Genomic DNA, 57,671 nt, shown 5'->3' on the forward strand with positions numbered 1-57,671 from the left:
TCACCGCCGAAACCCTCAAGACCGGTGACACCACCGGCCTGCCGAAACGTTTCGCGTACGACGACGCCGGCCGGCTGACCCGCGCCTGCACGGACATCACCGACAGTGAGTCCTGCCTGCCGGGCACGGAAGGGGAGCGCTACACCTACGACAAGGCCGGCAACCGCCTGACCTCGACTTCCGGCACGTCGACCACGACCCACACCTACGACGCGGCCGACCAGCTGACCAAGAGCACCACCGGCACCACGGTCACCGACCTGACCTACGACGCCGACGGCAACCAGACCACAGACGGTTCGGGCACCTACGCCTACGACGCGCTGGGACGGGTGAAGTCCGCCGCCATCGGCGACGACGCCTTCACCTTCACCTACGACGCCGACGGCAACCGCACCTCGGTCGAGAAGAACGCCGAACTCCAGCGCACCTCCCAGTGGGACGTCAACGGCAACATCCCGCGCCTGGCCACCGAGAGGAACGGCACCGGGGTATTCCTCGCGGACTACCACTACGGACCGCAGGGCGAACCCCAGGCCCTGGACACGCGCAACGCCACCTACTGGTTCCTCCGCGACCGCCAGAACTCGGTGACCTCCGTCCTCGACCAGGCCGGCACCCAGACCCACCGCTACACCTACGGAACCTGGGGAACCACCGAAGGAACCGCGGGCGGAGGGACCGAACAGACCAGCCCGTTCGGCTTCAACGGCGCCCCCAAGGACTCCGTCCTGAGCGGACGCGTCCAGCTCCCCGCACGCAGCTACGACACGGCATCCGGACGCTTCACCACACAGGACCCCCGCCCGGACACCGCAATCCCCGCCAACTCCTCCACCTACGCCTACGCCAACAACGACCCCGTCAACCAGGCCGACCCGACGGGTGCCTGCCCGATCTGCGTCAGCATCGGCGTCGGGGCCGTCATCGGCGGCGTCGTCGAAGGCGGCATCTACGCCTGGCAGCACCGCAACGGAGGCTTCACCCTCGGCGGACTGGCCAAGGCAGCGGGCAAGGGTGCCGTGGTCGGCGGAATCGCCGGCGCCTTCATGCCCGGAGCGGGCAACCTCGCCGCCCGGTCCCTCGGCCTCGCCGGAGGCCGCGCCCTGGCCACCTCCGCAGCAGTCAACACAGCAGTCGGCGCGGGCTACTCGTATGCCACCAACGCGGCCCAGTGCCAGCCCACCGAAGTGTCGGATCTGTTGCTCGGAGGCGCAGGGGGTGCCGCATCCAGCCTGGTCGGCCCCGCCTTCAGCGCACTGCGCAAGTTGAGGGGAAAGCCTCCTGTAACGAACCCCATGCCGAAAGCCGGGAACGTCACTCCCAAGGCGTGGGTCACACCTCGCAAGGTGTACCGGGGCGACAGCCGGGATCCCTCGGTGGTCTTCGCCCAGGGATTCCAGGTGCAGGCTTCTGACGAACCGTTCGACCTGTTGCGTTACGGGTGGTACAACGAGGGCTCGGCCGGCGTCGTGGGCACCACCAAACACCCGTCCCTGGCCGCCATGTTCCCGCAGAAGGCGAAGGGGACGACGTGGGTCTACGAAATCGACTCGCCCGGCACCGGGATCGACGTCAACAAGGCCCTCGGCCTGGGCTACGTGTTCCGGGCGGAGAAGGAGATCCTGTTCGCGGCGGGAATCGACGGCTCGCGCATCATCCGCGCCATACGCTATAGCTGGGGAATGCCGACCGGCCAGGTCATGGAAAACCCGGGGTACCTGCCACAGTGAACCAGACCCGAGTCCGGGCGATTCTGCCCGGCGGACAGGAACAGGAGTGGGTGGTTCGCTACACGGACTCCCCGCCGTGGACGATCGACGTGGTCGCCACGGACGGACGAGTGCACTCGGCGAGCTCCTCGGACCTCTTCCGGTCCCTTCAGGAAGTACGGCGAAGTCTGGAACAGCAGCATGTACTGCTGTGCTGCAACGGGTCCCGACTCAACGCGCGGCCCTCACCTCGGGCAGCGAGCGACGGCGCTCTCTTCGTCTACCTCGTCCCGAGGCGCAGACCGCCGGTGCGCAGCGATCTGGTGCCGCTGCTCGCTCCCGCCCCACCGGAGGCCGTCGTCACCGTCGAGCAGCAGCAGGAGGACTGGCTGCGTACCTCCCGGCAGAAGGGCATCGTGCGCTTGCTCAATCCGCTCCGGCTGTGGAAGGCGGCAGAGGCTGCGGTCCGTGGCCCTCTCGTGTGGGTGGAAGACCCGCAGAGTGACGGGACGGTGAGCTGGCGGAGCGTCCACCCGCGAAGAGGGCGGATGTAGCGGCAGATGCCGGAGACCACGGTCTCCGGCATCTGCGCGACAAGGGGGTCGGCTCACCACGGCCACCTCCGAGCCAGGATCCCACCCGCACAGGCACCGACACTTCCGATGCCGGTGCCGGACACCACGAGGGTCGACTCCGCGACGGGTCGGCCCTTCGCCCTGCGCCACCTGCCTGCGGCCCCGGTGCGGGCCCGGAGCGGATCCGTAGCCGATCTACGCCGCGAGGGGGAGCGGTGTGCTGTGACGAGACGTCATGCGGTGGTGGTCGGTGCCGGGATTGGGGTCTGACCGCCGCCCTGCCCGGAGGCCCTTGACCTCCACGAGCCGGCCACCCCGCCCCCGCCGGGCCGTACCGGAGCGCCCCGGACCATCGCACATACGATGGGCTGGGCATCAGCGGCGCGATCCGGTCCCACATGCCATCGCTGATCACTGATCGGACGGGCGTATCCGATCAACTGATCACCCCATCAAGAAGACACGCGCTGGCGGCCCGCTTCGTTTAGCGGCACGAGACCCAATGCCCGTGGCCCACGCCGTGGGGCGTGATGCCAAATCCGGAGCCATACCGACGGCCTCGGGGAGTGGGTCCAACGCGCGCTGCCCGCCACGAGGGTCGTCAAAGACAGCGTCGAGAGCAACCGGGGCTACAGGATGTCCTAGAGCCAGCGTCGCTCGAAGTCCCAGCACAATCCCCCCTCTTCGTCCACTGCGGGCATGTAACCGTTGAGAGGACGCCCCGTTTCGAGAGCGTCGGCCATCCCCTCCAGAAGTGCCGGGAGCGACTTCCACGCATCATGCGCCACACGCCTGAGACCATCCGCTGGATCGGTTTCGTGGACACGGCCACGATCGCTCCATCGACGATGGTCCAGCACAAGCCGCTGCCCGGAGTTGTCCCGGGCGAAGGGGATCATGTCCGGGTGTCCGTAGAGGACGTAGGAACCAAATCCGGACGTCAGGAAATCGTCGTCCGCGTCTGCCTCTTCCTCCTCCGTCAAACTCTGGTCGTGGTAAGGGGTGAGGCTTTTCCAGGCGTCGGCGATCTCGCGCGCGCTCAGCGGCTCGAAGTACCCCGGCAGCAGCGTGAACCGTCCGCCGACCAAACCGTTGTGCCGCAGCAGCGATGCCACCAACGGTCTCAGGAGCGGCGCACCGATGATGCGTTCGGTCTCGGCGATCTCCACCGGAGTCGCGGGCGGCGCCAGGGCGGCGTAGGCTGCCGGGGCGTGCTGGGCCAGCCAGTTCTCGATACGAGTCCAGGATTCACTCACGTGTGAGGTCATGGCATGCTGCCGGACGCCACTGACATGCGCGGCTTGCACCCTCGTGAGCGCGATCGGCATTGCAGGGGCGGGGGCGGCAGTGTGAGGCGTTCGACGCGTTCGCGACGGCGTGCCGACTGAAGGCGCCGGTCGCGGTGTGGCGGCGGCCATCCGGCAGCGGGCCGGGTCCCTGCGATGGACGTCGACCCAGGCCGCGGTCGAGCCCGCGTCGAGGAGGCGCTCCGGTACTTCAAGGCGATGCCCTCAAGGGTGCGGCGGTGGTCAGTCCACCGCCTGCCACGGACCGGTCGGCCGGCATCTCGGCGTCACGGCCGGGCGGGCGGCGTCCCGCGCGGCGTCGCCCACGCCGCCGCCGCGAAGGACGCCCAGCCCCGGGCTTGGGCATGCCCAGGCCCGGGGCTGGCACGTGGTGGAGTGGGGTCAGCGGCCCAGAGGCTGCCAGGCGTCCTCCTCGGCGGGCGGCAGGCCGTCGATCCACACCAGCCGGCCGTCGAGCAGGCCGGGGCGGTCCCGTGTGGCCAGTGCCGGGTACTCCAGCATGTCGGCGGCCTCTTCCAAGTAGGTGACCAGCGTGTCCCGTTCCTCGATGTAGTTGTCGTTGTAGCGGGACCAGGGCCCCAGGAACCCGGACTCCGCGTCCAGATACCAACCCGAGGTGGAGTCCTCCGGCCCCAGCATGATCACGGGAATCCACCAGGCCTTCCACACGGTGTACCCCTCCTCTTCAAGGCGCCGTACTTCCGGAGCGTCGAGATGGGCATGGTGCTGCATCTTCATCCGGTGGACGACCTCCACCTTCTCCAGCGGCATGAGCGCCATGTTGCCGGGCAGGCAGCCCGCCCGGCACACTCCGTCGTCCCCGGCGCTCAGCCGCCACAGGGCCCGCAGTTCGGCGGGGACACGCGTACCGAGACGGCCTTCAAGGGCGTTGATGTCTTCCTCGCCGGCCCCGGAACGCAGCGCCGCGTACGAAGCCGGGGCGTGGGCGGCCAGCCAGCCGGTGATCCGCGCCCAGGCGTCCGCGATCTGTCGCCCGACAGTCTCCTCGTCAGCCGCATCGTGGATGTGGCCCTGGTCGGGGTCGTCGTCGGTGTCGTCGGCGTCGTCGGCCGGCGGCTCGTCCTGAGCCCGGGAGACGTACCGGATCTCGATCCGGTCGGGCTCACGGACGTAGCCCACGACCAGAGCAGGACAGTCCTGGAACGTGTCCCCGTCGATACCCACCTCGAGGATCCCGGGCAGCGTCGAGGGCCGACCCGGGTCGGGGTCCTCCGACAACCGGCCGGCCAGCGCCTTCAGCGCATAGGGAACACCGTCGCCGAGCCCGGCCGCCGCCTCGCGTACAGGCGCCGGAATTTCAACGTCCACGATCCTCAGACTCCCCACTGATCACGATGCACGGCAACGTTCCTCACATCGGCAGGCCCCCACGCGCCCGTCGTTGCCGCGGGTGTCGGCCGTCGCACACAATGATCTTCCCACTGTGCCGTCCGGACCCGCCCGAGTCGGAGGACGTCGAACGTCACGAAGCAGGCCGGAGTCCGGGCCGCGACGACGGGCGGGCTGGGGGCGCGGGGCGGGGCGGCCGGCGCAGCCAGGGGGAGGGGGGGTCCCCCTCTCGGTCCATGTACGCCGATCCGTGGGTGTGCGAGACGGCGTGGCTGACCGGCCGGTGGTGCCGGACCACGGCCGGATCGTCGAACAGGGCACGCGCCAGGAGCTGCCGGCCGCCGACGGTGCCTACGCCAAGCTGTGGCAGCACCGGTCAGGCGGCTTCCTCGACGACATCCCGGCGGCGGCCGAGCCGGTGCGAGCCCGGCCTGTCCGAACCCGGCCGGCCGGTCCCGGCCGGCGGGGCAGGCCCGGCCCGGCGCCGGTGCTTCCGGATCAGCGGCCGCTGCCGGGGGCGGCGGCTTCGCCGACCAGTTCCTCCAGTACGTCCTCCATGGTCACGAAGCCGATCACCGTGCCCCGGCCGTCCGTGACGGCGGCGAGGTGCGTGCCCGCGGTGCGCATCGCGGTCATGGTGTCGTCCAGCGGGGTCGTGACCGGCACCTCGGTGACCGTGTGCAGGGCGCCCGGCGGGAACGGGGCCGAGCGGTCCGCGGCGCCGAGGGCGTCCTTGATGTGCAGGAAGCCCAGGATCTCCCCGCCGGAGCCGGTGACGACCAGGCGGGAGAAGCCGTGTTCGGCGGCGACCCGTTCCAGCCCGCGCGGGGTCACGTCCCGGCCGACCGTGACGAACCCGGCGCGCGGGATCATGATCTCGCCGACCGTACGGGTGCCCAGCTCCAGGGCGTCCTGGAGCCGCTCGCTGCCCTCGGGTCCGATCAGGCCGGCGTCCCGCGAGTCCTTGACCAGCCGGGCCAGTTCGTCGTCGGTGAAGACGGCGCCCACCTCGTCCTTCGGCTCCACCTTCAGCAGCCGCAGCAGGGCGTTGGCGAAGGCGTTGATGCCGAAGACCAGCGGGCGCAGCCCCCGGGTGAGGGCGACCAGCGGCGGGCCCAGCAGCAGCGCCGTCCGCGCGGGCGCGGCGAGCGCGATGTTCTTCGGGACCATCTCGCCGATCAGCATGTGCAGGTACGTCGCCAGGGTCAGCGCGATCACGAACGCGATCGGGTGGATCAGCGCCTCCGGCACGCCGATGGAGGCGAACGGCGGTTCCAGCAGGTGCGCGATGGCCGGTTCGGCGACCGCGCCCAGCACCAGCGAGGAGACGGTGATGCCGAGCTGGGCGGTGGCCATCATCGCGGACAGGTGCCGAAGACCCCACAGGGTGGTCCTGGCCCGCCGGTTGCCCTTGGCGGCCTCGGGTTCGATCTGGCTGCGCCGCACGGAGATCAGCGCGAACTCGGCACCGACGAAGAAGGCGTTGCTGATCAGGGTCAGCGCGCCGATCAGCAGCTGCACGGTGGTCATCGGTCCTCCTCCCCGGACGTCTCCGCGGTGTTCTCGTTCTCGTCGTCGGCCGCGGGCGCGGTGACGCACACCCGGTCGGCCCGGTGGTGGTCTATGGCGAGCACGGTCAGTTCCCAGCCGCCGACCGTCACGGTGTCCCCTTCCACGGGGATGCGCGCCAGGTCGGTCGCGATCAGGCCGGCCAGGGTCTCGTACGGGCCCTCCGGCGCGTCCAGGCCGATCGCGGCCAGCTGGTCCAGCCGGACCGAACCGTCGGCGTCCCACACCCGGCGGCCCTCGCGGTCGGGGGCTTCGACGAGGTCGGGGACCTCCATCGGGTCGTGCTCGTCGCGGACCTCGCCGACGACCTCCTCGACGATGTCCTCCACGGTGGCGACACCGGCCGTGCCGCCGTACTCGTCGATCACCACGGCCATGGTGCGGGCCTTGCGGAGACGTCCGAGCAGGGTGTCGACGGGGAGGGAGTGGGGCACGAGCAGCGGCTTCGTCATCAGACCGGTGACCGCCGTCAGGGCCCGCTTCTCCTCCTCCAGGGCCAGCACGTCACGGATGTGGACGGTGCCGACCACCTCGTCGAGGGTGTGCCGGTAGACCGGGAACCGGGAGATGCCGGTGGCCAGGGCCAGGTTCGCGGCGTCCAGCGCGGTGGCGTGCACCTCCAGGGCCTGCACGTCCACACGGGGCGTCATCACGTTCTCCGCGGTCAGCTCGCCCAGCTTGAGGGTCTTCACGAACAGCTCGGCCGAGTCCGCGGCCATGGCGCCCTCGCGGGCCGAGTGCCGCGCCAGGGCCACCAGCTCCTCGGGGGTGCGGGCGGAGGCCAGCTCCTCGGCCGGCTCCAGCCCGAACCGCCGCACCAGCCGGTTGGCGGTGTTGTTCAGGTGCCGGATCAGCGGCGCGAACACCGCGGTGAAGGCACGCTGCGGACCGGCCACGACCTTGGCGACGGCCAGCGGGTGGGAGATCGCCCAGTTCTTCGGGACCAGCTCGCCCACCACCATCAGCACGATGGTGGAGAGGGCCACGCCCAGCAGGGTCGCCGTGGTGGAGACCGCACCGGACGGCAGACCGGCGGCCTCCAGCGGACCGCGCAGCAGCGCCGACACCGAAGGCTCCGCGAGCATGCCGATGACCAGCGAGGTCACCGTGATGCCCAGCTGGGCACCGGACAGCTGGAAGGTCAGCCTCTTCGCGGCCTTCAGGGCGCTCTCGGCGCCGCGCTCACCGGCGGCGGCAGCCCGCACCAGCTCGCTGCGCTCGACCGTGGTCAGGGAGAACTCGGCGGCGACGAACACCGCACACGCCAGCGTCAGCGCGAGCGCGAGGAGGAGCAGCAGGATCTCGGTCACCGTGCCACCCCCGCTCCCGGCTCAAGGACCCCGGGGGTCTGCGGGCAGGACGTGGCACGGCAGGGACTGGGAGGTTCACCCATTGCGGGGCGCTGCTCCATTCGTTTCTCGGCGGGCCACGGGGGGCCCGGAAGGCTGTTCGGTTACGCACAGTATCCGAAGTCGATGGTAAAGGGCAAGTAAATTCACCTGTGTGCCGGTGGGGCCCGGTGGGGTGAGATCCTTCCCCGGGGTCGCCCCCGGGGTGGTCCCGGGGCCGTCCCCGGGGTCGTGACGCAGTCCGTCCGGCCCGCTTGGGTTCCGTTGCCGGGAGTGCGTGCTGAACACCGTCACAGCCGAGTCGCTGTCGCTCGTCCTGCTGCTCTGCGTGCTCGCGTTCGCCGTCGTGCGCCCGCGCGGGCTGCCGGAGGCGGTGGCCGCGGTGCCGGCCGCAGGGCTGCTGGTCGGACTCGGGGTGGTCTCCCCGCGCGACGCGTGGGAGCAGGCCGCCGACCTGCTGCCGGTGGTGGGCTTCCTCGCCGTGATCCTGGTGCTCGCGCGGCTGTGCGCCGACGACGGCCTGTTCCGGGCCGCCGGCGAGGCCGTGGCCCGCCGGTGCGGGCGCAGCCCGCGCACCCTGCTGGGCGGGGTGTTCACGGTGGCCGCCGTCACCACCGCCGCACTCAGCCTGGACGCCACGGTGGTCCTGCTGACCCCGGTGGTCTACGCGACCGTCGCCCGGCTGGGCGCCGCACCCCGGCCGCACGTCTACGCCACCGCCCACCTGGCGAACTCCGCTTCGCTCCTGCTGCCGGTGTCCAACCTCACCAACCTGCTGGCCTTCACCGCGAGCGGGCTCTCCTTCACCCGGTTCGCGGCGCTCATGGCACTGCCCTGGCTGGCCGCGATCGGCGTCGAGTACCTCGTCTTCCGCCGCTTCTTCCGGGCCGACCTCGCCGAGTCGGCGGGCGTACGGGAGGGGGCGGCCCCGGCCGGGGTCCGGGCCGGCCGGGAAGGCGAGGGTGGGGCCGAGGACGAGACCGAGGACGAGACCGAGGGCGGGGCCGGGGGTGAGGGCCCGGGAGCCGGGAGCCCCGTCCGGGTGTCCCGCTTCACCGTGGCGGTGCTCGCCCTGACCCTGGCCGGCTTCGCCGCCGCCTCCTTCGCCGGGGCGAGCCCGGCCTGGGCCGCGCTGGCCGGGACGCTGGTGCTGGCCGTACGCGCCCTGCCGCGGCGCCGTACGACGGCCGGGCGGCTGGCGGCCTCGGCCGCCCCCGGCTTCTGCCTGTTCGTCCTGGCGCTGGGCATCGTCGTCCGGGCGGTCGTCGACCACGGCCTCGGCACCGCCCTGGCGGGCGTCCTGCCGGACGGCGGTACGCTCCCCGCGCTGCTGGCGGTGGCCGCCGTGGCCGCCCTGCTGGCCAACCTGATCAACAACCTGCCGGCGGTCCTCGCGCTGCTGCCGCTCGTCGCCCCCGCCGGTCCCGGCCCGGTGCTGGCGGTCCTGATCGGGGTGAACATCGGCCCGAACCTCACCTACGCCGGCTCCCTCGCCACCCTGCTGTGGCGGCGCATCGTCCATGAGCACGAGGACCGGGTGTCCCTCGGCGAGTTCACCCGCCTCGGCCTGCTGACCACGCCCGCCGCCCTCGCGGCCGCCGTCGCCGCGCTGTGGTGCGGCCTGTCGCTGACCGGGGGCTGAGCGGGCGCCGGCCCGGGCGCCGGCCGGGCGGCTGGGCGGGGCCGGCCGGGGCCTGGCGGCCGCCGGGGAGCTCAGGAGGAGGCCAGGCCCCGCAGCAGCAGGCGCAGGCCGAGGTCGAAGCCCCGGGCGTCCAGGCCGTCCGGCCCCTGCAGGCCGCCCGGGTCCGCTTCCGCGGCCCCCAGGGACGCCGCGAGGTCCGGGTAGCGCGGGAGGTAGTCGGCGGGGGAGCGGGTGAAGCCGGCCGTGAAGGTCTCCAGGGCCGAGCCCAGGACCAGGTTGTCCAGGGCGGCCGCCGCCTCGGCGGCGCCCGCGGGGGTGCAGCCGGTCCGGACCAGGGCCCCGAGCAGGGCGTCGTAGCCGCGCAGCGCCTTGTCCGAGGAGACCCGGTGACGGGCGACGAGCGGGATCATCTGCGGGTACCGGAGGTAGACGCGGCGGTAGCCGTGCGCGTACGCGGCGATGCCCTCCGGGCCGCCCGGGTCGGTCAGCGGACCCAGGTCGATCTCGTCGTTGATCAGCTCCGCGACCGCGTCGAGCAGGTCCTCCTTGGACGCGACGTGGTGGTACAGCGAGGCTCCGCGCACGCCCAGCCGGTCGGCGATCGTCCGCATCTTCAGGGCCTCCGGGCCCTGCTCGTCCAGCAGCTCCAGAGCCGCGCGGGCGATGATCGCGCGGCTGAGCAGGGTCTGGCTCGGCCGTGCCATGTGCGACTCCTCTGCGGCCCCGTGTCCTCGGCTCCGCAGATTACCCGCCGGGAACGCTTCACAAGTCCGTGGGTGCACCGCTACATTCCAGCCACCCCGTTTACCTAACGCGGTTAGATTTAGCGCTCGCGGGGCCGATGGCGGCCCGGCGGCGCCCCGGTGAGGTGATCATGAACAACACGCCGAACGGCCGGATCCCGGCCGCTCCGCAGGCCCAGCCACAGCCCCAGGCCCAGCCACAGCCCCAGGCCCAGCCACAGCCCCAGGCCCAGCCACAGCCCCAGGCGCAGGCGCAGGCCCCGGCCCAAGTCGCGGCCGACGCGGACGCCGCCCGGCTCCGCGACCTCGGCTACCGCCAGGAGCTGCGCCGCAGCCTGGGCATCCTCGGCAACATCTCCATGGGCTTCGCGGTGGTCTCCCCGGTCGTCGCCCTCTACGCCGTCTCCATGGTGGGGACCACGGTCGCCGGCCCGCTCTGGGTGTGGGCCCTGCCGCTGGTGCTCGCCGGACAGTGCCTGGTGGTCAACGTCTACGCCGAGCTCACCTCGCAATGGCCCCTGGCCGGCGGCCCGTACCAGTGGGGCAGGCGGCTGCTGGGGCCGGCGTTCGGCTGGCTCAGCGGCTGGGTGTGGCAGTTCGCCGTGATGTTCGGCAACACCACGGTGGCCTACCTCGCGGCACCGTGGGTGTTCGCCCTGGTGGGGGCCACCCCCACACCGCGCGGACTGGTCGCCGTCGCCGTCGGCATCCTGCTCTGCTGCATGCTGGTCAATGCGTACGGCATCACCCTCCTGCGGTGGTTCGTCTCGCTCGGGATTGCGGCGGAGGCCGTCGCGTCCGTGCTGGTGGGGCTGATCCTGCTGCTGTTCTTCCGGGAGCACGGCTTCCCGCTGTTCACCGAGACCCTCGGCGCGGAAGCCCTGTCCGGCGGTTCCACCGTCCTCGGCTTCCTCGCGGCGGTCGCCGTCGCCGGATGGGCCTTCATCGGCTTCGACGCCTGCGTCTCCACCGCGGAGGAGACCAAGGACGCCGGCCGCCAGGTGCCGCGCGCCATGTGGTGGGCCCTGCTCAGCGTCGGACTGGTCGTCATCCTCAACGCGATGGCCGTGGCCCTCGCCCACCCGGCGCCCGCGGACGTGGTGGCGGGCAAGGACGTCGACCCGGTGACCACGGCGGTCGTGCACGCCTTCGGCGGCTGGTCCGACAAGCCGTTCGTGGTCGTGGTGCTGGTCGGGTTCCTGGCCTGCGCGATGGCCTCCCAGGGCGGTGCCGCCCGCGGCCTTTTCTCGCTGGCCCGGGACGGGGTCTTCCCCTTCTCCCGCCAGGTCCGCAAGGTCAACCGGCGCCGGGCGCCGATCGGCGGGCTGGTCGCCTCCACCCTCATCAGCGGGAGCGCACTGGCCCTCGGCCTGAACGCCACCGCCATCGGCAGCCTGATCGCCTTCGGCACCGCGGCCACCTACCTCCCGTTCTTCCTCGTCTCCTTCGCCGCGCTCGTCGCCCGGCTCCGCGGGACCTGGGTTCCCTCCGGGCACATCCGGCAGGGCCGCAAGGGCACCGTCCTCAACCTGCTCGCCGTGGCCTGGACCGCCTTCGAGGTGGTCAACGTCTGCTGGCCGCGCGCGATCCTCGCGCCGCCCGACGCCCCCTGGTACCAGGTGTGGGCCGCCCTGCTGGGCACCGGCGTGGTGCTGGGCACCGGCCTGCTCTACCTCACCGTCCGCCGCCCCCACGAAAGACTCCGCGAGGCCGACCGCACCGCCGCTGCCGCCGCGGAGGCCGGCGCGGCTGCCACCGACACCGCCGAGCCCTCCGTCGTACCGGCCTCCGAGCGCTCCTGAAACGGGAGTCGGCGCCCCGGCCGGCGGAAGGGGTCGAGCGGCACGTGCCCGCCCCGAGCTGAACTCCCCGGGTGCAGGGGGCCGTTCCGGAGCAGTCCGGAACGGCCCTATACGATCTCCACTTCGAGATCAACTAGGGGGACGGATGCCCAACGCCGACGACGCCGTACTGAGCCCACTCGGGCCGAACGATCCTCGGGAGATCGCCGGTTACCGGTTGCTCGCCAGGATCGGTGAGGGCGGGATGGGGTCCGTCTACCTCTCCCGGACCCGGGGCAACCAGCCGGTCGCCCTCAAGGTCATCCGCCGCGAGTTCGCGCAGGAGAAGGACTTCCGGGACCGCTTCGAGCACGAGGTGCAGTCGGCCCGCCGTGTGCAGGGCTACCACATCGTGCCGGTGCTCGACCACGACACCAGCGGCGAACAGCCGTGGCTGGCCAGCGCGTTCATCCCGGGCATCGCGCTCGCCGACGCCCTCGGGGCGTACGGACCGCTGCCGCTGCCCGCGGTGTTCCAGCTGATCGGCTGCACCGCGCGGGCGCTGCACTCGGTGCACGCCGCCCAGGTCATCCACCGGGACCTCAAGCCCAGCAACATCCTGCTCGGGCAGAACGGCCCCTTCGTCATCGACTTCGGCATCGCGCGGGCCACCGACACCACCCAGCTCACCCGCAGCGGCGGCTTCGTCGGCACCCCGCAGTACATGTCGCCCGAGCACGCCCTCGGCCGGCAGGTCACCCCCGCCACCGACATCTTCGCCCTCGGCCTGATCGCCGCCGTCACCGCCACCGGACGGCACCCCTACGGCGACGGCGCCGGCATCTCCATCGCCGCCTCCATAGCCAACACCCCCCAGCAGGCACCCGACTTGAGCGGCTACCCGGACGAGCTGCGGCCGCTGCTGGAGCGCTGCCTGGCGGCCGACCCCGCCGCCCGCCCCGGACCGACCGAACTCGCCGAGTGGTGCGAGAAGTCCGCCGGCCGCCCCCTGCGCGACTTCGACGGCTGGCTGCCCGCCCCGCTCGCCGAGGCCATCGCCCGGCGCGAGCACCTCGCCCAGACCCCGCCCGCGCCCGCACACTCCCCGGCGGCGCCCGCGGCCCCGGCCCCGCCGGCGTACGCGCCCACCCACACGCCGCCGCCCCAGGCCCCGCCCGGATACGCGCCCACACAGGCCCCGCAGACCGCTCCGCCGGGTCAGCCGGCTGCTCCGTACGTCCCCACCCAGGCGGCGCCCGCGCCGACCCCGGCGGCGTACGCCCCCACCCAGGGCCCCGCCGGGACGGCCCACCCGGCGTACGCGCCCACGCAGGGCCCGGGCAGTGGCCCGTACCCGGCGGCCGCGCCCTACGCCCCGCCCACGGCGTCCGGTGCCCCGGCGGCCCCGGCCGGCGGCCGCGGCCGGAGCAAGGTGCCGCTGATCGCGGGGGCGGGCATCGTGGTGCTCGCCCTGGTGGCGGGCGGCGCCTGGTACGTCACCAGCGGCGGGGACGACAAGGGGGACAAGGACACCCGGGCCACCGGCAGCAGCGACGGCAAGGCCGCGGACGGGGCCAAGAGCAGCCCCTCCGGGCCCGTTGCGGCGAACGGCGGTGCGAAGCCCTCCGCCTCGACGCCGCCCGCCTCCCCGGCCGCCCCCGCCTACACGGTGGTGTTCAAGGACACGCCGCTGAAGATGCTGGGCCCCAGGGCGTTCGGCAAGTACAACGACGTCGACCTCGACTTCCCCAAGGTGGCGCCCTTCATGGAGGGCATCAGCAGCGGCGACCGCGAGATCCAGATGCGTTTCGACGGCGTCCAGACGGACACGCCCTTCGGCAAGAGCAAGGGCATGACCCCGGAGGAGTGCGAGACGGGCGCGGCCACCGACCCGATCCCGAACGACCTCACCAGGGCCGACGTCAACGGAGCGGACAGCCAGATCGCCAAGGGCGACCTGCTGTGCACGGTCACCTCCAAGGGCAACCTCGCCCTGGTCAAGATCGTCGACGTCGAGCCCTCGAACGAAACGCAGTACAACGTCCCGACGTACCGCACCGAGGTCACCCTCTGGAAGCGGAAGAAGTAGGCGGAAGAAGGAGAAGGGGCGGCGGAAGCGGTCCGGCCGGGGCGGGCCGCCGGGGCGATCGGGCGTTTCGCCCGGCCGCCCGGTGCGGCCGCCGCCGGCCGGGCCACGGCGCAGGACGTGCACCGGGCACCGGAGGGCCGGAAGCCGGCCGAGGGCACCCGGATGGGCGCCTGCGGGCGGCGGTGTACGCGCGCGGTCCCCGTCAGGCGCCGCTGACCGCGGCGATGCCGCGGGCCAGGCAGGGGATGCGCTCCGCCTGTATCCCGGCGATGTTGATGCGGCCGGTGGTGGTGCCGTAGATCGCGAACTCGCCGCGCAGCCGCAGCATCTGCTCCTCGTTCAGCGGCAGGGTGGAGAACATGCCCTTCTGGCCGGCCAGGACCGCCGCCAGGGCCGGCCGGCCCAGATCGGCCAGCTGCAGGGTCAGGGCCGCCCGGTTGGCGCGGATCCGGCCCCGCATGGTGTCCAGCTCGGCCTGCCAGGAGGCGCGCAGGGCCTCGTCCTCCAGGATGGTCGCGACGATGGCCGCGCCGTGCTCGGGCGGCATCGAGTAGAGGGTGCGGGCCGCGTTCTGCAGGGCCGTGTCCACGTGGCGGAGCGCCCGCGCGGACGGGCTCAGCACGATGGCGCAGCCGGTGCGGTCGGCGTAGAGGCCGAAGTTCTTGGAGCAGCTGACCGCGATCAGCAGTTCCGGGAGCCGTTCGGCCAGCATCCGGGTGGGGGCGAGGTCGGCCTCCAGGCCGTCGCCCAGCCCGTGGTACGCCAGGTCGACCAGCGGGACCCAGCCGTTCCGCCCGGCCAGGTCGGCGAGGTCCGCCCAGGTCCGGGCGGACGGGTCCACCCCGGTCGGGTTGTGGCAGCAGCCCTGGAGCAGCACGACCTCGTCGCGGCCCGCCTGCCGCAGGTCCTCCAGCATGCCCGCGGCGTCGTGGTGTCCGTCGGCCCCCACCCAGCGGTACGTGCGCACCCGCAGGCCGGCCGCCTCCATGATCGGGCGGTGGTTCACGTAGGCCGGGTCGCTGATCCACACGGTGGTGCCGGGGCGGGTGTGCCGCACCAGGTCGGCGAGCAGCCGCAGGGCTCCGGTGCCGGCGACCGTCTGGATCGCGGTCGCCCGGGCGGCCGGACCGTCACCGGGGACGGCGGCCGGACCGCCGGCCGCGCCGCCGCCGGAGCCGAGCACGGTCCGCAGCATGGCGCGGTTGAAGGCGGTGTTGCCGGACAGGCCCCGGTACTCCTTGGACGCGGACCGGTCCGCCAGCACGATCTCGGCCTCGCGGACCGCACGCATGACGGGCGTGGTGCCCGCCTCGTCGCGGTACACGCCGAGGACCAGGTTCAGCCGCTCGGGGCGGTCGTCGGCACCGTACGCCGCGGTCAGCTCCCACAGCGGGTCCACGGGCGGGGCGGGGAGCAGCTCAAGCATCGGTGGAGACCTCGGTTCGGGTGGCGGGGCCGTCGGCGGGACGGTCGGCGGCGCGGGTGGCGGAAGGATCGGCGGAACGACCGGCGGAACGGTTGGCGAGCAGGACGCCCGCGGTGATGACGGGGACGCCGAGGGCGACGGCGAGGGTCGGGGCCTCGTCCAGCAGCGGGACGGCCAGCAGGACGACGAGCACCGGGCTGAGGGTGCCGATCACGGCGCTGCGCTGCGCCCCGAGCCGCCGGATCGCGAAGGCGTACAGCAGTCCGGCGCACAGGCCGACGCCCAGGCCCTGGACCACGGTGAAGAGGGCGATGTCCGAGGCCGTGGCACTGCCGAGCGAGGTGGGCAGCACCCCGGTGGCCACCAGCAGCGCGATCACCAGGAAGGAGGGGACGCAGAGCAGGCCGATCGACCCGGCCGGGTCGAGGTTCACCTCCTGCAGCCCGACGGTGTACAGCGCCCACAGGCCGCCGGCCAGCAGCAGCATCCCGGAGCCCGCCAGGACGTCGCTGTCGACGGGGACCACGTAGCGCCAGACCAGGGCGAGCACGCCCGCCGCGATCAGCGTCAGGCCGGCGGCCCGGGTGCCGCGGGGGAGTCCGTGCCCGCGGGCCGCCATCATGGCGGAGACGAACAGGGGGACCACGCCGGGGACGATCGACCCGACGAACGCCGCGGAGGTCAGGGAGCCGCCGTACATGGCCGCCAGGAAGAAGGGCACCCCGGCACCGCAGGCGATCTGCAGGGCCGGGCCCGGACGTACGGCGGCGATCTGCCGGCGCCGCCGCCACAGGGCGGGGGCGAGCAGCAGCGGGGGCAGGCCGAAGCGGATCAGGGCCGCGTCGGCGGGCTGCAGGGTGGAGGAGGACAGGGCCCGGGCGCTCAGTGCGAACGCGGCCCAGATCGTCACGGTCGCCAGCAGGGCCAGCAGGCCGGCCGCCTGCGGGGACGGCCCGCGGCGGGCCGGCGCTGCCGCCGGGACTCCTGCCGCCGGGACTCCTGACACCGGAGCCGGCGCCGCAGCCGGCGCTCCGGCCGCTGATGCGTCCGCCACCGTCGCGCCCTTGGTGTCCGCCACCGTCGCGTCTGCCGCTGCTGTCGCGGCTCTCCGCCGCCTGCTCGTCGTCGCGGGCACCGCGCCCCTCCCCGATCACCGGAAGTCGTACGTTTCCGGCCAGTGCCGGAGGCCGTACGGGCGCTGTTCCGCGCCCGTGGGCAACGCTAGGCCCTGGGCCGGGGCAGCCGATTGCCAGTTCTGCCGTCAGAACATACGTTTGGGGCAGGATCTGCCAAAGAGTGGCCGGGAAGCGGCCCGAACCGGCCCGGGAGCACCCATGGACGCCGTAGACCTCCAGATCGTCCGCGAGCTGCAGACGGACGGCCGGCTGTCGAACCAGGACCTCGCCGACAAGGTCCGCCTCTCCCCGTCGCCCTGTCTGCGCCGGGTCCGCCGGCTGGAGGAGTCCGGTCTGATCCGCGGCTACACCGCGATGATCGACCAGGTCGCCTACGGACTGCCGATCACCGTGTTCGTGCGGATCCGGCTGGAGCGGCACACGGCCGAGGCCGTCGCGGCCTTCGAGGCGCACGTGGCCGTGATCGAGCACATCCAGGACTGCTATCTGATGGCGGGGAGCAGCGACTACCTGCTGCGCGTGGTGATCGAGAGCCTGGAGGCGTACGAGGCCCTGGTGCGGACCCGCATCCACGCCATTCCCGGCATCGCCTCGATCGAGTCGAGCTTCGCCTTCGGCAGCGTGAAGCAGTCCCGGACCTACCCCGCCCCTACGGCGACGCGGTGAGGTAGCGGAGCAGGACGACGCCGTTGCCGAAGGTGTGGGTGTCCGCCAGGCCGAGGACGGTGCTGGTGGCCGTCCTCGGGAAGAAGGGCCGGCCGTCGCCCAGGACCACGGGGTGGACGTAGAGCCGGTACTCGTCGATCAGGCCGTGCCGCATGAAGGTGGCCGCCAGGTCCGCGCCGCCGAGCAGGAGGTCCCCGCCGGGTGCCGACTTGAGGGCCTCGATCTCGGCCGGGTCCACGTGCCGGACCACCGTGGTGTTCCACCGCCGGTGTTCCTCCGGGTCCCAGGTCCGGGAGAACACGTACTTCGGCACGGACCGCCAGATCTCCGCGAACTCGGCCTCGGGGGCGCTCAGGTCCGGATCCCGGTCGGCTTCGGGCCAGTACTCCTCCATCAGCTCGTGGGTGACCCGACCGGTGAGGAAGGCGGCCATCCGGGCGCTCAGCTCGTTGAAGTGGGTGTGCAACTCGTCGTCGACCAGGTGCCAGTCGAGCTCGCGGTCGGGCCCTTCGAAGTACCCGTCGAGGGAGACCGACACCGGCAGGATGATCCGTCCCATGGAAGATGAGGATAGGACCGGGCCGTGCCTCCGCGCGGGAGGCGGGCGGCGAACGACGGGAACGGAACGACAGGAGTGGGCGCGATGACCGTGACCGGGGACAGCGGCGTACGGACCGTGCGGGAGGGCCGGACCGGGCGGATCGTCCTGGACCGTCCCGCCGCGCTCAACGCCCTCACCCACACCATGGTGCTGCGGATGACGGAGGCGCTGGACGCCTGGGAGCACGATCCGGAGGTCGTCCAGGTGCTCGTCAGCGGGGCGGGCGGGCGGGGGCTGTGCGCGGGCGGCGACGTACGCGCCTTCCACCGGGACGCCCTCACCGGTGGCACCGGGTCGGTGGACTTCTGGCGGGACGAGTACCGGCTCAACGCCCGGATCGCGCACTACCCCAAGCCGTACGTCGTCCTGATGGACGGCATCGTGATGGGCGGCGGCGTGGGCGTGTCGGCCCACGGGAACGTCCGGATCGTCACCGAGCGCTCCCGCGTGGCCATGCCCGAGACCGGCATCGGCTTCGTCCCGGACGTCGGCGGCACGTGGCTGCTCGGCCGGGCCCCCGGCGAGCTCGGCACCCACATGGCCCTCACCGGGACCGCGGTGGGCGCCGCCGACGCGCTGCTGTGCGGGCTCGCCGACCACTTCGTGCCGTCGGCCCGGCTGCCGGAGCTGGTCGCCGGGCTGGGCCGGGGCACGGCCGACGGGCTGGGGCGGCGGTACGCCGGGACCGCCCCGGCGGGGGAACTCGCCGCCGCCCGCGAGTGGATCGACCCCTGCTATTCCGCCGGCACCGTCGAGGAGATCGTGGAGCGACTGCTCGCCCACGGGGCGCCCGCCGCCAAGGAGGCGGCCGAGTCGATCCTGGCGAAGTCGCCCACCGCCCTGAAGGTCACCCTGGCCGCGCTGCGCCGCGCCCGCACGCTCGGCACCCTGGAGGAGGCGCTGGAACGGGAGTTCGCGGTGTCCTGCGCGGCCCTGCGGGGTCTGCCCGACATGGTCGAGGGCATCCGTGCCCAGGTGATCGACAAGGACCGCAACCCGCGCTGGTCCCCGGCCACCCTCCAGGAGGTGGACGGGGCGACCGTGGCGGCCCTCCTCACTCCGGGCTCGGGCTCCACGGCCGACGGCCCCGGCCACGAGCGGGTGTTCCCCCGCACCTGAGGCGGCGGCTCCGGGCCGGAACCGGGTGACTCCCGACCGGGTGGGGCGGGCGTTGGGCCGTGGGGGTGATCGCGTATCGACTCTTCGATCCACAACCAGTAAGGTAAGGCTTACCTTTAACGGGTTGGCGTGTTCGCGACCATGCGGCACGGGACGGGAGTCGTTGTGGTGCAGCACGAGGAGAGCCGATGACCACGGCCACCACCGGGGTCGCGGCGGCGGTCGCCGATCCGGCCGCGTCCACCCCCTCCGCGTCCACCGCCTTCGGGTCCACGGCCTCCGCGTCCACCGCGTCCACCCCCTCCGCGTCCGCGACCGGGCTCCTCGCCCTCGGGTACCGGCGCCTGGTCGCCACCTGTGAAGACCTCGACGCGCGGATCGCGCGGCCCGGCTCCGCCGAATGGGCCGACGCCCTCGCCCCCGCGGACGGCCCGGCCGAACTGGACGCGTTCATCGGGGCCGAGGCCGCCCGCATCCGCGAGGCCACCGGCCACGAGCCGCGCGGCGACGCCGCCGCCTCGCGGGCGCTGAACCGCCACCTCTGGGGCGTCAGCCTGCTGATGAGCGGCATCTGGTACCTGGAACGCCGCGTGCCGCGCATCAAGCCCCGCGAGATCCGCTGCGACCGGACCACCAACAGCCTCCGGGTACTGCCCGGTTCGGCCTTCGCCTGTCTGCCGGACGACCCCGCCGCCGGCCTGCGCGGCGCCCGCGTGGTGGCCGACGAGGAAGCCCTGCGTGCCGAACTGCGGGCCGCCGTCGCCGACCACGCGCGCCCCCTGCTGGCGGCCATCGGCCCGCACACCCGGCGCGGCCCACGGGCCTCGTGGGGCATGGCGGCCGACTGTCTGATCTCCGGCATCTGGTACCTGGGCCGGACGCTGGGCCAGGAGGAGCGGGCCGTGCAGGCCGCCACCGAACTTCTTCCGGAGGCGATCCCGCCGTTCCCCGGCGGCGCCGGCTTCCGCCTCCTGGCGGGCCGTGAGGGGACGCAGCACCGCACCCGCACCCGGCTCGGCTGCTGCATGTACTACACCCTCCCCGAAGCCCGTGCCTGCCAGGCGTGCCCCCGCACCTGCGACACGGAGCGCCTGCGCCGGCTGGAGGAAGAGGACTGACCCGGACCGGTCCGGCGCCCGGTGCGCCGGGATCCGTCCCCCGTTCCGCCGCGACCTGGCCCCGTTCCGCCCCGATCCGGCCCGGTTCTCCCCCGACCCGGGCCGGATCCGGGCCCCTCCGGAAGACACCCCCTAGCGGTAGCCGGTGGTGTCGGCAGGGAGGCCCGGGTCCTGGACCTCCACCAGGTACCGCCAGGCGTCCGGTCGGCTGCCGTCCAGGTCCGTGAAGCCGTACTCACGGGCCAGCTGCCCGCTCGACAGGGACCGCCCGTTCCAGCGGGCGACCTCCGGGTCGGCGGCCAGGGCCGCCACCGCACGGCCGACGTAGGACGGCGTCTCCGAGATCGCGAAGTGCGGGTTCCGCCGGCAGGCGTCCCGCCAGTTCTCCTCCGTCACGCCGTACGCCTCCAGCATGCGCTCCGAGCGCAGCCAGCCCGGGGTCAGCGCCACCGCCGTCGCACCCCGCGGCCCCAGCTCGTGCCCGAGCGCGTAGCCCATCCGCAGCACCGCCGACTTGGCGAGGTCGTAGAAGAACGACACCCGGTAGTTCGACCGGTTGTACTCCTCGGTCCCGTCCGTCACCTCCACCACCAGGCCGCCGCCGCCCGGCGTGCGCAGCAGCAGCGGCAGCGCGAAATGGCTGGTGACCGCATGGGTCTCCACGGCCAGGCGGAGCAGCCGCAGCCCGTTGTCCAGGTCGTGCTCCCAGACCGGGGCATCCCATTCGAACAGCGGGTCCCCGCCCCAGATGTCGTTCACCAGCACGTCCAGCCGCCCCTGCTCGGAGTCGATCCGGGCGACCAGCGCCTCCACCCGGGCGTGCTCCAGGTGGTCGCACACCACCGGGACGCCCCGCCCGCCCGCCGCGGTGACCAGTGCGGCGGTCTCCTCCACCGTCTCCGGGCGGTCGTACTCCGACCGCCGGCCGGTGGTGCTGCGCCCCGTCACGTACACCGTCGCGCCGGCCGCGCCCAGCTGCACGGCGATGCCCCGGCCCGCGCCCCGGGTTCCCCCGGCGACCAGGGCGACCTTGCCCTTCAGAGTTCCAGACATGCCGCGAGCCTACGGCCGGGGCCCGGCGGGCGCCGGGAGCCGCGGACGGGGCCGTGGCCGGGTCTCACCCGGTCGGCGGGAGGAACCGCTCGGACTTGAGGGCGAGTTGACGCGCGAAGTAGGCGGGGGCGTCGTCGGGCCGCATCCGGGCGAGCGTCACCATCGCCGTGATGATGGTGTCCGCGACCTCGTCGTGGACGTCCTCCCAGCTGTGCGAGGTGCCCTTGCGCGGGTTCGTGCCGCGCGCTCCCATCACGGCCTGGGCCGCCTCCCCGAACTCCTCCCCGATCTTGAGGACTTGGAGCGTCCACTGCTCCTCGGGGGAGACCCCGCGGCCGGCGTCCCGGGTTGCGAAGGTGTCGGCCAGTGCGGCGATCGTCTTCCACGCGTCGTGCATGACCGCGAGCCTACTCCCGGCCCGCCCGCCCCCGCCCCGGCTCCGGACCCCGCCCGCGCCCCCGCCCTCGTACGGGCGCCAGGACAGCCAGCACCGCCAGTACGGCCGTCAGGCCCGCGGCCGCCGCGGACAGGGCCGCGTACGGTCCCCACAGCGTCCACGCGGCCCCGAACAGCAGGGAGCCGCCGAACCGGGCCAGCGCCTGGACCGTCTGCAGCACGGCGAGACCGGTGGTCCGCAGCCGCTCGGGCAGCAGCGGCCCGGCCGCCGCCATCAGCACGCCGTCGGTGGCCGCGTAGAACATGCCCAGCAGCGCCGGCACGCCCAGGGCCGGCGGAAGTCCGGACGGGACCGGGGCCAGCACCAGCAGGCACGCCCCGAGCAGCAGCACGTGCCCGCCGAGGAAGACCCGCCCCCGCCCGAACCGGTCCGCGAGCCGCCCGGCGGGCAGCGCGCACAGCAGGAACCCGGCCGCGGTGGCCACCGGGAGCAGCGGGAACCAGGCGGCCGGCAGGTCCAACCGCCGCTGCAGCAGCAGGTAGAGGAAGGAATCGCTGACGGTGACCAGTCCGAGCACTGCGGCGGCCAGACAGAGCCGCCACAGGCCCGGGATCCCGGCCAGGGTCCGCAGCGCGGGGAGCGGGGCCCGGGCGGCCGCCGGCGCGGGCGCCTCCCGTACGAACAGGGCCAGCACCACCACGCCCAGCACCGCGAAGCAGAAGCTGACCGTGAACACCGCCTCGTAGGCGTCCACCGCCACCCACAGCACGCCGAACGCGGCGAGCGGGCCCAGCAGGGCGCCCGCGGTGTCCATCGCCCGGTGCACGCCGAAGGCCCGGCCCTGCTCGCCGGGCGGCGCGGCCAGCGAGATCAGCGCATCGCGCGGGGCGGTGCGCAGGCCCTTGCCGGTGCGGTCGGCGGCCAGCACCGCCGCCACCGCCCAGGGGGTGGTGACGGCGAGCAGACCCGCCTTGCAGACGGCGGACAGGGCGTAGCCGGTCCCGGCGACCAGCTTGTGCCGCCGGGTCCGGTCCGCGAGGTGCCCGCCGGCCAGCCGGAACAGTGCGGTGGCGCCCTGGTGGAGCCCGTCCAGGGCGCCGAACGCGAGCGGGGACATGCCGAGTCCGGCCATCAGGTACAGCGGCAGGACGGCGGTGACCATCTCCGCGGAGACGTCCGTGAGCAGGCTGACCAGGCCGAGTGCGAGCACGGTGCCGGGCACCGTGCCGCGGCGGGCGGTCCGTACGGGGATGCCCCGGGCGGAATCCGCCGCCCGGCCTGCGGACAGGTACACGGAGATCTCCTTCGGGCGGGGTGCGGCTAGAACCAGTTGACGGTCAGCTGGAACGCGGCGGACGCCGTGGCTCCGGTGGAGTCGGTGGCGGTCGCGGTGATCTGGACGGTTCCGTTCGCCCAGGGTTTTCCGCTGATGCGGCCGGTGTTCTGGTCGATGGTCAGGCCCCAGGGGAGTCCGGTGGCGCCGTACTTGAGGGGTGTCTTGCCGCCGGTGGCGGTGATCTGGACGGTGCAGGACTGGTTGAACTTGCAGGTCTGCGGGCCGGGGTTGGTCACCTTGAGGTCACCCGGAGCGGGTGTCGGGGTCGGCGTCGGCGTCGGAGTTGGCGTGGGTGTCGGGGTGGGTGTCGGGGTCGGCTCGGTGCCCGCGGTGAACACCTCGGTGATCGGCTGGACGTTGGCCGCGTTGCCCGCGTGCGCCGTGCCGAACAGGTCCTCGAAGGTGCGCAGCAGATGGTGGTGGTTGAAGGCGGTGGAGTACGTGCCGGTCTTGACGCGCGCGCCGTGGAACACGGTGGCGATCTGGTTGGAACCGAGGTAGTTGTCCTCATCCCAGGTAAGCACCAGCAGGCTGTTGTTGTTCTTCGCCCACTGCGCGTACGCGTCGATGTTGTTCTTCGTCCAGGTGTCACCGGTGGACACCGAGCAGGAGTGCATGTCGTTGCACTGGTTCGGCACGACGAACGACAGGTCGGGCAGGGCCGCGAAATTCCCCTGGGGGAACTGCGCCCACGTCTTCCCGGTGTTCAGCGGCACGTTCTTGAAGGCGAACCACGGGTTGTGCTTCTGCGCGTACTGGCCGTTGGTGCACGCCGTCGAACCCTCGCTCGGCAGGTCCTCGTTGTACGTGGCGAAGGTCTTGCCCGCAGCGATCAGCTCCTGCCCCAGGTTGGCCGCGGTCATCGACTGCGGGGTGTAGCAGCCGTCGCCCGTGATGCCCTGGGTGGACCCGGAGAACAGGTTGAAGTAGTTCGGCTGGCTGGGGTGGGTGAGGGCCTTCATGCCGGTCAGGCTGGCCCCTCCGTTCGCGAGCTGGTTGATGTACGGCGCGTTGCCGCTGCCGATGATCTCGCCGTACTGCTTGTTCTCGTAGACGACGACCACCACGTGGTCGTACGCGGGCAGTGCGGCGGCCGCCGAGGCGGACACGGCCGTACGGGCGCCCGAACCGGTCTCCGCCGCCTCGGAGTTGGCCACCGTGAAGGCGCCGAGCAGACCGAAGGTCCCGAGCGCGGCGACGGCCGCCGTCCGCCAGTGGGTGCGGCCGCGCCGTCTCGGCGGCGGGGGCGGCTCGTGGGGTGCGGGATGTGACGGTGCGTCTGGCATGAGGGGTTCCTCCGGGTTCCTTGTTCCTTGGATTCCGATTCGGTGATGTGCGATCTGTGGGGGTCTCCCGGCGCTCATTCCTCCCGTCGGGCGGCTCCGGCCACCGGGACGTTCAGGAAGCGGGGCACGGGTCGGCCCCGGCCGCGGAAGTCCGCGGCCACCCCGGCCCGTACCGCCGCCACGCGTTCCTCCGGCAGCAGCACCAGGACGCTCCGGCCGCTGCGTCTGCCGGGCGCCCATGCGGCCGGTGCCCCGGCCCGGCGGACGAGCTCCACCGCCCGCCCGAGGTCCGCGGCCCGGTCCGCCGGAGCACCGCGTACGGCCATCAGCACCAGCCGCGCCCCGGACCCCGGCGGGTCGAACGGCACGTACCGCCGGCGCCCGCCCGGCTCCAGCAGCAGGGCCCGGCCGGGCCGGGCGAACAGCACCGCGCGGCGCAGCCCGTCGTCTCCCCCGGCGGGGCCGGGGGGCAGCGCCTCCGCCAGCAGGGCGGCCAGTTCCGCCCGGTCCGGTTCGGTGCCGGCCGGCCCGTGTACGCCGGCCACGGCGAGCGCGACCGCGCAGTCGGCCGGCTCGGCCGTGGCCAGGCCGGCCGCGGGGGTCAGGGCGCCCTGCACGTGCAGGTCCGTACCGCCGCGACCGTGGCCGGCCCGGGCCAGGGCCCGCAGCAGGGCGTACGTCCGGGCGGCCCAGTCCGGGATCCCGTCGGGCGGCGGGCCGTCCAGGGCCAGCGGCAGGTCGCAGCTGTGCGCGGGGTGGCTGAGCGAGCTGAGCCGGACCAGGCCGTCCTCGCGCGGGGCGGCGGCCGCGGCGACCGGCCACCCGGCCGCCGCGACCCGCTCCGGCCCCGGGGCCGGACCGAGCCGGAAGGCGTGCGGGGCGCTCCACACGGCGGCCGGCCGGCGGCCGTGCGCTGCCTCCAGGGCGTATGCCGCCAGCCGGAACAGCGGGTCGGCGGTGGCCCGGCGGGCGAGGTCGGGCGCCGGGTCGGGGGCAGGCCCGGACGCGAGCCCGTACGCGGTCCCGGACGCGGGTCCGTGCGCGTACGCGGGTGCGGGCCCCGGGCTGCGCCTGGCGTCGGCGGGCACGGGCCTCACCCCTCGTCCTTGCGGGCCAGTACGCGGTACGCGTTCCCGCCGTCGGTGCGCCGGGCGGCCGCCCCGCGCAGCCGGTCCAGTACGGCGGCGACGGCGAAGCAGGGCGCCGCGGCGACCCGCACCAGACGGCCCGCGGCACGCCGGCGCAGGCCCGCCGGGGCGGCCCACGGCGTGCCGGTCTCGGGCACCAGCCGGGTCACGGCCAGCGCCACCGCGCCGACGAACTCATTGGCCTGGTGGGCCGCGCCGTGCTCCTCGGCGAGCACCGTGAACCCGCGGTCCGCGAGGGCCTCGCGCAGATTGCCGGCCGGGACGAGGTGCTGGTGCTGCGGCTGGAACCACGGCAGCCAGAGCTGCCGCAGCAGGTCGGCCATCCGGGACTCGGGATCGGGCACCTCGACCATCAGGTGCCCGCCGGGCACGAGCACCGCGGCCGCCGCGTCCAGTTCGGCCAGCGGATCGCGGGTGTGCTCCAGGTAGTGGTACATGCTCACGACCTCGTACTGGCCGGCCAGCTTCACCGCGAACTCCGGGAACTGGCCCTGGAATCCGGTGCCCACCCAGCCACGCAGCTCGGCCCCGCGCACCCCGTCGCCCATGTCCAGCCCGTCGAAGCGGGTCTCCGGCCACACCGAGCGCGCGGCGTTGCAGAAGTGCCCGTGGCCGGTGCCGACGTCCAGCCAGCCGGCGGGACCCGCGGCCGGCACGTACGGGCGGATCATCTCGGCGCGCTCGCGGTAGGTCGTGCCCATCCCGCCGAACACCGTGTCGGCGTCGGCCCCGCCCCGGCCGGCGTAGAAGTCCCGGTAGTAGAAGTCCAGCCCCTCGGGGGTCAGCCGCGGGTTCTGGAAGACATGACCGCAGTCGGCACACCGGTCGAGGCGGAACCGGCCCGGCTTGCCCTGGAGTTGGTCGGGCACCTCGTGCACCCGGACGGTGAGCTGCCCGGAGCCGCACCACGGGCAGTCGCAACGGCGGGACTCCAGGAAGCGTTCGGTGCCGGCGGCGATGTCGGCACGGTAGGCGGCCTCCTCGGCCGCACTCGCGATCGGGTGGTGCCGGTCGGGCGTGGTGGCCGCGTCGTACGCCGTACGGAGGGCCCCGCGCAGGGACAGCAGCGGCCGGGCGGCGGTGGCACCGAGCAGACCGGCGGGCCGCAGGGCTCCGCCCTGGGCGCCCTGGGCGCCCTTTGCGCCCGGCGATCCCGGTACGCCGGGTGCGCCGAGCGAGCCCGGCCGGCCCAGGACGGCGTACGGCTGGAGCCAGTACAGGGCGGCCGCCGCCGCACCCCAGCGGCGGTGCCGCCGCCGGACGCAGAGGACGGCGAGCAGCCCGAGGCCGGCCAGCCGGGCGGTGGTGAGCAGCCCGACGGGGAGGTTCTGCGCGCGCAACTCGGCGGCCCGGTCCACCGACCGGAGGTCTCCCCGGCCGAGCCGGGGAGCGACGGCGATGCCGGTGGCGTCCGGCGCGAACTCCTTGAGCCGGCGGACCAGGGCGTGCAGTCCCGCGCCGTCCGGGCGGCCGGACGGACCGCCGCCACCGCCGGGCCCGCTGTCATCGGGCCCGCCTCCGCTGCCGTCGGCGCCGGCGCGCAGCAGCAGGTCCTCGGCGACGAGGACGGCGCAGCCCGCGCTGCGCCCCTCGGCCAGCCGGTCCCGGCGGTAGGCCGCCGGGTCCACCAGCCGGAGCAGCCCGAGCGCGCCCTCCGCATCCAGGTCCCCCGGGACGAGGTCCAGGACCTGCAGCCCCTCGCGCTCGGCGTGGGCGCAGGCGGCGAGGAACGTCCCCGGGTCCGGCTCCACCCCGTCCGCGGTGATCAGGCGCCAGCCCGCGGGGCGCGGAGCCGCCGGAGCCGCGCCCCGCGCGGTGCCCGCGGGCAGGCCGGGTTCGCCGCCCGTTCCCGGGCCGGGCAGCACCGGGAGGGCGCGCAGCCGCAGCCGGGACCGTACGGTGCCTGCGGCGAGGGCGGCGATCACGGCCAGCGGCAGCCAGGGGACCGACGGGACGGACGGGACCGATGGGAGCGGCGGGCGGGCCGGGCCGTGCGGGCGGAACGGGAGGCGGCCCCGGCCGGCCAGGCCGGGGGAGCGGAACGACGGGGTCATGCGAGCTTCTCCAACCGGTCGGCCGCGGCGGCGGCACCGCCCGCGGCGGCGAAGGACGCCTGGACGCGCCGTGCGCCCCGGCGGTGGACCGGGTCGTCCAGGACGGCCGTGATCGCGTCGCGGAGCTCCTCGGCCCGGGTCCGGCCGAACCGGACCCGCAGGCCCGCACCCGCCGCGACGACCTGCTGGGCCACGAACGGCTGGTCGTCCCGGATCGGCGCCACCACCAGCGGCAGGCCGTGCGCGAGCGCCTCGCAGACCGTGTTGTGGCCGCCGTGGGTGACCACCGCGTCCAGGTGCGGCAGCAGGTCGAGCTGCGGCACGGTGTCCTGGAGCAGCGTGCCCTCCGGCAGCGGTCCGGGCACCAGCGCGGGCGGGGCGGCGAGCACCAGCTGTACGCCGTCCGCCGCCAGCCGCTCCGCCGCGCCGGCCACCGCGGCGTAGAACCGGCCGCCCGCCTCGCGGTTGAGGGTGCCCAGCGACACCAGCACCCGGCGGCGGCCCGGGTCCAGGAGCTGCCAGGGGAAGCCGGGGGACGGAGGGCGGGAGCCGAAGGCCGGGCCCACGAAGGCGTAGTGGTCGGGGAACTCCCGCTCCGCGCCCACGAGTTCGGGGGTGGAGAACACCAGGACCAGCCGCTCCGAGAACCGAGGGTCCCAGCCGGACCCCGGGCCGGTACCGGGGACGGTCGTGGGGACGGAGCCGGAGAGGCTCCCGGGGACGGAGCGGGGACCGGAGCCGGAACCGTCCGCCTCGAACCCGGCGAGCAGCGCGGAGATCCGGCCCGACACCCACTCGCCGACCTTGGGGAACCCCTCGAAGGGCCCCGTCAGCTCGGCCGAGGTGCTCGCCGAGGTCGCCCAGGGGACACCGAGCCGCCGCGCCACCACCGGTCCGGCGAGTGCCTGCTGGTCGGCGACCACCACGTCCGGGCGGAACGCCCGGACGGCCTCCGTCACCCCCGGAACCATGGCCCGGGCCAGCGGCACCAGGGCCTCGTCCCACAGGAACCGCAGCGCCGCCACCCCGCGCAGGTCGCGCCACCGCTCGTGCAGGGCCGCGTAGCCGCCGCCGGTCGGTTCACCGGCGGGCAGCACCCGGGCGTGCGAGGGCAGCAGCCCGGCCAGTACGCCGTACGGGCCCGCCCAGGCCACCCGGTGGCCGCGGGAGGCGAGTTCGGACCCCACGGCAACGGTCGGATTCACGTGTCCGGCCAGGGGCGGGACGACGAAGAGCACCTTCACGGCACCAGCTCCTCCATCATGTCGGCGACGGCATCGAGATGGGCGAGGACGGACTTGCGCAGGGCGCCGCTGGTCTCCTTCAGGACGTCGTGTCCGAGGCCGGGCAGGATCTCCACCGTGCAGCGGGGCGCGCAGCGGGCCATCTCCTCGGCCCCCGCCACGAGTTCGGAGTGTTCGCCGCACACGATGAGGACCGGGCAGTGCAGCCGGGCGTAGTCGGCCGGGGTGAAGGTGCGGCCGGCGGCGATGTCGTCGATGAGCGTGGTCCGGTTGAGCAGCTCGTCGGCGATGGCGGTCAGGTTGGCGGCCTTGCGCAGCCGCAGCGAGCGCAGCTCCGCCGGGACGGGGCTGTCCTCCAGGCTGAGCGCGGCGGCCGACAGGGTGTCGACCATGTTCTCCACCCACGGTCCGCTCAGCGGAGGTTCCAGCAGGGTCAGCCCGGCCACCAGGTCGGGCCGGGCCAGCGCGGTGTGCACGGCGAGGGTGCTGCCGTAGCTGTTGCCGACCAGGTGCACGGGCCGAGGCCCTCCCCGGCCCCGGTCCTCGCCCCGGTCCTCCCCGTCGAGGGCGGTGAGGAGGGCCAGCAGGTCCCGTACGGCGGTGCCGGCGTCGTAGCCGGTGGCCGGGCGCTCGGTGCGGCCGTGCCCGCGCAGGTCGTAGAGGAGCACCTCGTGTCCGGAGCGGGCCACCGGTACGGCGAGCGGGCAGTAGAAGGAGGACAGGTTGTCCACGACCAGTCCGTGCAGGAACACCACGAGGGGCCGGCGGGGGTCCGCTCCGGGCGGCGCGGGGAGCCGCTGGACGTGGAAGCGGAGGGAGTTGGCGGCGGTCTCGGCCATGACGGGCTCAGCCGGCCGCGCGGGTCAGGGCCGCATTCGTCACCCGGCCGATGTGGGCGACGAGTTCGCCGACCGACATGGCCAGGATCGCCTCCATGTCCTTCTCGGCGAGGAATCCCATCAGGTCGACGTCCGCGCCGTAGCGTCGGTGCAGTTGCTCGGCCAGGGCGACGAACTCGATGCTCTCCAGGGCCAGATCGTCGTTGAAGGTGGTGCTCATGCCGACCTCCTCGGCCAGAAGGAACTCGTCGCCGACGATTTCCACGAGCATGCGGGTGATCTCGCCGAGGATCGCGGCGCCGATGTCGGCGCTGGTGTCGGTGTCGGTGTTGGAGTCGGCGTACGGGTCAGGGGCAGATGCCATGGCTGGTCTCCGTCACGGTCGGTGCACTGTCATGGGGAAGAAGTCGGTCGGGGGCGGGACGGGCGCCGCCGGCGCCGGGACCGCGGTCCAGGCGACGACGTGCTCGGCCGGGGACCCGTGGAGCGCGTGCAGGACCCCTGTCCGTACGAGGTGCCGGCCGCCGGCGGGGGAGAGCACCAGCAGCGAGTCCGCGTCCGGGCCCGCCACGACGGCCCATTCCCGCGGCCGGCCGCCGATCCCGGCCCCCTCCGCCTTCGCAGCGGCCTCCTTGGCGCACCACAGCGCGGTCAGCGCGGCCGCCGGACCGAGACCGTCCCGGGCGGCCAGCTCCTCGGCCAGCCGCAGTTCGCCCGGGCCGAGCGCGACCCGGGCCAGGGCGGCGGGATCGGCGGCCGGGGTCTCGACGTCGATCCCGACCGGCCGGTGGCGGTGCGCGAGGGCCACGGCCACCCGGTCCTTGTGCGCGATGGACAGCCGGAACCCGTCGGCCAGCGGCCCCTGCGGGACGGGTCGGCCGTCCGGCGCGTTCACCACGGGCACCTCGGCGGGGAACACCGGGCCGGCGCCGCCGTCCCACAGCAGCTGCCGCAACGCGTCCTTGGCCGCGATCCGGCCCAGCAGCCAGGAGGGGCGGGCGCGCGGCGACAGCCGCTCGTACACGGCGCGTTCGGCGGCACCCAGGTAGCGGCGCATCACCAGCTCCTGCGAGGCGGGGTCGGTCCACCGGCGGCGGGCCGCGCACCAGCCGCCGGGGCGGGGCTCGCCGATCCCGCAGACCTCCGGGGTGAACTTCATCGGCCAGACCCGCTCGTCGGCGGCGAACCGGCGGTACGTCCACCCCTCGATCCGGGCCAGCACCGGACCGGGCCCGCCGCCCTCGCCGATCCCGGTCAGCTCGACGTCGCCGCGCACGGTGAGATCGCGCACCTCACGGACCCGGGCGGTCGCCCGGACCAGCCGGCCGGGTGCCGGGGGCGGGCCGTACCACCGGATCCGGTCCACGGTGGCGGGGAAGACCAGCCGGTCCACGGGCAGCCGCAGCTGCATCCAGTGGCCGAACAGCTGGCCGGCGGCATCGAGGAGCGCTCCGGGTGCGGGCAGCGCGCGGAGCACCCCGCGGATGCCGTCGGCGGCGACGGCATCCACCCGGTGCACCCCGGCGAAGCCGGGACCGTGGAACATCCACCGGTCCCGGTACAGCGCCTCGGCACTGACGGGCGCGGGCTGCTCGCCCCGCAGCGGCGCGGGGTCCGCCGGGGGCGGCCCCGCCGGTACGCCCCCCGCGGGATCGCCCAACACCACGACGACGTGCGCGAACCCGCCGAACTCCACGCGCACCCGCCGCACGCGCTCGCCGGCGGACCGCTCGGACCGCTCGGACCGCTCGGACCGCTCCGGCCGGACGAGGAGCTCGACCTCGGCGGCGGGCTCGACGGCGAGCCAGCGCAGCGCCCGCACGTCCTCATACCCGATGACGGCGCTGCCGCTGCCGCCGCTCCCACTACCGCCGGTACCGCCGGGGTACGCACTCCGCGCCGCATCGGCGGCGAGCTCCAGCATGGTGGTCATGGGCACCACCGGGAAGCGGTCCGAATCCTCCGCCCACCCGTCGGGCTGCTCGTACACGCAGTGATCGCGCACGTAGGGCAACTCCTGCAAGGACAACCGAACCCGCTTCCGGACCCCGCCCACCGACTCCGTCCGGACCCCGCCCACCGACTCCGTCCGGGTCCCGCCCACGGACTCCGTCCGGGTCCCGCCCACCGGCTCCGTCCGGGTCCCGCCCACCGGCTCCGTCCGGGTCCCGCCCACCGGCTCCGTCCGGGTCCCGCCCACGGATTCCGTCCGGGTCCCGCCCACGGATTCCGTCCGGGTCCCGCCCACGGATTCCGTCCGGGTCCCGCCCACGGACTCCGTCCGGGTCCCGCCCACCGACTCCCTCCCGGCCCCGCCCGGCGATTCCGTTCCGGGCCGCCGCGCGGGCCCGTTCCGGCGACCGCCGGTGCCCGCCACCCGGCCGGCCTCCGTCTCCGATCCGGCCTCCGACACCCCGGCCGCCCGGTCCCCACCGGGACCGATGTCCAGCGCGGAGAGCAGCACGGGCGCGGGAAGCCCCCGTCCCACCCCCGCCCCGGCGCCTGCCCCAGCCCCGGCCGGTGGCGGGGGTGCGGGACGGGCCCCTTCCCCCGCCAGGGCCGACGGGCGCGGCCCGCCGGTACCGGCCTGGGCCCCCGCCCGTGCCCCGGTCCCTGTCCGGGCTCCTGCCTGTGCCCCGGCCCCATCCAGTGGCGGGGGTGCGGGCAGAGCCCGTTCCAGCGGCGCGGCTGACGGGTTTGGCCCGTCGGCCCAGGCCTGGGCAGCTGCCGCCCATCCCTCTGCCCCGGCCCCGGCCGTTGCCCCGGTGCCGGCCGGCGGCCGGGTCGCGGGGGTCCCGGGGGCGGAGCCCGCCGGGTTTCGGGAAGGGGCGGGGTGGGGGAGATCCAGCTCCGTCCCCAGCCGGACCAGCGGCGACCCCAGGTCCAGCACCACCTTGAGCGGCGGTTTGCCCTGCCGCCCGGACGGGCTCGGCGCAGCCGCCCGAGCCGGTGTCGGCCCCGGGCCGGACGGAGTGGCGCGCGCCGCCCCCACGGAGGCCACGGGGGCAGCGGGCGCCGCTCCGTCCGGGCTCGCGGCCGGGCTTGAGTCCGGGCCTGCCGCCGGGCCAGAAGTCGGGCTCGCGCTCGCGCCCGCGTCCGGGCTTGCGCCCGCGTCCGGGCCAGCGGTCGGGCCCGCGTCCGGGCCTGCGTTCAGGCCAACGGCCACGCCTGCGGGCGGCGCCGTCGGCGCGCTCAGTCGGGCGAGGGCCGGCGCCAGCCCCTCGGCCCAGAGCGCCGCCGCGGCCCGGCGCAGGCCGGCCAGTCCCGCCCCCACCCCCACCGCCACGTGCCCGCGGCCGCGCAACGTGTCCTCCACGAACCCCGGCAGTCCCCCCGGCCCCGCCACCACGAAGCCCCGCACGCCCGCCTCCTCGTACAGCCGCAGCGTCAGCCCCCGGAAGTCCACCGGTTCCAGCAGGTGCCGGACCACCAGCTCCCGTACGCCGTCCGCCGAGGTCGGGTACGGCGCGCACGTGGTCGCCGACCACACCGGCACCGCCGGCGGCAGCCGCAGCGGCAGCCGTTCGAAGGCCCGCCGCACCTGCCCCAGGTACGGCTCCCACATCGGCGTGTGGAAGCCCGACCGGAACGGCAGTTCCTGCCCCAGCACCCCCTCCGCCCGGAGCCTCCGCAGCACCTCCGCCACCGGCTCCGGTTCACCGCACACCACCGACTGGTGGGGGCAGTTGTCGTGACTGAGGACCACCCGGTCGCCGAGCCCGTGCAGCGCTGCCTCCGCCTGCTTCGCCCCGCACCCGAGGGCCGCGTAGACCAGGTCGGGTACCTCCAGCGAGTCCGGCCGCAGCGAGCCGAGGAAGGTGTCGACGGCCTCCCGCGGATACAGGCCGGCGACCACCATCGCCGCCCACTCGCCCAGGCTGTGCCCGGCCAGGACGTCCGGCTCCACGCCCAGCGAGGCGAGCGCGGACGCCGAGAACCGGCCCACCGCGATCGCGTCCAGCGCCCGTTCCATCAGGGCTCCGCCGCCCGTCAGCGCGGGCCGGGGCAGCCCCAGCCGCTCCGCGACGTCGTCGACCACCGGCGCGAACTCCGGTTCCAGGCCCGGGAAGAGGAGCGCGACGCGGCCCCGCCCCGGCCCCAGCAACGGGTCGGCGGTGAACCAGACGTCGCCCCGGCCGCGCCACGGCCGTCCCCGCGCCACCACCTTCGCGGCCAGCGCCATCCGCTGCCGGGTCGGCCCGGCGATCGCCAGCCGGCACGGGCCGTCCCCGGGACGGACGGGCGGTCGTACGGACCCCGACCCGGACCCGGACCCGGACCCGGACCCGGACCCCGACCCGGACCCGGCTGCGGCCGAGGCCGCCGCCAGCAGGTCCGCCAGCTCCTCCACCGTGTCCGCCGCCAGCAGCAGTACGTCGTCCAGGGCGCCCGGCCCCGACACGGGCACCGGCTCCGGCGTCGCATCCGTTCCCCCGCCCAGCGGCAGGAACCGGCGTACCGGCGGGGGAGGCGCGACCGCCACCGCGCCCGGAGCCTCCTCCAGCACCGCGTGGGCGTTGATCCCGCCGAACCCGAACGCGTTCACCCCGGCCCGCCTGGGCGCCGCGCCCCGCTCCCACGGCTCGGACTCGCGCAGCAGCCGCATCCGGGTGCGGGCCAGCAGTTCGTGCGGCTCGTCCACGTGCAGGGTGGGCGGCAGCACCCCCTCGTGCACCGCCAGCGCGGCCTTGATCAGTCCGGCCATGCCGGACGCCTGCATGGCGTGCCCCAGCATGGACTTCACCGATCCCAGCCCGACCCGGCCCGGTCCGACCGCTCCCTTGTCGCGGTCCCGGTCCCCGTCCCGGTCCCGGTCGTACCGGTCCCGGTCCCCAGCCGAAGGGCCGCCGAACACCCGGGCCAGCGTCTCCAGTTCGGCCGCGTCCCCGACCGGTGTCCCCGTCCCGTGCGCCTCCAGCAGCCCCAGCGCGTCCGCGGCCCGCGGGTCGAGTCCCGCTTCCCGCCAGGCCCGTTCCAGCGCCCGCACCTGGCCGTCCACGAGCGGGCTCATCAGGCTCGCGGCCCGCCCGTCACCGGACACGCCGGTGCCGCGGATCACGGCGTAGATCCGGTCGCCGTCCCGTTCGGCGTCCGCCAGCCGCTTCAGCAGCACCACCCCGGTGCCCTCGGACAGCAGGGTGCCGTCCGCCCGTCGGTCGAACGGCCGGATCCGCTCGCTCGGGCTGAGCGCCCGCAGCTGCGTGAACACGCTCCACAGCGTGGCGATGTGGCAGTGGTGGACCGCGCCCGCGACCACCGCGTCGCACCGGCCGGTGGCCAGCAGCCCCACCGCCTGGTCCACGGCCAGCAGCGAGGACGCGCACGCCGCGTCCAGGGTGTAGGCGGGTCCGCGGAAGTCCAGCCGGTTCGCCGTCCGCGCGGCCGTGAAGCTCGGCACCAGCCCGATCGACGCGTCCGGCCGCTCCGGCCCCAGCGCCCGCTGGAACGCCTCCCGGACTTCCCGGATCCGCCGCCCGCCCAGCTCCGGCGCCACCTCCCGCAGCGTCTGCGCCAACTGGTGTGCCGTACGCACCCGTTGGTCCAGACGCGCGGTCGCCGTCCCCATGAAGCCGCCGCGCCCCAGCACCACCCCGATCCGGGAACGGTCGGCCGGCAGCCGGTCCTCCCCGCCCGCGTCCGCCACCGCCTCGGCGGTCGCGTGCAGCGCGAGCAGCTGGTCGGGTTCGGCGCCGTCGACGGCCGCCGGCATGATCCCGAACCGGGTCGGCTCGAAGACGGCCAGTCCGTCCACGAAACCGCCGCGCCGGCAGTAGAAGCGGTCGCCGCGGGTCTCCGTGTCCGGGCCCGCCGTACCCTCCGGGCCCACCCCGGCCGGGTGGTAGTACACGGCGGGATCCCAACGGCCGGGCGGCACCTCGCCGATCACGTCGGTGCCGGCGAACAGGTTCCGGCGGTACGCGGCCAGGTCCGGGGCGCCCGGGAAGACCGCGCCCATGCCGACGATGGCGGCGTCCGAGGACCGCGGCCCGCGGCGCGACTCAGTCACGGCCGTCCCCCTCGCCCCCGGTTGTGGCGGCCGGCGCCATCAGCACCACCTGCACGTCCGACTCCCCGGCCGGCCGGGCGAGTTCGTCGAGGAAGGCCGCCACGCCCTCCTCCGGTCCGATCAGCGGGATCCCGCGCCGGGCGTACGCGCGCTCCAGCTCGGGCGTGACCATCCCGCCCGCCTCCGCCGCCCACGGCCCCCAGTCGACGGCCAGCACACGTCCCGGGAACGAGCCCGTCCAGGCGCGGGCCAGCGTGTCCAGCGCGTCGTTGGCGGCGGCGTAGTCGGTCTGCCCGCGGTTCCCGTAGACCCCGGCGACGCTGCCGAAGAGGGCGAGGAAGGCGGGCGCCGGGCCGGCTCCGTGCTCCGCGGCCGCGGTCGCGAGGTGGCGGGCCCCGGCCACCTTGGTGGTGAACACCTCGGCGAACGCGGCCGGTTCCTTGTCGCGGAGCAGCGCGTCGCGCAGCACCCCGGCCCCGTGCACGATCCCGTCGAGCCGCCCGTGCCGGGCGCGTACGTCGGCCACCACCGCCCGTACGGCGGCCCCGTCGGTGACGTCCGCGCAGTGGTAGCGGACCGAGGCGGCGGTACCGGCGAGTCCGGCGAGCGTGGCCCGTACCTCCCGTTCGGCCAGGATCCGGGAGGCGGCCGCCTCGATCCCGGCGGGCGCGCGCAGCCCGTCGGCGATGAGCGCGGCGCGCAGCGCGACCCGGTCGGTGGCGTGCGGGTACGGATCCGCGGCGGTGTTCCGCGCGCCGGCCTCCTGCTCCGGCCCTGCGCCGGGGAGCGGCGTACGGCCGATCAGCTCGATGTGGCAGCCGGTGGCGCGGGCGAGGGCGAGCGCGGTCCGGGCGGTGATGCCGCGCGCCCCGCCGGTCAGCAGCACCACGGAGCCGGCGTCCAGCGGCAGCCCGGCGGCGTCCGGCCGGGCCGCCGGCGCGGGCACCGCGCGCAGGGTCAGCCGACGGCCGTCGGCCGGATAGCCGACGGACACCGGGGCGTCCGGGCCGTCCGTGCCGTCCGCCGTGCCCGTGGCCCCGACCGCTTCCCCGTGTGCGCACAGTTCGGCGATCAGGTGCGCGGCGATCCGCTCGGGCTGGTCCTTCGGGTCCACGTCGACCGCCCGGACGACCGCCCCCGGGTATTCGAGGGCGGCGCTACGGGCGAACCCGTGGAACCCCGCTCCGGGCAACGGGTCGGCGCCCGTGCCGTACCCGAAGCCGCCGCCGGAGCCGGTGACGAGCAGCAGCCTGCCGACGCCCGAGGTCAGGGCCTGCTTGAGGGCGGGGAACAGGACGGGCAGCACGGGCTCGGGACCCGCCCGCAGACCGGACAGCTCGACCAGCGCATCGGCACCGTGAGCCGCGTCAGCCCCGTCAGCCCTGTCCGTGCCTGCGGCCTCGTCTGCCCCGTATGCCCCGTCGGCCCGGTCGGAGTGTTCGTCGTCCACCGGGTGCCCGGCGTCCCCGGGGTGCCGGGGGTACTCGGGCAGGGGCCGTACGTCGGCCCCGGACGCCCGCAGCGCGGCGGTGAGCGCGGCGGCCACGCCGTGGCCGTCACCGCGGACGGCGATCACTTTTCCCCTCAGGCCCGCCCCCGTCCCGGCTGCCCGGCCCCCGTCCGCCCGGTCCCCGTCGGTCCCGCCCGGCCCGGCGAGCTCCACCGTTTCCACGCGCAGCCGGGTCAGCCCCGCGACCGTGCCCCCACCGGCTTCCGGAGTACGGAGGGTGATCCAGTCCACGATGCCGCGCAGGGTCTTGATCCGGGCCAGTTCCTCGACGGCGGTCTCGCCGGAGGAGTCCTCGCCCCGCGGCAGCCCGATGCGGTCGGCCAGCGCGCCGATGATCTCGACGCGCTTGATGGAGTCGATGGAGAGGTCGGCCTCCAGGTCGAGTTCGGGATCCAGCATGTCGAGCGGGTAGCCGGTGCGGGTGTGGACGATGTCCTGGACGACGGACATGACCTCCTCCGGACCCATGCCCGTGCCGGAGCCGCCCTCTCCCGCGTCGGCGTGGCCGTGGTCGGGCACCCCGGCCGTCCGGTCGTCGGCGCCGGCGTCGGCGTCGGTGCGCCACTGTTCCGGGGGCCACGACTCCGTGGGCAACGGCCCTCCGGGCAAGGGCTCTCCGGGCCACGGCTCTGCGGGCCACGGCTCTGCGGGCCACGGTTCCGGCTCGGGAACCCGGAGGGCCGTCACCGCGGCCCGGCCCGGGTCCCCCTGTGCGGCCGTTCCGTTGAATGCCGCCCGGCCGTGCGGGGCGTGCCCGTTGAGCACGAGCCGCGGCTCACCGGCGGCCAGGGCGGCGTGGCCGTCGGCCACGGCTGCGGTTCCCCGGCTGCCGCCGGGGTCCGTCCGTCCGGTCGCGGCGCCCAGATAGCTCAGCAGGACGTCCCGCTGTGCGGCCACCAGTTCCCTCATGCCGAGCAGGTACTCCTGTACGACCTCGTCCCGCGGGTCTGGATACACCGGTCCTCCTGCCTGTCCGTGTCCGTGGGCGCTCGCCCCGTTCCGTGTGCCCGTGCCTGTGCCTGTGCCCGTGCCGGTGTCCGGGGCAGTGCCCAGGGCCGGGAGGGGCGCGACCGGTCGCCCGATCCCGTGCGCGCCGGTCCCGTCGTTCGCGCGGATGCCGCCGTTCCTGCCGACCCCGCTGTTCCTGCCGACCCTGCCGACCCCGCCGTTCCCGCCGTTCCCGCCGTTCCCGGCCGGTGAGCGGCCCGGGTCCGGCGCCACCCCGGGCACCGCAACCGGCACCGGAGTCGGCACCGCAACCGGCACCGGAGCCGCTGCCGCTGCCGGACCCGGGGTCACGCGCGCGGCCGGGCGGAGGCCGCCGGGGACCGGGGTGCCGTCGGCGGTGCGGACCAGGTGGCCGTCGACCAGCCATCCCGGACGGCGCGGCGCGCGCTCCGGCAGGGGTGCCGTTCGCCCCCGGAACAGCGGCTCCGGGTCCACCGGAACGCCCGCGGCCACCAGTTCCGCGACCGCCGTCACCAGCCTCACCAGGCCGTGCTCTCCCGGTACGTCCAGCGGGACCGCCGTGTGCGGCCGGTCCCCGAGGACCTTCCGGACGAGTCCGCTCAGCACCCGCCCCGGGCCGGCCTCCACGAAGGTCCGCACCCCGGCCGCGTACATCGCTTCGACCTGCTCCACGAAGCGCACCGGTTCGGCCACCTGACGGGCCAGCAGTTCCCTGATGGCCGCCGCCCCTTCCGGGTACGGGCCGGCCGTGGTGTTCGACCAGACCGGGACGGCGGCGTCGGCAACCGCCGTCCCGGCCAGCTCCTCCGCGAGCGCGGTGCTCGCGCCCGCCACGACCCCGCTGTGGAAGGCGCAGGCGACCGGCAGGGGCTCCGCGGACAGACCCGCCGCCCGCAGTTCCGACACCGCCGCCGCGACCGCCTCCGTGGGACCCGAGATCACGCACTGCCGGGGCGCGTTGTGGTTCGCCACCACGCACCCGTGCCGCTCCGCGACCGGTCCGGCCTGCTCCGGGGCCGCCGCCACCGCGGCCATCGCCCCCGGGTCCGCCCCGGCCGCAGCCAGGATCGCCTCGGCCCGCCGCGCGCTCAGCCGCAGCAGGGTGTCCGTGTCGTACGCCCCGGCGGCCCACAGCGCGGTCAGCTCGCCGTACGAATGCCCGGCCACGCAGTCCGGCCGTACGCCCAGGGCGCCCAGGAGCAGGTGCGCGGCCGCACCGGCCAGCCCCAGTGCGGGCTGGGCCACCCGGGTGTCGGTCACCGCGGCCCGCTGTGCCGCCCGCTCCTCCGCGGAGAACGCGGCCGGCGGGTACACCGCCGCGGCCACGGCGGCCACGGCGGCCACCGGCTCCGGTGCGGAGTCCAGCAGCCCCTCCCGCAGCCACGGGAAGGCGACGAACAACTCCCGCAGCATTCCCGGGCGTTGGCTGCCCTGTCCGGGGAAGAGGAACGCCACCCGGCCGGGATCCGCCCCCGCGGCCCCCTTCACAGCCACGCTCTCCCGTGCCGCGTCTTCCGGCGCCACGTACACCCCGTCGCCGGCCTCGAAGGCGCGGGCCCGTTCCAGCCGGGAGGCCAGTTCGTCCAGGCCGCACGCCACCACGGCGACCCGGACGCGAGCCGCCCCACCCCTCGCCGCGCTCCCGGCCCCGGCCGCCTCGGCCGCCATGTCACGCAGGGCCCACGGCCTGCCCGCCGCGTCGTTCTCCTCCAGCCGGGCCGCCAGCCGGGCCATCACCCGCCCTGCGGCGCGCCGGTCCTCGCCGCGGAAGCAGAACACCTCGGCCGGCCATTCCTCCAGCCCGTGCCGGAGCGGCCCGCTGTCCTCGTACCCGGCCAGTACGGCGTGGTAGTTGGTGCCGCCGAAGCCGAACGCGCTGACCCCGGCGTACCGCCGCTCCGCCGGCACCGCCCACGGCCGGGCCGCCGTATCGAAGCAGAACGGGCTCGTCGCCCGGTCCCACGCCGCGTTCGGGCGCTCCAGGTGCAGCGTCGGCGGCCGCACCCCGGCGTGCAGCGCACGCGCCGCCTTGATCAGCCCGGCCAGTCCCGCCGCGCACTTGGTGTGCCCGAGCTGGGACTTCACCGATCCCAGCGTGCAGGATCCGGCCGCGGCCCCCGACTCCTGGAACAGGTCGGTCAGCACCGCCAGTTCGGTGCTGTCGCCGACCACCGTGCCGGTACCGTGCGCCTCGACCAGGCCCACCTGGCCGGGTGCGACCCCGGCCCGCCGGTACGCCTGCTCCAGTGCCCGGCGCTGACCCTCCGGGCGGGGCGCGGTCAGCCCCAGCGACCTGCCGTCGCTGGACGCACCCACCGACTTGATCAGTGCGTACACCCGGTCGCCGTCCCGCTCCGCGTCCGCCAGCCGCTTCAGGACCAGTACGCCGACGCCCTCGCCCAGCGCGATCCCGTCCGCGCTCGCGTCGAAGGGCCGGCAGCGCCCGGTCGGCGACAGGGCCCGCACCGAGGCGAACATGAGGTAGTCGTTGATGCCGTTGTGCACGTCCGCGCCACCGCACAGCACCATGTCGCTGTCCCCGTCGCGCAGTTGACGGCACGCCAGGTCCAGTGCGGCGAGCGAGGAGGCGCAGGCGGCGTCCACCGTGCAGTTCGCGCCGCCCAGGTCGAGCCGGTTGGCGACCCGGCCGGCGATCACGTTGGCGAGGATGCCCGGGAAGGAGTCCTCGGTCAGCCGGGGCAGCTGTGCGTCCAGCGCGGGCGGCAGCTCCCCGAGGTAGGCGGGGTGCAGCGCCCGCAGCCCGTACGCGCCGGCCAGTTCGGTGCCGGCCTCCGCGCCGAACACCACCGAGGTGCGCGACCGGTCGAACTCCCGGCCCCGACCGTCGGCCGGGCCCGTGCCCGGGCCGGCACCCTTGCCATCGCCCTTCCCGCCACCGGCCCCGGGTCCGTACCCGTATCCGGCGTCCGCCAGGGCACGCGCCGAGATCTCCAGGGCGAGCAGCTGTACGGGCTCGATCCCGGCCAGCGAGGCGGGCGGGATGCCGTGCGCGAGCGCGTCGAACGGGATCGGCGGCAGGAACCCGCCCCACCGGGACGGGGTCTTCTCCCCGGCCCGTGCCGGGTCGGGGTCGTGGTAGACGGCGGGGTCCCACCGTTCCGGCGGTACCTCGGTCACCGCATCCGTCCCGGCCAGTACGGCCGCCCAGTAGGAGGCGAGGTCGGGTGCGCCGGGGAAGGCGCAGGCCATGCCGACGATCGCGATGTCGTCGCCGTCCCCCCGTGCCCCGGCTCCGGTCCCGGCCACGTCCATGTCCCCGGCTCCGACCCGGGCCCCAGCCCCCGCCCCGCACCTGTCCAGGGTTACGGCCCCCGCCACGCCCGCGTCCAAGGCCCCGGCCACGCCCAGAGCCCCGGCTCCGGCCTCAGCCCCCGCCACGCCCAGGGCCCCGGCACCGGCCCCGCCCACGGTCCGGACCCAGCCCCCGGCCCCCGCCACGACCCCGGCCCCCGCCACGACCCCGGTCCCGGCCGCCGCCTCCCGGGCCGGCCCCAGGTCGCGCGCCCGGCGCTCCAGCAGCGTGGTGGCGCCCTCCGTGACCTCCGTGTGCAGGGCGGACACCGTGGTCACGCCGGACCGGAGGGCGGCCGCCTGCCCGAGCATGAACAGCCCCTCCGTCCGCTGGACCTCCTCCGGCACCGGCGCCGGCCGGCCGTCCTCGCCGTGCCGCAGCCCCTTGCTGGCGATCCGCAGCCGTCCGAGGTTCAGCCCTTCCAGTTCCTCCCACACCCGTCGGGGTTCGGTACCGGCCTCCTCCAGCCGCCGGCGGGTGGCTTCGAAGGCCTCCGCGTACGGGCTGTCCGCACAACGCGTCGCATGACCCGGCGCGGTGTGCAGCAGCACCGTGTCCGTGCACTCCAGCGCCGCCCGCTGGAAGCCGGGCAGCACCGCCCCGGCGGCCACCGCCTCCTCGGTGAACAGGTAGGCGGTGCCCATCAGTACGCCGATCCGTGCGCCCGCCGCCGCCAGCGGTGCGGCGGCCGCCGCGGCCATCGCCGCCGACCGTGCGTCGTGGATCCCGCCCGCGAACAGCACGTCCAGCTCCGCCGGTTCCGGGCAGCCGAGCAGCAGCTCGATCTGCTCCTCCCACAGGGGGAAGGAGGCGCGCGGCCCGACGTGCCCGCCGCATTCCAGCCCTTCGAAGACGAACCGCCGTGCTCCGTCGGCCAGATGGCGCTCCAGCAGCCCCGGCGAGGGCACGTGCAGATGGGTTCGCGTGCCGGCCGCCTCCAGCGGCGCGGCCTGCGCCGGAGTGCCGCCGGCGATGATCGCGTACGCCGGCCGGACCTCGGCCACCGCCGCGAGCTGCTCCCGGCGCAGCTCGGGCGGGGCGAATCCGAGCAGGCCCACCCCCCAGGGCCGTCCGGCCAGCCGGCCGGCGGTCTCGGCGAGCAGCTCCCGGACGGCCGGGCCCTCCATCACGGCCAGCGCAAGATAGGGCACGCCACCCCCGTCGGCCACGGCTTCCGCGAACGCGGCCCGGTCGCTGACCCGGGTCATCGGCCCCTGGGCGACCGGGAGCGGGCCCTCCCCGGGCCGCGGCCGCAGCGGGGCCGCACGTACGGCCGCCTCCAGATGGCCGGTCATGGCCGTCCGGACCGCGCGCAGCAGCGCCCCCGTGCTGCGGTACCGCCGGGCCAGCCGGGCGGCGAAGGCCCCGTCCTGGCCCACCGGCAGCAGCTGTTCGCGCAGTCCGCGGGCCCCCAGCAGCCCCGCCACGGCTCCCTCGGCGCCCCCCGGAGCGGGGATCCCCGGGCGGACGTAGACCCGGTGGCCGTCCAGCAGCCGGGTCTCACTGCCGTCCATCGCCCGCAGGGCGGCAGCCACTTCACCGGGCAGGGCGTCCTCGCCCTCGGCGGTCAGGGCCAGTTGTACGTCGAGCAGCACGCCCGCGGCTCCGCCGGCGAGGGCCGCGGCCGCGGTGTGCGGCCCGATCCCGCCCTGGGCGAGCACCGGTACGTCCACCGCCGGATCCGCCAGCAGCCGCTGCAGCAGGACGAAGGTCGTCTCACCACCGACCCGCCCTCCGGCCTCGTGCCCCTTGGCCACGAGCGCGGCCACGCCGGCGGACACCGCAGCCCCGGCCTCGGCGACCCCGGTCACCTCCGCCCACACGCGCCGCGGCTCCGCTCCGCAGTCCGTTCCGCGCTCAGGCCCGTGGCCATTCCCGCGGTCGGTCCCGTGGCCATTCCCGCGGTCCGCTGCACCGGCCCGGCTCGCGGTGCCTGCCCAGGAGCCGGTGAAGGCAGCGGTGAGCAGCCCGGGATCCGCCAGGAGCACCGTGTCGACGGCCGGCGGCAGGTCCTCGGGCCCCAGGGGACAGCCGGGCGGGACCCGGACGCCGAAGCGGCCCGCCGACAGGCGGCGCGCGGCATCGGCCAGGGCGCGCCGCGCCGCGGCGGCGTCCCGGCCGAGGTCGAGCATCCCCAGACACCCGGCGCGCTCGGCGGCGACGACGATCCGCGGATTCGGTTCCCCGAACGGGCTCAGCGCGACCACGCGGTCCCGCGGGCCGGGCAGCACGAGCGGCACGGGAGCCGCGGCGGGTGTATCGGCCGCCGGTGGTGCCGGAGGTGCCAGAGGTGCCAAAGGTGCGGACGGTGCGGACGATTCGGCCGGGCCGGGCGGTTCGGCCGGTGCAGGGGATGCGGACTGAAGGGTCACTGACGCTCCCTGGGGCTGTGTCACACGGGGCATTGCCGGGTCACGTGCCACCGGACGGACACCGCGCGGGATCTCGGCGGCACGGCGGAGCCGGTGGTGGGGCGGAGCGGGTGCTGAGACGTGGCGCGGGTCGTGCAGGCCCGGCCGGATCGGGTCCGGGCCGGATCGGGCCCGGCCGGATCGGTGCCCGGCCGTGGACAGCCCCGGCCGTGGACAGCCCCCGACCGGAGGCAGCCCCCAGCCGTGGGCAGCCCCCAGCTGTGGGCAACCCTCGGAGGCCGATGCGCGCGGCGCCGGGCGTTGAGCGGCGATCAAATCCCCGGCGCCGCGATGCATGGTGCGGGGACGGTCCAGCACTGTCAACGGCCATGCGGAGCCGCTGCTTTCGCCCCGTCGGTCCGCTCGCGCGCTCCCGCCGCCGGTGGTCCCGACCCCCGCGCACCCCCGCCGACCTGCGCATTGGCCGGCCGTACGGCGTACGCCCGTGCACCGGACGGCGTACCGTGGGTAACAGGGGTCATGCCGTGGCGGCATGCATCGAGACCGACCGGGCATGCACTCGATCCGACGGACCGTCAGTTGTTCACCTTGCCACCCCTTACACCTGCGGGGCCACGCCGTTACCGTCCCGTCATGACCCCCACGCTCGCGCAGCTTCGCTACCTCGTCGCCGTCGCGGACTGCCGCTCCATCACCGGCGCGGCCGCTTCGGTCTTCGTCGCCCAGTCCGCCCTCTCCCGGGCCGTCCAGGCCATGGAGCGCGACCTGGGCGTGGAACTCCTGGCCCGCCGGGGCAGGGGGGTGGACCTCACCCCGGAGGGGGCCCGCGTGGTGCGGCTGGCCAGGACGGTACTGGACGCGGTCGACGCCATCGACGACATAGGCATCGCGCAGGGCCGGAACGCCCGGACCACCCTCACCCTGGTCACCACCCCGACCCTGGCCCTGGACCTGGCCGCCGACCTGGTGTCCGCCTTCACCGCCCGCCACTCCGGAGTGGACGTCAGGCTCACCCAGTACGACGGGCGGGAAGCCCTGGTCCAGGAGCTCCTGGACGGCCGGGCCGAGCTGGCGCTGGTCGACCTGCCGGTGGACAAGGAGCTGTCCACCCACCACATCCAGGAGCGCGAGGTCGTGCTGGTCTCGCCGGTCGGGACCCGGCTGCCCGACCCCGTGACCTTCCGCTCGCTCGACGGGCTGCCGATGGTGCTGCCGAACCCGGGGACCGGCCGCCGCACCGAGATGGAGGCCATGTTCAGCTGCCTCGGGGTGCGGCCCGTGCCCAGCCTGGAGGTCGACGAGCGGCTGGCCTGGGTGACCGGTGTGACGGACGGCAAGGGATCACTGATCTGGTACCGGGACGTGGCGCTGCGGGCCTTCGGCCACCGCGCGGAGATCCGTTCCTTCACGCCCTCGCTGCTGCGCCCGGTGGGCATCGCGCACGCCCGCCGCCCGCTCAGCCGGGGTGCGCGCGCCTTCATCGCGGACGCCCGCCACAACGCGCCGATCCGGGAACCGGCGCGATGAAAGGGCCCCACCGGCATCGTCGCGGTCATCGGCGGCGAGTCATGCCGACGCGGCATTGAACGATGCTCAAACAGCGGGCGTCCGCCTCTGGCCGCCGCACTGACCGCTCGTCACATTGTCGGCATGCCTCTACGCCTCAGCTCACGGCGGTCGGCCGTACTGGCCGCGACCGCCTTCGCGATGACCCTCTGGCCACTGCCGGCGGCGGCGTGGATGAACGGGGACGCCGACACCCTGCTCACCGCCGCCCCGGTCACCGCCACCGCCGCCCGCACGGCCGGCGCCGACACCGCCGTACGCGCGGCCGGCCCGGCCCCCCTCGCCCCCGAGAAGAAGTGCACGCTGCCCTCCGGCATGACCGAGATCAGCGGCCTCGCGATGAGCCGGAAGCATCCGGGCGTCTTCTACGCGGTCAACGACAGCGGGAACACCAACCAGGTCTTCGCCGTCGACTGTTCGGCCGCCACCGGCCGCCTGGTGGCCACCCTCACCGTGTCCGGTGTCGGCAACACCGACTGGGAGGGCCTCGCCCTCGGGAAGGACGCCGCGGGCCGGGCGGTGCTCCTGGTCGGAGACATCGGGGACAACTTCGGCAGCAGGGCCGACATCCAGGTGCACAGCTTCCCCGAGCCCGACCGGCTCGCCGACGCCGCCGTCACCCCGGTCACCTACCGCCTCGCCTACCCGGACGGCCGCCACGACGCGGAGTCCCTGCTCGCCGACCCGGTGACCGGCCGGATCCACGTGGCGAGCAAACTCATCGGCGCGGCAGGCCGGTTGTACCAGGCGCCACTGCCCCCGCAGGCCGGTCAGGTGAACACGCTGACCGCGGCCGGCGCGGCCCCGGTCTTCGCCACCGACGGCGCCTTCTCGCCCTCGGGCGCCTCCTACGTCCTCCGCAGCGGCGGCCCGATCGGCGCCAACACCGCCTCGGTGTACGCCGCTTCCGGCGCGAAACTCGCGGACGTGGCCCTGCCCGCGCAACCGCAGGGCGAGACCGTCACCTACTGGGACTGCACCAGCCTCCTGGTGGGCTCCGAGAACGACGCCCAGATCTGGCGGGTCCCGCTCCCGCCGGAAGCCACCCCCGGCTGCGACGGCCCCACACCCACCCCGACACCCACACCCACCCCGACACCCACGCCGACGCCGACGCCGACCCCGACACCCACTCCGGGTGACCTCAAGGTGACCAACCCCGGCCCGCAGACCTGCAAGTTCAACCAGTCCTGCACCATCCAGATCACCGCCACCGGCGGCAAGACACCCCTCAAGTACGGCGCCACCGGACTCCCCTGGGGCCTGACCATCGACCAGAACACCGGCCGCATCAGCGGAAAACCCTGGGCGAACGGAACCGTCCAGATCACCGCGACCGCCACCGACTCCACCGGAGCCACCGCCTCCACCACCTTCCCCCTCACCCTCGACTGGTTCTGAGACGGGCGCGAATCCGGGCCGGTGCGGACTTGAACAACGCCCCTTCCTCCCTGCACTGTTCGTCGGGTGACCGAACAGACTGACGACGACGCCGCCCGGCCCCACCGGATCGCCCCGGCCGGCGGCTGCCCGCACGCCCTGAACGCGCGGCTCCGCGCCCGCGGTGACGTGGCCGAAGTGGTCCTCCCCGGCGGAGTACCGGGCGCCGTGGTCCTCGGGCACGAGGCGCTCCTGGAGTTCCTCGCGCACCCCGATGTGGCCAAGGACGCCCGGCACTTCACCGACCTCCGGGAGGGCCGGATCGCGCCCGACTGGCCGCTGCGCGTCTTCGCCAACGCCCAGGGCATGCACACCGCGGACAACGAGGACCACCGGCGGCTGCGCTCCATCGTCGGCAACGCCTTCAACGCCCGCCAGGTGGAACGCCTCCGCCCCCGCATCGAGACCCTCACCGCCGGATTCCTCGACGACCTCGCCGCGGCCGCCGCCGACGACCCCGACGGCACCGCCGACCTCCGCCGCCACTTCGCCCTGCCGCTCCCCATGAGCGTGATCTGCGAACTCCTCGGAGTGGACCCGGAGCACCGGGGCCGGCTCCACGAGCTGTCCAACAAGGTCATCATCGCCACCGACACCACCCCCGCCGAGGCCATGGCCGCCGTCCGGGAACTGGTGGAGCTGATGGGCACCATCGCCGCCGCCCGCGCCGCGGCACCCGGCGAGGACCTCACGAGCGCGCTGCTCGCCGCCCGCGCGGCCGACGGCGACCGGCTCAGCGAGGCCGAACTGATCGGCACGATGCGCCTGATGCTGGTGGCCGGCCACGAGACCACCCTCAACCTGATCACCAACGCGGTCCGCGCCCTGTGCACCCACCGCGACCAGCTCGCCCTGGTCCGCTCCGGCAAGGCGGGCTGGGACGACGTGGTCGACGAGACCCTCCGCTGGGACGGGCCCGTCAGCTGGTTCCCGTTCCGCTACCCCACCCGCGACCTCTCCCTGGCCGGTACGGTCATCCCCCGGGGCACTCCCGTCCTCGCCGGCTACACCGCCGCCGGACGGGACCCGCAGGCGTACGGCCCGGACGCGGACCGCTTCGACCTCACCCGCCCCACCACGGCCCGGAACCTCTCCTTCGGCCACGGCGCGCACTACTGCGTGGGTGCCCCGCTCGCCCGGCTGGAGGCCACCATCGCCCTGGAGGCCCTCTTCGCCCGCTTCCCGGACCTCGACCTCGCCACCCCGGAGCCCGCCCTCCGCCACCAGCCCAGCTTCATCGGCAACAGCGTCCAGACCCTCCCCGTCCGCCTCACCCCGCCCACTGCCTGACCGCGCAGGCGCCCGGGCGGTACGCCATCCGACGGCCGTACCGCCATCCGACGGCCGTACCGCCGCACCCCACTGCAAGGCGGGCGGCCGGACCGGGCGGCCGGCCGGCGGCCCGGGTCACGCCACGCGGACCGTCACCGTGTGCCAGCCGGTCGCCCCGTCCGGGAGGACTCCCTGACGGGTGCCCGTCTGGACGGCGCCCGTGCCGTCCGTCGCGCGGACCTCCAGGGTGTGGCTGCCGGGCCGGGCGTCCCAGCGCCACACCCACTGGCGCCAGGTGTCGACCCCGTCCGCCGCGGCCAGCCGGGCCTCCTGCCAGGGGCCGCCGTCCACCCGGACCTCCACCCGTCCGATGCCCCGGTGCTGCGCCCAGGCCACCCCCGCGACGTTGACCGGTCCCGCCGCCGTGCTCGCGAAGGGGCGGGGGGTGTCGATCCGCGACTGGGTCTTCACAGGTGCCTGCTCCGCCCATCCCCGCCGCACCCAGTAGGCGTCGTACGCCGCGAACGTGGTCAGCCGCAGCTCGCGCAGCCACTTGCAGGCGGAGACGTACCCGTACAGCCCCGGCACCACCATCCGCACCGGGAAACCGTGGTCAAACGGCAGCGGCTCGCCGTTCATCCCCACGGCCAGCAGCGCGTCCCGGCCGTCCATCACGGTCTCCACCGGGGTGCCCAGGGTCATCCCGTCGACCGAGCGGGCCATCAGCTGGTCGGCGGGCCCGCCCGCGGACGGCGGCCGCACGCCGGCCTCGCGCAGCAGTCCGGCCAGCGGTACGCCGAGCCAGCGCGCGTTGCCGACGTAGGGCCCGCCCACCTCGTTGGAGACGCAGGCCAGGGTGATGTCGTGTTCCACCAGGGGCCGGGCGAGCAGCTCCCGGAAGCCGAGCGTCAGGGGGCGGGTGACGCCCTCGCCGTGGATGCGCAGGCTCCAGCCGTCGACGTCCACGCGGGGCACCACGAGGGCGGTGTCCACCCGGTAGAAGACCGGGTTCGGGGTGAGGAAGGGCGACAGCCCGGGCACCTTCGGCGCCGCCCCGGCCGGGACCGGCGGGGCCGGCACGGCGGGAGGCGGCAGCCGCACGCCGGCCCGGGAGGCCGTCGCGCCCGCCGATCCGTACGCGCCCAGCCGGCGCCCGGCCAGCCCCGCCGCGGCGGACCCGGCGAGGACCGAGACCAGCAGCCGGCCGAACCCGCGCCGGTCCAGTGCCCACGCGCCCCGCGGACCCTCCGGCCATCCCTCCGGCGGGGGCCGGACCAGTGCCGTGACCAGCAGGAACAGCGTCCCGGCGGCGGCAGCACCGCCGGCCAGCGAGGGCACCGCGTCGAGGGCCGAGGCCCCCGGGCGGCTGAGCGCGGCCAGCGCGCCGACCAGTCCGAAGCCGAAGGCCAGGGCCGTGCCGGCTGCGCGGCTGCGCAGCGCCAGCAGCCCGGCCGCCACCGCCACACCGGCCAGCAGCAGGACGATCCCGGCGATCAGCACGGCCTTGTCGGCGGTGCCGAACGACCGGACCGCCCACTCCTTGACCACGGTCGGCGTCAGGTCGACCACGGCGCTGCCGACCGCCGTGACCGGACCGGCCTCGGGCCGCACGAACACGGTGACCAGCTGGCCCACGGCCAGCCCGGCGCAGCAGGCGGCCGCTCCGGCGAAGGCACCGAGCCTCCGCCGCCGCCGTTCCACCGCCGAGCGGGCCGCGTCCATGTCTCCTTCCTATCCCTTCAGGAACGGCAGGGTAAGTCGATCAAGCGGGGCCGTCCCGCCTTCTCCGCGGCGCGGCGGGCGAGCGACTCCAGGTACTCCTCCGTACCCGGGCCGTGGCCGACCCGCTTGCGCAGCTCGGCCACCCCCTCCAGCAGTGGTGGGGGGACGGGAGGCGAAGGGGCGGGCAGAGCGGCGGCGGCCGACGGGGCGGCGGGCAGCGGGGTGGCGCGCGGCCGGCCCGACTCGGTTGCGGACATGCGGGGGACTCCCTTCAACAGCGACCGGCAGCCGGCCGGCCAACCAGCCGGCCGACAGCGGACCGGCCGACGGCCGACAGCCGACGGCCGGAGGCCGGCATCCGGCGACCGGTCCGGTGGCCCGGTGACCCGGTGACCCGGTGACCCGGTGTCCAGAAGAGGGTGGGCGGGACGCAGGACCCGCGCCCGCCCGATTCCCCCGGTTCCCTCGTCCGGGTGGATCTCAGCCGAGTGTTCGGGCGATGTCGCGGGCCAGCGCGTACGGGTCCCCGGCGGGCTCCGTGGGAAGCCGGGTGGTCAGCCGTGCCCAGGAGTCCTCGAAGGCGTACCAGTCGATCACCCGCGGCGCGGATCCGGTGCGCAGCGCCTCCTCCCACGCCTCGAACTGGGCGGCCCACCTGCGCGCGTACAACTCCCCGATCAGCCCCGCCCATTCGCGGTTGGCGTAGTCGTGCAGGAACCCGCCCTCGCTGGTGTCGCGTCCGCCCCACACGCTCAGCAGGGACCGGACGTCGTGTTCGAGCCGGTCCTTCTCGGCCTCGTCGGCCCCCCAGGAGCGGGCGGCGGCCAGCCGGGACCCCAGCAGGAAGTTGGGGTCGGACGCGGTCAGCGCCTCCAACTGCCGTTCCCGTTCCTGCCATTCGGCAACCAGTGTGCGGTACCGGGCCAGGTCCTTCTGCTCGTAGGCGGACCGGATCCCCGGCAGCAGTACCCGCGACCGGTTCGCCAGTGCCTGGCGCGCGGTGTCCACGAGGTCGAACCGGTACGCGCTGGAGCCGCGCAGCGCCGGATCCACCGCCAGCAGGTGGTCCAGGGCCCGCCGGACGCGTGCCGCGTCGTAGCGCATGGACTGCGGGCTCCAGTGGGCCGCGCTGGCCGCCGTCAGGCTCGGCCGGGCGGCGAACAGGCTGTCCTGCGACTCCGACCACAGGCCCGAGGAGGTGCTGTACGGGCCGAGCCGCAGCTCCTCCCAGGCGGCCGCCGCACTCGTGTCCGGGCGCCCGTACCGGCGGGCCGCGAAGTCGGCGAACCACTGCCGCTGGTCGACCGGGCCCGGCTCCCACGCCAGGTCGGTGAACAGGTCGAAGGCCGCCGGATCGGTCCCGGTCCCCTCCGGCAGGTAGGCGGTCCCGCGCAGCGCGCTGTCCGGCTTGCCGCGCCACGCCTCGAACCGTTCGGACCACACGGAGGTGTTGCCGCCGGGGGTGGTGTGCCCGCCGAAGTTGTGGATGGTGCCGAGGGCGTACGGCGCCCCGCCCCAGCGGGTCTCCCGGTCCAGACGGTTGTACCGGTCCGACAGCCCGTCCAGGATCAGCAGCTTGGAGGTGTCCACCCCGGCCAGCAGCTCCGCCGTGGGATCGTCCTGCCAGCCCAGCACCGCCCACAGGGCCCCCGGATGCGCCGCCCACAGGGCCGCCTGCACGGCTCCGGCCGCCGCCTTCACGTCCACCGTGCCGGTCTGCCCGCCCTCGTGCAGCGGGCTCATCCGGTACATGGCCGAGTCCCCGAACACCGTGCGCTGTTCGGCGTAGTACGAGGCCGCCAGCCGGGTGAAGACCGGGTCCGTCGGGTCCAGCCAGTCGGGCCGCTCAAAGCCGGCCCAGCCGCCCTGCGGCACCACCTCGGCCCCGCCGTTGCGGGCGGCGAAACCGGGCGGGACGGTCCCGAAGTAGCCGGGCAGCACCGGGGTCATGCCCAGCCCGCGCAGCTGCCCCGCCACCTTCCGGCCGAGCTCCGCCCGCGCGCCGAGGAGCTGCTCGCTCACCGGTCCGCCGAAGCCGCTGAGGTTCTGCAGCAGCCACCAGCTCTGGTGGGCCGGGCCGGGGATCCACTCCCGCAGCTCGCGGGCGGTGTAGCCGAATCCCTGGAGCGCCTTGTAGTACGGGTACTCGGCGCCCACCTGCACGAAGACCTCGTTGACCCCGTGCAGGGCGAGCAGGTCGATCTGCCGCCGGTGGTCCTCGAAGGACCGGTACGGGCCGGAGTACCCGTCGTCGGTGTCGTTGAGCGCGTACCGGTGCGGCACCCGCGCGCTGCGGCTGACCGGCTGCGGTACCCCGGGCAGCACGGCGGGGAGCTCGCCGAGGCTGTCGCCCGGCCAGCCGATGTCGACGCCGGCGACGTGCTGGAGGTACCAGCCGACTCCGGTCAGCTGGGTGGCCGGGGTGTTGCCGCGGACGGTGATCGCCCCCGCGGTGCCGGACACGGTGAAGGCGTCCGCACCGCCGGGCGCGGGGGCGGCCGGCTCCAGGGTGATCTGGCCGGAGTGGCGGGGGAGCAGACGGTCGAGGGCGGCTCGGGCGGGGGCGGGATCGAAACCCTGCGCGCGGGGCGCGGGGACGGGGACGGCGTGTGGGGCGGGGGTGCGTACGGGGGCTGCGCCGAGGCACAGCGCTGCCAGCAGGGCCAGCGCTGCGGGCAGGGCACGCTGCGCGAGCGGCGCGCGCCGGTGGGCCGGTCGCCCACCCTCCCCCGAGCTCTCGACTTCGCTCCGGCAGGGGGTGCCCCCATCGCCCTGCGGCACGCCTGCCCGCCCGGCCGGGGTGAGAGTGCGTCGGGCCATCAGACGGGCAGGGACCAGAGCTGGTTGACCTGGTGGTCGCCGCAGGGGGCGAGGGCCAGGCGGGGGGCCGGGGCGTCCGGTACCGCCGTGGCCAGGGGTGCTTCCAGGCAGAGGCCGGAAGTGCTGTCGGGCATCAGGGTCCCCGTCCGGTCCCGGTTCCACCGCTGGGCGGGGGCGTCGCCGCCGGCACAGTCGGCGAGGGACGCTTCCCCGTCCTCGCCCGCGGTCAGGCAGCGGCCGAGCAGCCGTACCGTGCGGTCCTGGCCGAGCGTCCAGCGCTGGTCCTCGCCGCCCGTGCAGGGCGACATCACGACCGCGCCCACGGCCGTGGTGTTCTGCCCGTCGGCGCACCGGACCCCGTCACCGGTGATCTGGCCGGTGGGCACGGGTTCGGCACAGCCGTTCGGGGTCAGCCGCCAGATCGCGGTGCCGTGGGCCGGCACCCGGGCGGTCAGCGAGCCCGTGACCTCCGATGCGGCACCGGTCCACAGGTCGGTGGCCCGCACCGGGCAGGACCGCAGACCGATGTCGGCGAGCCGCACCTCCGCGTCCCGGGCGCCGGCGGAGCGGTTGAGCACGGCGACGGCCCGGTCGCCGTCGGCCAGCGGCCGGACCAGCACGTCGAGGGTGCCGTCGGTGGACACCACCGCGCCCTGCCGGCCCAGGGGGTCCTGGTCCAGCCCGATCAGCGCGTCGTTCGTGAGCGCGGCCAGCCCGGCCGGGCTGATCTGCGTGACGTCGGAGGACAGGATGAACGGCGCCGCCATCATCGCCCACAGGGCGACCTGGCTGCGGCCCTCCTCGTCGGTGAGGCCGGGGGCGCCGGCGATCAGGAAGTCGGGGTCGTTCCAGTTGCCGGGTCCGGCGTAGCGGGCGAGCCAGCGGTTGTAGCCGTAGTTGCCGAGCACCGAGCTCCACCGGGAGGTGGCGGGCGCGGCCGGGCTGTACACCTTGATGTCCTTGCCCTCGCGCCACAGCTGGCCGGTGCCGCCGACCCAGCCGATCACCCGGTGCCAGTCCGGGCCGCCCCATTCGCCCTGCTGGAAATAGGCGGGCGCGGAGGCCGACAGCACCATGTCGCGGCCGCTGTCGCGCAGGGCCCGGGCGATCTCGTGGTAGGCCTCCCGGTACGCCTCCTGCTTGGTCTGACCGGGCGGCACGTACACGTTGCAGCCGTCCATCTTGACGTAGTCCACCTTCCAGGAGGCGAACAGCCTCGCGTCCCGGTCGAAGTGGTGGGCGCCGCCCCCGTCCGGTGTGCCGCTGCCGGGGTAGCGCTCGCAGGTGAGGTGTCCGGCGTCCTGGTAGATCCCGAACTTCAGCCCTTTGGCGTGCAGGTACTCGCCGAGCCAGGCCATGCCGTGCGGGAACTTCACCGGGTCGGTCACCAGGTTGCCGTCGGCGTCCCGGCTCCTGGTCATCCAGCAGTCGTCCACGGTCACCGTGTCGTAGCCCTTGGCGGCGAGTCCGGTGGAGACCAGCGCGTCGGCGTTGGCGATCACCTTCTGCTCGTCGATGTCGCACATGTAGTGCGCCCAGTTGTTCCAGCCCATGGGCGGGGTCAGGGCGAGCGGGGTGTCCGAGGTCGCGGTGGGTTCGGCCACCGCGGGCGCGGCGGCCAGGGACACGGCGAGCAGGGCGGCGGCGGTGAGGCAGCCGGGGAGCGCGCGCAGGCGAGACGGCACGGAGACTCCTTCGCATGGCGTGGGGCGGGACGTACCGACGGGCTGTCGTGCGCCCAGTGCAGCGAGGTGACTACCGAGTGTCAACGGAAGACCCCATTCCGGGGGCCCGCGTCACACGAAAGAGATCACCGCGCACGTGATACCGCGTCCGATGCGCCGTCCGATACGCCGTCCGTTACAGCGTCTGTTACGGTGTATCTCATGCCGCGGACATCACCCGCCCTGGACCGGGCGACACCGGAGGCCATCGCGGTGGCCGCACTCCGACTCATCGACGAGGAAGGGCCCGGCGCACTCAGCTTCCGGACCCTCGCCGACCGGCTGCAGATCTCACACGCGACCGTCCAGCGCCGCTGCACCGACCTCGCCGGACTGCTCGACCTGTGCACCGAGCACCTGGCCGGGCAGATCCCCGAGGTGCCGCCCGGCACCGGCTGGGCGCAGGCCAGCGAGCTCCGCTTCGCCGCGCTCTACCGGCTGCTCACCGCCCACCCCGGACTGCTGGTCCTGCGCGGCGGCCGCCCCTGGACGGGCCGTCAGCTGCTCGCCCGCCTGGTGGAGCCGCAGATCGCCGACAGCCTCGCCGCCGGTTTCTCCCCGGCCGAGGCGATGACCGTCTACCGGCGGCTGTACCTGCTCACCCTCGGCAGCGCCGCCTTCGTCGACCACCGCGACCCGGCGGGCGCGACGGCCCTCTCCCGCACCGCCCTGGCCGCCCTCGACCCGGCCGGATTCCCGGCACTCACCACCGACATCGCCGCCCTGCTGCCCGCGCTGACCGACCACCAGGTCTACTACGGCGCGCTACGCCAGCTGATCGAAGCCGCCCGGCCCGACCCGGCCTGAGGTCCGCCCGGGACCACCCTGCCCCGGCCCCGCGCCACCTGCTGCCTGCCAACTGCCACCTGCCCCGACACGCCCACCCGACGGGAGCACCATGGAACAGCACCTCGACCGAGCCGCGATCCGCGCCGCCGCCGCCCGTATTGCCGGGCACGTCCGCCCGGTCTCCGTCGTCCCCGCCGCCGACGGGGTCTGGTACGCCCTCGAACACCTCCAGCACACCGGCTCCTTCAAGGCCCGCGGCGCCCGCAACTTCCTCGCCGCGCACGCCGATGCCGGAACGCTGCCCGAAACCGGGGTGGCCATGGCCTCCGGCGGCAACGCCGGGCTCGCCTGCGCCTGGGCCGCCCGCGAGCTCGGCGTGCCGGCGACGGTCTTCGTGCCGGCCACCGCCCCGCCCGTCAAGGTCGAGGGGCTCCGCCGGTACGGCGCGGACGTCCGGCTCACCGGCGACCGCTACGAGCAGGCCCTGACCGCCTGCCGGGAGTTCGCCTCGGACACCGGGGCCCTGCTCGGTCACGCCTACGACCACCCGCTGATGGCGGCCGGCGCCGGAACCCTCCTCGACGAGATCCGGTCCGCCCTGCCCGGCCTGGACGCCGTGGTCGTCGCGGTGGGCGGCGGCGGCCTGTTCGCCGGCGTGGCCACCGCCGCCCGCGAGTACGGCGTACGGGTGGTCGCCGCGGAACCGGAGGGCTGCCGCGCCCTGCACGCCGCCCTGGAGGCCGGCCGCGTGGTCGACGTACCGGTCCGCTCGGTCGCCTCCGACTCCCTCGGTGCCCCCCGGGTCTCCCAGGACGCCCTGGACGCCGCCCGGCTGGGCGCGGTGGACGCCGTCCTCGTCCCGGACGCCGCCATCACCGGGGCCCGCCGCGCCCTCTGGGAGGAACACCGCCTGGTGGTCGAAGCGGGCGCGGCCACCGCCCTCGCGGCCCTGCGCACCGCGCCGCAACCCCTGGGCGACCGTGTCGCCGTCATCCTCTGCGGCGCCAACACCGACCCCTCCGACCTGGTGCCCTGAGCCCGGGGAAACGGCCCGGCACGCGGGGGCGGGGGGTGTGAGCTCCGCCACGGGCGATCGGTCGTCGGCCGTCCGCGGCCGGGTCAGGGGGCTCCGGGTGCAGGCGGGTGGCGGCCCCGCGATTGTGCACCTAGTTGCATAACAGGCGGCGTCTCGCTACAACAGGGTGACCACATCCGCGCGAGGAGGCGCCGCCATGTCCACCGCCCAGAGCCAGTACCCCCACCTGCTGAGCCCCCTGGACCTCGGCTTCACCACGCTTCCCAACCGCGTGATCATGGGCTCGATGCACACCGGCCTGGAGGAGCACGAGCGCGGCTTCGAGCGGCTCGCCGCCTTCTACGCCGAGCGCGCCCGCGGCGGGGTCGGGCTCATCGTCACCGGGGGCATCGCCCCCAATGACGCCGGCCGCCCCTTCGAGGGCGGGTCCCGCCTCACCACCGAGGAGGAGGCCGCCGAGCACCGGGTGATCACCGACGCGGTGCACGCCGAGGGCGGGAAGATCGCGATGCAGATCCTCCACTTCGGCCGGTACGCGTACCACGCGGACCTGGTCGCCCCCTCCGCCCTGCAGGCCCCCATCAGCCCCTTCGTGCCGAACGAGCTCAGCGACGACGAGGTCGAGCAGACCGTCGAGGACTTCGTCCGCGCCGCCCGTCTGGCACGGCTCGCCGGCTACGACGGCGTCGAGATCATGGGTTCCGAGGGCTACCTGGTCAACGAGTTCATCGCCGCGGCCACCAACCGGCGCACCGACCGCTGGGGCGGCCCGTACGAGAACCGGGTCCGTTTCCCGCTGGAGATCGTCCGCCGGACCCGCGCGGCCGTCGGCGAGGACTTCATCATCGTCTACCGGCTCTCCATGCTGGACCTGGTGCCCGGCGGCTCCACCCTGGACGAGGTCGTCCAGCTCGCCAAGGAGATCGAGGCGGCCGGCGCCACCGTCATCAACACCGGCATCGGCTGGCACGAGGCCCGCATCCCCACCATCGCGACCTCCGTCCCGCGCGGCGCCTACACCTGGGTCACCGAGAAGCTCATGGGCGCGGTGGGCATCCCGCTCGTCACCAGCAACCGCCTCAACACCCCCGAGATCGCCGAGCGGGTGCTCGCCGAGGGCCGCGCCGACCTGGTCTCGCTGGCCCGCCCCTTCCTCGCCGACGCCGCATTCGTCAACAAGGCGAAGGCCGGCGCCGCCGACACCATCAACACCTGCATCGGCTGCAACCAGGCGTGCCTCGACCACACCTTCAGCGGGAAGATCACCAGCTGCCTGGTCAACCCGCGGGCCTGCCACGAGACCGAACTCGTGCTCCTGCCCACCCGGACGAAGAAGCGCGTCGCCGTCGTCGGCGCCGGCCCGGCCGGACTGGCCTGTGCCGTCTCGGCCGCCGAACGCGGCCACACCGTCACCCTGTTCGAGGCGGGCGGCCACATCGGCGGCCAGCTCGACATCGCCCGCCGCATCCCCGGCAAGGAGGAGTTCGAGGAGACCATCCGCTACTTCGCCGGGCAGCTCGCCGCACACGGCATCGAGGTCCGCCTGAACACCCGCGCCGACGTGGCCGCCCTCACCGGCTACGACGAGGTG

Annotated in this window: 37 protein-coding genes (1 of these 37 running past the window's edge); 14 read left to right on the forward strand and 23 right to left on the reverse strand. The window is 74.9% G+C overall.

Translation table 11 applies throughout. From position 1 onward, the window contains the following. The coding region (locus tag AB0O36_RS31085; RefSeq protein WP_365115950.1) for an RHS repeat-associated core domain-containing protein at positions 1–1,733 on the forward strand (1,733 nt) is incomplete at its 5' end. 287 nt (positions 1,734–2,020) lie between these two features. After that, positions 2,021–2,266, forward strand: a complete 246-nt coding sequence (locus AB0O36_RS31090) for a hypothetical protein (protein WP_365115951.1) — start codon at positions 2,021–2,023, stop codon at positions 2,264–2,266. A gap of 662 nt (positions 2,267–2,928) precedes the next feature. Here the strand turns inward: AB0O36_RS31090 and AB0O36_RS31095 are convergent. The 4 genes from AB0O36_RS31095 to AB0O36_RS31110 all read right to left on the reverse strand — a co-directional run bounded on the left by AB0O36_RS31095 (position 2,929) and on the right by AB0O36_RS31110 (position 7,823). Then, a complete protein-coding gene (locus AB0O36_RS31095) occupies positions 2,929–3,543 on the reverse strand; it encodes an SMI1/KNR4 family protein (protein WP_365115953.1) in 615 nt (204 codons plus the stop codon). 432 nt (positions 3,544–3,975) lie between these two features. Then, positions 3,976–4,923, reverse strand: a complete 948-nt coding sequence (locus tag AB0O36_RS31100) for an SMI1/KNR4 family protein (protein ID WP_365115955.1) — start codon at positions 4,921–4,923, stop codon at positions 3,976–3,978. Between the two features lie 519 nt (positions 4,924–5,442). Continuing rightward, positions 5,443–6,474 (reverse strand): hemolysin family protein, encoded by a 1,032-nt coding sequence (locus tag AB0O36_RS31105; RefSeq protein ID WP_365115957.1) that lies wholly within the window; start codon positions 6,472–6,474, stop codon positions 5,443–5,445. Then, positions 6,471–7,823 carry a hemolysin family protein gene (locus tag AB0O36_RS31110; protein ID WP_365115959.1) on the reverse strand — a complete coding sequence of 451 codons (1,353 nt, stop codon included), beginning with the start codon at positions 7,821–7,823 and terminating at the stop codon, positions 6,471–6,473. Before AB0O36_RS31110 ends, AB0O36_RS31105 begins: the two co-directional genes overlap by 4 nt. A gap of 319 nt (positions 7,824–8,142) precedes the next feature. Between AB0O36_RS31110 and AB0O36_RS31115 the strand changes: the two genes are divergently transcribed. Then, positions 8,143–9,504, forward strand: coding sequence for an SLC13 family permease (locus tag AB0O36_RS31115; protein WP_365116018.1), 1,362 nt, complete (start codon positions 8,143–8,145; stop codon positions 9,502–9,504). A gap of 71 nt (positions 9,505–9,575) precedes the next feature. Here the strand turns inward: AB0O36_RS31115 and AB0O36_RS31120 are convergent, their stop codons facing one another. After that, on the reverse strand, positions 9,576–10,208 hold the full coding sequence (locus tag AB0O36_RS31120) for a TetR/AcrR family transcriptional regulator (protein ID WP_365115960.1): 633 nt from the start codon (positions 10,206–10,208) through the stop codon (positions 9,576–9,578). A 170-nt stretch (positions 10,209–10,378) separates the two neighbouring features. Here AB0O36_RS31120 and AB0O36_RS31125 point away from each other — a divergent pair, with 170 nt between their 5' ends. Together AB0O36_RS31125 and AB0O36_RS31130 are read left to right on the forward strand one after the other, a co-directional pair. Further along, positions 10,379–12,049 carry an APC family permease gene (locus tag AB0O36_RS31125; protein ID WP_365115961.1) on the forward strand — a complete coding sequence of 557 codons (1,671 nt, stop codon included), beginning with the start codon at positions 10,379–10,381 and terminating at the stop codon, positions 12,047–12,049. 145 nt (positions 12,050–12,194) lie between these two features. Next, the gene (locus tag AB0O36_RS31130) at positions 12,195–14,117 is read left to right on the forward strand and encodes a serine/threonine-protein kinase (protein ID WP_365115962.1); all 1,923 of its coding nucleotides are present in this window, start codon (positions 12,195–12,197) and stop codon (positions 14,115–14,117) included. Positions 14,118–14,319: 202 nt separating this feature from the next. Here AB0O36_RS31130 and AB0O36_RS31135 read toward each other — a convergent pair whose 3' ends face one another. After that, a complete protein-coding gene (locus AB0O36_RS31135; RefSeq protein ID WP_365115964.1) occupies positions 14,320–15,543 on the reverse strand; it encodes an aromatic amino acid transaminase in 1,224 nt (407 codons plus the stop codon). After that, positions 15,536–16,678 carry a DMT family transporter gene (locus tag AB0O36_RS31140; protein WP_365115966.1) on the reverse strand — a complete coding sequence of 381 codons (1,143 nt, stop codon included), beginning with the start codon at positions 16,676–16,678 and terminating at the stop codon, positions 15,536–15,538. The genes AB0O36_RS31135 and AB0O36_RS31140 overlap by 8 nt, the downstream gene beginning before the upstream one ends. Before the next feature lie 199 nt (positions 16,679–16,877). Between AB0O36_RS31140 and AB0O36_RS31145 the strand changes: the two genes are divergently transcribed. Then, positions 16,878–17,345: an Lrp/AsnC family transcriptional regulator gene (locus AB0O36_RS31145; RefSeq protein ID WP_365115968.1), complete on the forward strand. Its 468-nt coding sequence runs from the start codon at positions 16,878–16,880 to the stop codon at positions 17,343–17,345. Here AB0O36_RS31145 and AB0O36_RS31150 read toward each other — a convergent pair. Further along, the gene (locus AB0O36_RS31150) at positions 17,329–17,904 is read right to left on the reverse strand and encodes a dihydrofolate reductase family protein (protein WP_365115970.1); all 576 of its coding nucleotides are present in this window, start codon (positions 17,902–17,904) and stop codon (positions 17,329–17,331) included. The genes AB0O36_RS31145 and AB0O36_RS31150 overlap by 17 nt on opposite strands. Positions 17,905–17,988: 84 nt before the next feature. Here AB0O36_RS31150 and AB0O36_RS31155 point away from each other — a divergent pair, with 84 nt between their 5' ends. Both AB0O36_RS31155 and AB0O36_RS31160 read left to right on the forward strand, forming a co-directional pair. Beyond that, positions 17,989–19,065 (forward strand): enoyl-CoA hydratase/isomerase family protein, encoded by a 1,077-nt coding sequence (locus AB0O36_RS31155; protein ID WP_365115972.1) that lies wholly within the window; start codon positions 17,989–17,991, stop codon positions 19,063–19,065. 188 nt (positions 19,066–19,253) lie between these two features. Beyond that, positions 19,254–20,183 (forward strand): (2Fe-2S)-binding protein, encoded by a 930-nt coding sequence (locus AB0O36_RS31160; RefSeq protein ID WP_365115974.1) that lies wholly within the window; start codon positions 19,254–19,256, stop codon positions 20,181–20,183. A 132-nt stretch (positions 20,184–20,315) separates the two neighbouring features. Here AB0O36_RS31160 and AB0O36_RS31165 read toward each other — a convergent pair whose 3' ends face one another. The 11 genes from AB0O36_RS31165 to AB0O36_RS31215 all read right to left on the reverse strand — a co-directional run bounded on the left by AB0O36_RS31165 (position 20,316) and on the right by AB0O36_RS31215 (position 43,579). After that, positions 20,316–21,236 (reverse strand): SDR family oxidoreductase, encoded by a 921-nt coding sequence (locus tag AB0O36_RS31165; protein ID WP_365115975.1) that lies wholly within the window; start codon positions 21,234–21,236, stop codon positions 20,316–20,318. Positions 21,237–21,300: 64 nt separating this feature from the next. Further along, positions 21,301–21,633, reverse strand: a complete 333-nt coding sequence (locus AB0O36_RS31170; RefSeq protein ID WP_365115976.1) for a MazG-like family protein — start codon at positions 21,631–21,633, stop codon at positions 21,301–21,303. A 10-nt stretch (positions 21,634–21,643) separates the two neighbouring features. Continuing rightward, complete coding sequence (locus tag AB0O36_RS31175; protein ID WP_365115978.1) at positions 21,644–22,927, reverse strand: MFS transporter; 1,284 nt, start codon at positions 22,925–22,927, stop codon at positions 21,644–21,646. A 26-nt stretch (positions 22,928–22,953) separates the two neighbouring features. After that, positions 22,954–24,255: an alkaline phosphatase family protein gene (locus AB0O36_RS31180; RefSeq protein ID WP_365115979.1), complete on the reverse strand. Its 1,302-nt coding sequence runs from the start codon at positions 24,253–24,255 to the stop codon at positions 22,954–22,956. 74 nt (positions 24,256–24,329) lie between these two features. After that, positions 24,330–25,352 carry a galactokinase gene (locus AB0O36_RS31185; protein ID WP_365115980.1) on the reverse strand — a complete coding sequence of 341 codons (1,023 nt, stop codon included), beginning with the start codon at positions 25,350–25,352 and terminating at the stop codon, positions 24,330–24,332. Beyond that, positions 25,349–27,457 carry a class I SAM-dependent methyltransferase gene (locus tag AB0O36_RS31190; protein WP_365115982.1) on the reverse strand — a complete coding sequence of 703 codons (2,109 nt, stop codon included), beginning with the start codon at positions 27,455–27,457 and terminating at the stop codon, positions 25,349–25,351. The genes AB0O36_RS31185 and AB0O36_RS31190 overlap by 4 nt, the downstream gene beginning before the upstream one ends. After that, complete coding sequence (locus AB0O36_RS31195) at positions 27,454–28,695, reverse strand: glycosyltransferase (protein WP_365116019.1); 1,242 nt, start codon at positions 28,693–28,695, stop codon at positions 27,454–27,456. Before AB0O36_RS31195 ends, AB0O36_RS31190 begins: the two co-directional genes overlap by 4 nt. Positions 28,696–28,697: 2 nt before the next feature. Beyond that, the gene (locus AB0O36_RS31200) at positions 28,698–29,540 is read right to left on the reverse strand and encodes an alpha/beta fold hydrolase (RefSeq protein WP_365115984.1); all 843 of its coding nucleotides are present in this window, start codon (positions 29,538–29,540) and stop codon (positions 28,698–28,700) included. Positions 29,541–29,547: 7 nt separating this feature from the next. Next, positions 29,548–29,904, reverse strand: a complete 357-nt coding sequence (locus AB0O36_RS31205; protein ID WP_365115986.1) for an acyl carrier protein — start codon at positions 29,902–29,904, stop codon at positions 29,548–29,550. A gap of 12 nt (positions 29,905–29,916) precedes the next feature. After that, the gene (locus AB0O36_RS31210; RefSeq protein ID WP_365115987.1) at positions 29,917–35,547 is read right to left on the reverse strand and encodes a beta-ketoacyl synthase N-terminal-like domain-containing protein; all 5,631 of its coding nucleotides are present in this window, start codon (positions 35,545–35,547) and stop codon (positions 29,917–29,919) included. Then, on the reverse strand, positions 35,540–43,579 hold the full coding sequence (locus AB0O36_RS31215) for an SDR family NAD(P)-dependent oxidoreductase (protein WP_365115989.1): 8,040 nt from the start codon (positions 43,577–43,579) through the stop codon (positions 35,540–35,542). Before AB0O36_RS31215 ends, AB0O36_RS31210 begins: the two co-directional genes overlap by 8 nt. A 765-nt stretch (positions 43,580–44,344) precedes the next feature. Here AB0O36_RS31215 and AB0O36_RS31220 point away from each other — a divergent pair. The 3 genes from AB0O36_RS31220 to AB0O36_RS31230 all read left to right on the forward strand — a co-directional run bounded on the left by AB0O36_RS31220 (position 44,345) and on the right by AB0O36_RS31230 (position 48,007). Then, the gene (locus AB0O36_RS31220; RefSeq protein WP_365115991.1) at positions 44,345–45,238 is read left to right on the forward strand and encodes a LysR family transcriptional regulator; all 894 of its coding nucleotides are present in this window, start codon (positions 44,345–44,347) and stop codon (positions 45,236–45,238) included. 123 nt (positions 45,239–45,361) lie between these two features. Further along, entirely contained in the window at positions 45,362–46,678 is a 1,317-nt protein-coding gene (locus AB0O36_RS31225) for an Ig domain-containing protein (RefSeq protein WP_365115993.1), read from the forward strand. A gap of 66 nt (positions 46,679–46,744) precedes the next feature. Then, the gene (locus tag AB0O36_RS31230) at positions 46,745–48,007 is read left to right on the forward strand and encodes a cytochrome P450 (protein WP_365115995.1); all 1,263 of its coding nucleotides are present in this window, start codon (positions 46,745–46,747) and stop codon (positions 48,005–48,007) included. Positions 48,008–48,124: 117 nt separating this feature from the next. Here the strand turns inward: AB0O36_RS31230 and AB0O36_RS31235 are convergent, their stop codons facing one another. The 4 genes from AB0O36_RS31235 to AB0O36_RS31250 form a co-directional block, all read right to left on the reverse strand. Continuing rightward, positions 48,125–49,711 (reverse strand): molybdopterin-dependent oxidoreductase, encoded by a 1,587-nt coding sequence (locus AB0O36_RS31235; RefSeq protein WP_365115997.1) that lies wholly within the window; start codon positions 49,709–49,711, stop codon positions 48,125–48,127. 17 nt (positions 49,712–49,728) lie between these two features. After that, complete coding sequence (locus tag AB0O36_RS31240) at positions 49,729–49,968, reverse strand: hypothetical protein (protein ID WP_365115999.1); 240 nt, start codon at positions 49,966–49,968, stop codon at positions 49,729–49,731. Between the two features lie 223 nt (positions 49,969–50,191). Beyond that, positions 50,192–52,531: an alpha-N-acetylglucosaminidase gene (locus tag AB0O36_RS31245; protein ID WP_365116001.1), complete on the reverse strand. Its 2,340-nt coding sequence runs from the start codon at positions 52,529–52,531 to the stop codon at positions 50,192–50,194. Next, on the reverse strand, positions 52,531–54,216 hold the full coding sequence (locus tag AB0O36_RS31250) for a ricin-type beta-trefoil lectin domain protein (RefSeq protein ID WP_365116002.1): 1,686 nt from the start codon (positions 54,214–54,216) through the stop codon (positions 52,531–52,533). The genes AB0O36_RS31245 and AB0O36_RS31250 overlap by 1 nt, the downstream gene beginning before the upstream one ends. Positions 54,217–54,417: 201 nt before the next feature. Here AB0O36_RS31250 and AB0O36_RS31255 point away from each other — a divergent pair, with 201 nt between their 5' ends. The 3 genes from AB0O36_RS31255 to AB0O36_RS31265 all read left to right on the forward strand — a co-directional run. After that, complete coding sequence (locus AB0O36_RS31255; protein ID WP_365116004.1) at positions 54,418–55,062, forward strand: TetR/AcrR family transcriptional regulator; 645 nt, start codon at positions 54,418–54,420, stop codon at positions 55,060–55,062. Positions 55,063–55,153: 91 nt separating this feature from the next. After that, complete coding sequence (locus AB0O36_RS31260) at positions 55,154–56,080, forward strand: serine/threonine dehydratase (protein WP_365116005.1); 927 nt, start codon at positions 55,154–55,156, stop codon at positions 56,078–56,080. A 196-nt stretch (positions 56,081–56,276) separates the two neighbouring features. Continuing rightward, positions 56,277–57,671: the 5' portion of an NADPH-dependent 2,4-dienoyl-CoA reductase gene (locus tag AB0O36_RS31265; protein WP_365116007.1), read on the forward strand. 633 nt of this gene lie beyond the right edge of the window; the window shows 1,395 of its 2,028 coding nt (coding positions 1–1,395); it begins with the start codon at positions 56,277–56,279; the stop codon falls past the right edge of the window.

Source organism: Streptomyces sp. NPDC089799 (genome assembly GCF_040684755.1).
Taxonomy (GTDB): Bacteria; Actinomycetota; Actinomycetes; order Streptomycetales; family Streptomycetaceae; genus Streptomyces.

Coding starts and splice junctions, on each gene's coding strand:
- AB0O36_RS31105 (WP_365115957.1), bottom strand. CDS start 6,474: ATGACCACCGTGCAGCTGCTGATCGGCGCGCTGACCCTGATCAGCAAC.
- AB0O36_RS31120 (WP_365115960.1), bottom strand. CDS start 10,208: ATGGCACGGCCGAGCCAGACCCTGCTCAGCCGCGCGATCATCGCCCGC.
- AB0O36_RS31125 (WP_365115961.1), top strand. CDS start 10,379: ATGAACAACACGCCGAACGGCCGGATCCCGGCCGCTCCGCAGGCCCAG.
- AB0O36_RS31130 (WP_365115962.1), top strand. CDS start 12,195: ATGCCCAACGCCGACGACGCCGTACTGAGCCCACTCGGGCCGAACGAT.
- AB0O36_RS31135 (WP_365115964.1), bottom strand. CDS start 15,543: ATGCTTGAGCTGCTCCCCGCCCCGCCCGTGGACCCGCTGTGGGAGCTG.
- AB0O36_RS31145 (WP_365115968.1), top strand. CDS start 16,878: ATGGACGCCGTAGACCTCCAGATCGTCCGCGAGCTGCAGACGGACGGC.
- AB0O36_RS31150 (WP_365115970.1), bottom strand. CDS start 17,904: ATGGGACGGATCATCCTGCCGGTGTCGGTCTCCCTCGACGGGTACTTC.
- AB0O36_RS31155 (WP_365115972.1), top strand. CDS start 17,989: ATGACCGTGACCGGGGACAGCGGCGTACGGACCGTGCGGGAGGGCCGG.
- AB0O36_RS31160 (WP_365115974.1), top strand. CDS start 19,254: ATGACCACGGCCACCACCGGGGTCGCGGCGGCGGTCGCCGATCCGGCC.
- AB0O36_RS31165 (WP_365115975.1), bottom strand. CDS start 21,236: ATGTCTGGAACTCTGAAGGGCAAGGTCGCCCTGGTCGCCGGGGGAACC.
- AB0O36_RS31170 (WP_365115976.1), bottom strand. CDS start 21,633: ATGCACGACGCGTGGAAGACGATCGCCGCACTGGCCGACACCTTCGCA.
- AB0O36_RS31180 (WP_365115979.1), bottom strand. CDS start 24,255: ATGCCAGACGCACCGTCACATCCCGCACCCCACGAGCCGCCCCCGCCG.
- AB0O36_RS31190 (WP_365115982.1), bottom strand. CDS start 27,457: ATGACCCCGTCGTTCCGCTCCCCCGGCCTGGCCGGCCGGGGCCGCCTC.
- AB0O36_RS31200 (WP_365115984.1), bottom strand. CDS start 29,540: ATGGCCGAGACCGCCGCCAACTCCCTCCGCTTCCACGTCCAGCGGCTC.
- AB0O36_RS31205 (WP_365115986.1), bottom strand. CDS start 29,904: ATGGCATCTGCCCCTGACCCGTACGCCGACTCCAACACCGACACCGAC.
- AB0O36_RS31220 (WP_365115991.1), top strand. CDS start 44,345: ATGACCCCCACGCTCGCGCAGCTTCGCTACCTCGTCGCCGTCGCGGAC.
- AB0O36_RS31225 (WP_365115993.1), top strand. CDS start 45,362: ATGCCTCTACGCCTCAGCTCACGGCGGTCGGCCGTACTGGCCGCGACC.
- AB0O36_RS31235 (WP_365115997.1), bottom strand. CDS start 49,711: ATGGACGCGGCCCGCTCGGCGGTGGAACGGCGGCGGCGGAGGCTCGGT.
- AB0O36_RS31240 (WP_365115999.1), bottom strand. CDS start 49,968: ATGTCCGCAACCGAGTCGGGCCGGCCGCGCGCCACCCCGCTGCCCGCC.
- AB0O36_RS31245 (WP_365116001.1), bottom strand. CDS start 52,531: ATGGCCCGACGCACTCTCACCCCGGCCGGGCGGGCAGGCGTGCCGCAG.
- AB0O36_RS31255 (WP_365116004.1), top strand. CDS start 54,418: ATGCCGCGGACATCACCCGCCCTGGACCGGGCGACACCGGAGGCCATC.
- AB0O36_RS31260 (WP_365116005.1), top strand. CDS start 55,154: ATGGAACAGCACCTCGACCGAGCCGCGATCCGCGCCGCCGCCGCCCGT.